Origin of the sequence: Rhodococcus sp. IEGM 1354 (assembly GCF_030056855.1) — a bacterium.
Classification (GTDB): Bacteria; Actinomycetota; Actinomycetes; order Mycobacteriales; family Mycobacteriaceae; genus Rhodococcoides.
On the sequence record NZ_JASHKT010000009.1, the window covers coordinates 113,129 to 170,259 of the forward strand.

A 57,131-nucleotide genomic window follows, 5' to 3' on the forward strand; every position below is an offset into this window, starting at 1 on the left:
GTGTCCCAACTCGAATCGGCCGGATTCGACGTCACGACTCCCGAATTCGAGTTCGACACCTTCGAGGCGCGGACGCAAGCTCTCTCGCTCGCGGGCACCGAGATTCCGGTGTTCGCGCTCAGCTACTCGCCCACCACATCCGCCGAGGGAATCACCGCACGCGTCGTCGGCGCTCCCGCCGGGGCAGACGGGTGCGAGGCAACCGATTACGCCGGTCTCGACCTGACGGGAGCGGTGGCAGTCGTGCCGCGAGGGGTGTGCCCGTTCGGTGCGAAGCAGACCGTCGCCGCCGAATTGGGTGCGGCAGCAGCGATCATCGTCAACAACGAACCCGGACCACTGGATTCGGGAACGCTCGGCGATTCCGAGACCGCGAAGATTCCGACCGGCGGTGTCAGCCAGGAGGACGGCGCAGCGGTCCTCGCGGCCCCCGAGGTCACGCTGACTCTCGTCACGACGACCGAGACGACCACGAGCCGAAACATCATCGCGCAGACCACCACCGGCTCGACCGAGAACGTGGTGGTCGCGGGTGCCCACCTCGACAGCGTCCTCGAGGGGCCGGGCATCAACGACAACGGCACCGGCACCTCGGCGGTACTCGAGACTGCTCTGCAGATGGGCAGTGCACCGGAAGTGACCAATGCGGTCCGGTTCGCATTCTGGGGTGCCGAGGAGAACGGGCTCGTCGGTTCCACCAAGTACGTCGAGGGCCTCTCCGACGAGGACAAGCGAAACATCGCGCTGTACTTGAACTTCGACATGATCGGCTCGCACAACCCCGGCTATCTCGCCTACGACGGCGACGACTCCGACAAGGTGGGCGAACCCGCGGGACCGGCCGGGTCCGACGCCATCGAGCGCACGTTCGTCGAGCATTTGGCTGCCGACGGGATCGCCGTCGACGGCACGGATTTCGACGGTCGATCCGACTACGGCCCGTTCATCGAGGTCGGTATTCCCGCAGGCGGTGTCTTCAGCGGCGCGGACGAGAACAAGACTGCGGAGCAGGCCGCGAAGTGGGGCGGCACGGCCGATCAGACGTTCGACGAGAATTACCACACCGATCAGGACACCCTGGCGAACGTCGACCGCGCGGCGCTGGCGAAGAACGGTGCCGCCGTGGCGTACGGCATCGGCGTCTACGCGCAGTCGGTGGAGGGCCCCAACGGAGTGCCGGTCGGGGCTGCGCGCGAGGCAGCACGCGCCGAAGGGTAAGGGAAGTATGTGTAACCGTGAGTTACGCTCGATGCTGTGAACGCAGTCGTCTCCTCGGTGGTGGAGTGGGTCCGCACCACCAACCGAGCGCCCACCGTCGTCGGGGCGGTTCGGCGTGTGCGTCGCGCGTTACCCGGCGACCCCACATTCGGTGACCCGCTGTCGATCGACGGTCCGGGACGCGCACTGGCCGTCGCGCGCGTGGCGGACCGGTTCCTCGCTGCCAATGGACTCGACGACGAACCGGGCGCATCCCGCGAACTCGGCCTCGGTGCCCTGCAGGTGTGGCAGGCCATCCTCGAGCGAGCAGGCCGGGGCCGCGGCGACGAGGACGTCACGATCGTCTTCACCGACCTCGTCGGATTCTCGTCGTGGTCGCTGCGCGCCGGCGATACCGCCACATTGACGTTGCTTCGCAAAGTCTCCAAAGCCGTCGAACCAGAGGTCGTGTTCCGCGGCGGTCACGTCGTGAAAAGGCTGGGCGACGGCATCATGGCCGTGTTCGCCGACGCGGGCAAAGCCGTGGACGCCGTGTTCGCGGCGCGTGAGGCCCTCACCAGCGTGAACGTCGACGGCTACACCCCGACGATGCGAGTCGGAATCCACACCGGCAGCCCGCGTCAGGTCGGTTCCGACTGGCTCGGTGTCGACGTGACCGTCGCAGCGCGGGTCATGCAGACCGGCGGAAACGGCAACATCATGATCTCTGCGGCCGCACTCGACGCCGTGTCACCGGAGGTGCTCGACGCGTTGCACGTGGTCGCCAAGCCTTATCGGCGCAGCTTCTTCGCGCCGAAAATCAAGGGCGCACCCGACGACCTACGCATTCTCCGACTCGTGCAGTCGCCACAGCGGTGACACCGGGCCGTGGCCCGCACCGAGGTCATAGGACGCGGCCAGGCAACGGGTGACCCATTCCTTACCGAACGCCACCGCGTCGGGCATCGAGTATCCGTGTGCGAGCGCCGACGCGATCGATGCCGCGAGGGTGTCGCCGCCGCCGTGATCGTTGCCGGTGTCGATGCGTTCGCTGGTGAATTCGAGGAAGGTGTCGCCGTCGAACAGTAGGTCGGTGCTGTGGGTCGAGGTGCGGAGGTGACCGCCCTTGACCAGCGCCCATTGCGCGCCCAATCCGTGCAGCCCCTCGGCAGCGCGGTGCGCGCTGGCGTCGTCGACGACATCGATGCCGGTGATCAACCGAACCTCGTCGAGGTTGGGAGTCACCAGTGAGGCGATGGGAAAGAGGGTGTGCCGGATGGCGTCGAGCGCCTCGGCGTGCAGTAGCGGGTCGCCGTGCATGGACGCGCACACCGGGTCGACGACGAGCGGAACCGGTTGGTCGCGGCCGATCCCCACCTCGGTGCACACTGCCGTGACCGCCTCGATGATCGCGGTGGACGCCAGCATCCCGGTCTTCGCTGCGCCGACGCCGATGTCCGATACCACCGAGCGAACCTGGGCGGCGACGATCTCCGGCGGGATCTCGTGGAAGCCCGTCACGCCGACGGTGTTCTGGACCGTCACCGCTGCGACGGCAACGCACGCGTGCACGCCCAACAGGGCCATCGTGCGACTGTCCGCCTGGATTCCGGCACCGCCGCCGGAGTCGGTTCCGGCGATCGTCAGCGCGCGGACGGGAGTCTCGCCGTTGGGCGTGAGCGGTAGGAACTTCACGAGAGACGACAGTACCGGCGGGCCGTGATCGGCAGGGTCTCGGCAGGCGAGACGCCGAAGGTGAATGTTGGTGAAAACATGGTGACACTTTGAATGTTGTTGTATCACAACGGCGCACGAGGACACTTATGAGCTGTACCAGCATCCGGTTCGGGATCGATGGACGAACCTACGCATCCGAAGGTTTGTTGGTAGAAAAGGTGACAGACCCACCTCGCGCATGTTTAATAGTGGTGCACGTCACATCCTGTCTCGGTTCCGAAGTTCCTCCATCACTCCACACCCAGCAAAGGAGGCGTCCATGCTTGCGAGTTCTCCCAGTGCTGATGTCTCGATCAACAAAGACCAGAATCGCTTCGAGCTTCGACTGAACGGCGACCTCGTCGGCATCGTCGGATTCTTCGAAGTCGAAGGAAACGGAGCCCGTGCGACACGGACGCATGTCGTCTCCTTCATGCACACCGTCGTCACCGAGGACTTCGGTCATCAAGGCTTGGCCGGCATTCTGGTTCGCCGCGCCCTCGACAGCGCGCGGTCCTACGGCTGGAAGGTCAAGCCGGTCTGCACCTACGTGCAGCGCTTCGCGGCAGCCAACCCCGAATACAACGACATGCTCGTTGCTCTCTGAGTACTCGCACTGCCTGGCCGGTCACATCAGGGCTGGTCACAGTAGGGACTCGAACCGGCGTCGATCGGTGCAGTTTCCCCGCGACACTCGAGTAACACTGGTCTCATTAGTGACATGAGTCACATCATTCACCGCCGCTCCGACGCGGCGATCCCGGTCGAGCGCCCCTCGGTCCGCATCGAAGACAACGCCGATCACAACAGATTCGATCTGTTCGTCAACGACGATCTCGTCGGCATCCTCGGCTATCGGTTCGGCGACGGCGAGGACGCAGCCGGCGACGAATCGGTCGTCGCGCTGATGCACACGGTTGTCAAAGAGGAATACGGCGACCGCGGCTGGGCAGGAGTGCTCGTTCGCGCGTCGCTGAACACCGCGCGCGACCGCGGATGGCGCATCGTGCCGATCTGCACCTACGTACGGCGCTACCTGGCACAGAACCCGGAGTTCTTGGACCTGGTCGTCGAGTAGCAGAGACGTCTGCGGCTCAGTCGATCTCCACGATCACCGGCGCATGATCGCTGGCACCCTTGCCCTTGCGCTCCTCGCGATCGATCGATGCGCCGGTCACGCGAGCCGTCAGGGCAGGTGAGGTCAACGCCATGTCGATACGCAGACCTTGTTTCTTCGGAAATCTCAGCTGGGTGTAGTCCCAGTAGGTGAACGTCCTGGGCTCGGGAGTGAACTGCCGCGTCACCTCGGTGAAACCGGCGTCGGAGAATGCCGCGAACGCATCGCGCTCGGCCTGAGAGGTGTGAGTCTTGCCCTCGAACAGAGCGGGATCCCACACGTCGTCGTCGGTGGGAGCGATGTTCCAGTCGCCGACGAGCGCGATCTGCGCCTGCGGGTCCGCCGCCACCCACGCCTGCGCGTCGGCCTTCAGGGCCGCGAGCCACTCGAGCTTGTAGGTGTAGTGCGGATCGGCGAGCTCGCGGCCGTTCGGCACGTACAGGCTCCAGATGCGCACCCCGTTGCAGGTCGCTCCGATGGCGCGGGCCTCGTCTGCGGCCTCGACCTCGGGATCCTTGCTGAATCCGGGCTGATCCTCGAAGCCGACCTGCACATCGTCCAAGCCGACGCGCGACGCGATCGCCACGCCGTTCCACTGACTGAGCCCGACGTGGGCAACCTCGTAGCCGATCTCGGTGAACCGCTCGTACGGAAACTGTGCGTCCTTGCACTTGGTTTCCTGCATCGCCAGTACGTCGACGTCGGATCGCTGCAACCAATCGACGATTCGATCCTGCCGAGAGCGGACGGAGTTCACATTCCAGGTAGCAAAGCGCACGGGAAGGAACCCTATAGAACGCGTCCGACAGGCTCGCGGCCGATCGCGTCGTCCGGGCGCGCGTAGCGATAGCGGTGATGCTCGCCGAACCCCAGATCGCGGTACAGCGCCTGAGCATCGGTGTTGGCCACGGCCACCTGAAGGTACGCGTGAGTGGCACCGTTCTCGCGTCCCCACCGCACCAGCTCGCCGCACATCAACGTGCCGAGGCCGTTGCGTCGATGCTCCGGCGACACCCACAGTGAGGTCAGGCCCACCCACGATCGGCCGTCCGGGGCCGCGGTGACGGCCGCTCGGCCCACTGCGATCGACCCGAATCCAGCGTGCCCGATCGCGCCGAAACCGACAGTTCCGTCGCGCACGGCCGAGACCACCTCGGCAGCGCCCGTCGACGCTTCTCTGCCTTGGTAGCGCAGAGAACTCAACCAGTCGGCGGTCGGTTCGGTAGTGACGGTGACAGCCGAATCACCTTCGCGTAGAACGAGATTCGAGATGTCCGCCGCCATGACGACGGTCTCGTTGAACGTCGACCAGCCGGCCGGTGCGGTCGCGAGACGGTCGGGGAGGGCGAGGATCGGCGACAGTCCTCGTGCGTCGTACCGTGCGGAGATCGCGGCCATCGTCTCGGAATCCGTTGCTGCGCCGGGCTCGAGAGGCACCGCCGAATTGGCGCGTCCGGTGAAACCGTGCCCGAAACGCACCTGCCAACCGGCAATCCATTCCTGTTCGACACCCGGCCACCCGTCGGCCGCGGCCGCCTCCAGAGCTCGAATCTCCGAGGTGCGAACAGGTTTGGGGCCCAACGGCTTCAAGGCCACTATGCGATCGGCGGCGACCTGCACCAGAGCGCCGTCCTTGGCGCGGACCGACACCGCGACCGCGTCGGCCGACACCAATTCCCCTATGACGTCCGTCATCGGGTGGGTGTGGCCGGGTGGCAGTCGGTACCGCAGCATCACCCGCGTCCCCGGCGGAACGGTCACGGCAGCGATCAGTCCTCGTCCTCGTCGTCGTGGCCGAAGGGGTCGTCGACGGTGCCAGGCACCCAGCTGAGGCCGGGGACGCCCCACCCGGAGCGCTTGATCGCCTTCTTCGCCGCTCGTGCGTGGCGACCGATCAGCACATCGGTGTAGAGGAAGCCGTCGAGGTGACCCACCTCGTGCTGCAGCATCCGGGCGAAGAACCCACGGCCCTCGATGTCGACCGGATCGCCGTTGGCGTCGGTACCGGTCACTCGCGCCCAGTCGGCCCGACCGGTGGGGTACTGCTCACCGGGGACCGAGAGGCACCCCTCGTCGTCATCGTCGGGGTCGGGCATCGTCTCGGGAATCTCGGACGTCTCGAGCACCGGGTTGACGACCTCTCCGCGGCGACGGAAAACTTTGCCGTCCGCCCCTTGGTCGGGGCAGTCGTAGATGAACAGACGCTTACCGACGCCCACCTGATTCGCCGCCAGCCCGACGCCGTTGGCAGCCGCCAACGTCTCGTACATGTCGGCGATCAGCTCGGCGAGCTCGGCCGGCGACTCGGTGACGGGATCGGTCGCAGTGTGGAGCACCGGATCGCCGACGATCCGGATGGGAAGAATTGCCATGGTCGACAAGGATAGTGGGTGACGCCCGGCCTACCCACCGGCCCGTCGAGAGCGGAGCCGGTGGACGAGTGTCGCACCGGCGGTTCGGTCGTCGACGAACACGCCACGCGCGAGTACCTCGCGGGAGCCGGGTCCGGGCGGTCGAACGTGGTTGAATGATCCCCGAAGTACAACTGTGTAATTCGCTCGAAGTTCGGTCGGTACTCGTACGGGTGCCGGCAGCACTGGGGGAAGCAGATTTCCCCGGGGTCGGTTGTCGCACGGGCCCAGGGGAGTCGAGAAGTCGAGGAGTGGGATGGACGGCGCAGCAGCGCGTGACTCGAACCAGTCTCAGCAACCGGGATCGGACGGCTCTCAGGATCCGAACGAAGTCGGTGCGGACGGCTTGAGCCGACGAGAGCACGACATCCTGTCCTTCGAGCGCCAGTGGTGGAAGTACGCCGGGGCCAAGGAAGAGGCGATCAAGGAACTCTTCTCCATGTCGGCAACCCGCTACTACCAGATCCTCAACGCGTTGGTGGATCGTCCCGAAGCCCTTGCTGCAGACCCGATGCTGGTCAAGCGACTGCGCCGCTTGCGTGCGAGCAGGCAGAAGGCCCGTGCTGCACGTCGGCTGGGTTTCGACGTCTGAGCTTCGGCGTCCGAGCTTCCGCCGAGCGGTGCCGGGCTCCGTCCAAAAGGTCTCGGTCGACGGTCGGCTAGGGTCGAGTACGTGAGCAGCCCCAACCCGGAACAGACCGGGCCACCCCTCCGTGCCCTGGCCATGGTGCTGATCTCGCTCGCGATCCTGTTCGCAGCGATCGGTGCCCTGTCTCTGACCGGCTCCGATTCCGAGGATGCGGCAGCAGAACCGCCCGCTGCCGCGACGACGACGGCAGCTGCTCCGGTGGCCCAAGCTCCCGGTACTCAAGCTCCCGCCGCGCAGGCTCCTGCCGCGTCGTCGACCACGTCCGCCGCAGCAACCACCTCTCGCGCCGCCGCCGACGTCGAGGTGCGCGTGCTCAACAACTCCAACGTCTCCGGGCTCGCCGCCGGAACTGCGAGCACACTCACCGCCGAGGGCTGGACGGTCGCCGAGACCGGCAACTTCAGCGAAGCCCAGTTCGCCCAGACCGCGGTGTACTACGGCACAGACACCGGTGAGCAGCAGGCAGCGCAGACGATCGCCACCCAACTCGGCATTCCGGCCGAGCCCAAGCCCAGTTCACTCGAATCCACCGCGGGTGTCGTCGTCATCGTGACGCAGTAACTCGCCGGCATGACAACCTGTCCGGTTCGGCCGAATCGGTCGGCACGTTATGATTTTGCAAGCCCTTCACCCTGCCCGAAAGAGGAGCACTCTTCGATGGACCTGTTCAAGCGACGCACTGCTGCGACCCGCTCTTTGCGTTACGTGGCCCCGGTCCTCGCGATCGCCGCTCTCGGGCTCTCTGCCTGCAGCAACGGCGAGGTCGCGTCCGACACACCCGGCACGGTGCCGCCGGTGTGGACCGGTGAAGCAGACCCGTCCGCGGCCGCAGTCGCCGGTGACGGTCGGGCAGAGAGTGGCTCGGAAGGCATCTCCGAGAACATGATCGAAGGCGTGCTCCGCAACGCGTCCGGTGCCGAGGTGGGCACCGTGTCGTTCGCGTCGGAGGGCGAGAAGCTCACCGTCACGGCCGAGGTCGAGAACATGACGCCGGGCTTCCACGGCTTCCACGTCCACACCGTCGGTGCCTGCGAGCCCAACTCCGTAGCGCCGACCGGCGGCGAGCCGGGCAACTTCCTCTCTGCGGGTGGTCACCTGCAGGTCGACGGACGCACCGAACACCCCTCCAGCGGCGACCTGTCGTCGATCCAGGTGGGCGAGGACGGCACGGGCCGCCTGGTCACCACCACCGATGCGATCACGCTGGACGACCTGCGCGCCGGTGGTGCCGGAACGTCGGTCATCGTGCACGAGGGTGCCGACAACTTCGCCAACATCCCGCCGCGGTACACGTTGCCCGACGGTGCTGCGGTACCCGACATGGCGACCCTGATGACCGGTGATGCCGGTGCTCGGGCGGCGTGCGCGGTACTGAAGTAGTTTGAACGCTCCCCGGATCGACTTCGCGAGTTCTCCGCGACCCACGCTCGGCGTGGAGTGGGAAATCGCGCTGGTCGACAAGAGCACGCGGGATCTCGTCAACTCCGCCGAGGCAGTCATGGACGGCGTTCGTGACCTCGCCGGAGACACCCCTCGGGTGACGAAGGAACTGCTGCGCAACACCGTCGAACTCGTCACCGGAGTGTGCGAGAACGTCGGGGAGGCCATGGAGGACCTCGGCGGCTCGTTGGACCTGGTGCGCCGAGCCGCGGATCCTCTGGGGATCGATCTGTTCTCGGCCGGGACGCACCCGTTCGCGGAATGGTCGACGCAGCAGCTGACCAGCTCCCCGAGCTACGACGAGCTCATCGCGCGTACCCAGTGGTGGGGTCGACAGATGCTCATCTGGGGCGTGCACGTCCACGTCGGGGTGTCCTCTCCCGACAAGGTCTTTCCCATCCTCAACTCGTTGCTTCTGCAGTACCCGCATCTGTTGGCGCTGTCGGCGTCGTCGCCGATCTGGGCGGGCAACGACACCGGATACGCCAGCAACCGAGCACTGATGTTTCAGCAGTTGCCGACGGCCGGTCTGCCGTTTCAGTTCGACGACTGGTCGCAGTTCGAGGGTTTCGTTCGTGATCAGCTCAAGACCGGCGTCATCGAGCAACTCGGGGGGATGCACTGGGATATCCGCCCGGCGCCGAAGTGGGGAACCATCGAGGTCCGGGTGTGCGACGGCGCATCGACCAAGCGTGAACTCGCGGCCCTCGTCGCGTTGACGCACTGCCTGATCGTGCATCTCGACGAACGACTCGAAGCGGGCGAGACCCTGCCGACGATCCCGCCGTGGCACGTCCAGGAGAACAAGTGGCGAGCTGCCCGGTACGGCCTCGACGCCGAGATCATTCTCGACGCCGACAGCAACGAGCGGCTGGTCACCGACGATCTGCACGACCTGCTGGAGAAATTGACGCCGACGGCGGTCCGGTTGAATTGCGTCGACGAGCTTGCCGCGGTGGCCGACATTCCCCGCCTCGGGGCCTCGTATCAACGCCAGCGTGCCGTGGCCGCGAAATCCGGCGGCGATCTGCGTGCCGTCGTGGAGTCGTTGGTCACCGATCTCCAATCGTGACCCTCTGTATTTAATTTTGTGTTCACTCAGCGTTTACGATCAACGGCGTGCTGCAGGGGGACGTCGAGAGCGTCGAGGTCGATGCGACACGTGAGGACTCTGTTCGTCCTCTGATCGTCGGTGCCGTCCTCGTGGCAGCGTTCCTGGTGACTTTGCAGGTCGTCGCGTGGAAATGGAACTTCCCCGGCCCGCTGCCGAGCATGTGGAACGACATGTTCGGAACACCGAAGTCGATGTCGCTGCCGTGGGCGGCGCTGGTCCTGGCCACGGTAGGTCTGAACAACTCCACCCGCCTGCGCGTACTGGCCGTCGCTGCTGCGCTCGATGCCGTTGTACTGGGCGGTCGGTATCTGTTCGATGTGCCGCCGACCGTCGGGAACGGGCCGTCGCTGGTGCTGGTCGCGCTCGCGTTCCATGTCGTCCGGCGGCATGACGCTCGGGCGATGCGCGGCGTCGCCCTCGGCGCACTGTTGTTGCTCGCGACCAAGGCGGGTGATGCCTGGTTGCACATCACGACCTTGGTCCGGCCCTACGTTCTCGACGAATACGCATACGCCGCCGATCATGCGCTGGGAAATCCGTCCTGGGTGCTCGGCAGCATTCTGGACCGACTCGGCCCGGTTGCCGAGGGAACGCTGCACTGGATCTACATTCAGCTCCCCGTCGCGGCGATCATCGTTGCGCTGTACCAACTGCGTGGGGTCGCCGCGGGCTCGGCGTGGCCGAAACACTTCCTGTTCCGCACGTTCCTGCTGATCGGACTCGTCGGACCGGTGTTCTACCTGCTGTTTCCGGTGGTGGGCCCGATGTTCGCGTTCGAGTCGTGGCCGATGCAGTCGGTTCCGCTCTCGGGCACCCTCGGCGAGATCCCGTTCGATTCGCAGACGCCGCGCAACTGCATGCCCAGCCTGCACACCGCGTGGGCACTGAGCATCTTCATCCATTCCCGACGCGGTCCGTGGTGGCTGCGCACCGGCGGCACACTGTGGCTGGTGGGAACACTGGCCGCGACGCTCGGATTCGGTTACCACTACGGCGTCGACCTGGTCGCGGGCGCGATACTGTGCCTCACCATCGAATCGTTGCTGCGCGACCCGGAACGGGGATGGGACCGCGACCGGATCACGCTGGTGACCTACGGTTGCGTCGCGATGGCCGTACTACTGTTGAGCTACCGCTACCTCGCCGAGGAGTTCGCCGCGAACCCACTGGTGTTCGGTCCGCTCGTGCTCGGAATTCTGATCGGCATGGCGTTCGGATTCCATACCGCGTTCTTCGCCGATCGCTCGCGCTTCACTGATCGGGTTCGTTCGGTTCCATCTCGTTGACGATGAGCAGGCCGTCGCGGCCGCGCTGTTCCCGGTAGGCGACGCGTCCCACGGTGTGCGCGATCACCGGAGCGGTGACGAGCGTGAAGATGCCGACCAGCACCAGCATCCAGATATCGACATTGCCGCGCAGGCTGATGATCGCGCCGACCAACACCATGATCAAGCCGACCACCTGCGGCTTGGTGGCCGCGTGCATACGCGAGAGGGTGTCGGGAAAGCGCACGATGCCGACGGCGGCCGTGAAAGCCAGCAGAGCTCCCATCAGGATGAAGATCGAGGCAATGACCTGGGCTACCGTGCTCATTCGTCCCTCACTCTGAATCGCGCGATGCTGACCGACCCGACGAAGCTGACCAGGGACAGCGCAACGATGGCAGGCACCAGCGTGGTGTCGCGGCTGTAGACGGCCCACACACCGAGCCCACACATCGACACGGCGAGGATGGTGTCCATCGCGACCAACCGGTCCAAGGTGCTCGGGCCGTCGAGCAGCCGGAATGCGGTGAGGATCGCGGCGGCGAGCAGCAGCGCGCCTGCGATCGCCAATACGACGGTCACGACCAGTCCCCCTTCCTGTTGTCGTCGGTCATCTTGTCGTCGCGCGGGGTATCGAGGTCGCCCGATTCGGGATCGTCGCCGAGAACCCCGTGATATTGCTCGTACTCCTGGTGATGCAGGGGGCTCGGCTTCCAGTCGGAGTCACGCTCGAAGGCCGCGACGAACAGCTTCTCCAGGTTCCGGACGTAAGCGTAGAAGCCGTCCACGGCCTTCTGCGTCCCCATGTCCAGCACGTGCACGTACAGCAGGCGTCGGGTGCGATCGATCTCGAGGACCATCGTTCCCGGAACGAGATTCATCGCGTCGACGAAGAGGGTGAGCACCAGATCGGACTTGATGGCGATGCGGCAGCGCAGCACACCGGTGACCGGCGGTGCCTTCGGGCGGATCGCCAACCACGCCACACTGACGCTGGATTCGGCTGCGTAATAAAGGAATACGACTGCAAGCTTGACGAGCGAGAACACGTGGATGCGGCCCTCGACCGGCACCCGCGGCAACGGCAACAGCACCATGATGAGCAGGCCGACCGCGAGGCCACCGAGGATATTGGCAGCAGAGACGTTGCCCCACAACAGAACCCAGATAGCCGTCAGCCATGCCAGGGTCCAGATTCGCAGCAGGAAGGAACGGTTCATCTTCATCGGGTGCCCTCCTCATCCGCTCGTGCTTGTTCGTAGGCCTGATCGCCGACGAACTCGGCTCCCCGCACGGCGTCGATGTACACCGAGCGATCCCGCAGATCCGCCGCCGCCCGATCGCTGATGTCGATGATGCGGCCGGCGAACACCGTCATCGCCAAACCGACGACGACGAGGCCGATCGTCGGGATCAACATGAAGGCGGGCATCCGGCCCACATCCTCGCGGTCACCGAACTGGATGTCCGAGGAATCGTCGAGCAGGGCAGAGGGGCTGTTGTCCGCGAGATCGCCTTCGGGTGCGTCGGCGCGGGCTCGCCAGAACGCCTTGGTCCAGACACGAGCAACCACGTACAGCGTCAGCAGGCTGGTGACGGTGCCGCCGGCCACGAGCAACCAGGCCAGTACGCTGCCCTGGTCGCTGCCGGCCTGCAGCAGGGCGACCTTGCCGATGAACCCCGAGAACGGTGGAATACCACCGAGATTGAGGGCCGGCACCAGGAAGACAATGGCCAGCACCGGGCTGGCCGCGGCCAAGCCGCCGAGCCGTCGCAGGGACGACGAACCGGCTTGGCGCTCGATCAGGCCGACGACGAGGAACAGCGTCGTCTGCACCAGAATGTGGTGCGCAACGTAATAGATCGAGCCGGACAATCCCGATTGAGTCGACAGCGCGACACCGAAGATCATGTAGCCGATGTGGCTGACGAGGGTGAACGAGAGCAGTCGTTTGATGTCGCTCTGTGCGATGGAGCCGAGGATGCCGACGAGCATCGTCAGCAGGCCGCAGACCATCAGAACGTTGTCGAGTGAGCCGTCCGGGAACAGCAGCGTGTGTGCGCGAATGATCGCGTACACACCGACCTTCGTCAGCAAGCCGGCGAACACCGCGGTGACCGGAGCCGGGGCCGTGGGGTACGAGTCGGGTAGCCACGTGGACAGCGGGAACACCGCGGCCTTGATGCCGAACGCGACCAGCAACACCGCGAAGATGGCGGTGCGGGTGCCGGACGGGATGTCGTCCATCCGCACGGCGATGTGGGCCAGGTTCAGTGTTCCGGTGGCACCGTAGACCAGTGCGATGCCGATCAGGAAGATCAGCGAGGAGACCATCGAGACCATCACGTAGGACACACCGGCGCGAACCCGGTCGGCACTCGCACCGAGCGTCAGCAACACGAACGAGGCGGCGAGCAGTACCTCGAAGCCGACGAACAGATTGAACAGGTCGCCGGCGAGAAACGCGTTGCAGACGCCTGCGGTCAAGGCCAGATAGGTGGGCAGGAAGATCGATACCGGCTGATTCTCGCTGCCGTCGCGAATACCCTGTCCGATCGAGTACACCATGACGGCCAGCAGCACGATCGACGAGACGACGAGCATCATCGCCGACAGCCGGTCCACCACCAGCGAAATGCCCAGTGGTGAATCCCAGCCACCGACCTGCAGTGCGCTGGTCCCGTCGCGGTCGGCGAGATAGAGCATCATCGACGAGATCGCGACCACCGCGGTCAGCGCGGCGAGAGTGATGAAACGCTGCGCGCGGGGCCGACGTCCCAGCACCAGCGTCAGTGCCGCCGCGAGCATCGGGATGAGCACGGGCAGCGGGGTCAGGGCATCGATCACGCCCGGGGAGATCGTCACTTGTCGTCTCCCTTCGTGTCGTCGGTGCTGGAGTCGTCAGCGCTGGAGTCGTCAGTGCTGGGGTGCTCAGGTCGGCTGTCGTCTTTCTCGGCCGTGTCGAGGCCGTCGAGACCGCGCAGCTGGGGGTTGTCGTCGTCGTTGTCGAAGTCGCCGTCGTGCAGATCCTCGTAGCACTCGAGATCTTCGAGGTTCCTGATCTGTTCGAGTGGAATCGGATTGCCCTTCGAGTCGAAGGCGTCGCCCCCGAAGCTCGGCTCACCGGTGACCGGGTCGTCGGAACGGTCGCGGTCCGGTGCTTCGGCCATCGAACGGCGCTGGGAGACCTTGGTGTCCTCGGGGTCGTTCTCCAGGTCGTCCTTCGTGTTGAGCGTGAACGATCGATACGCCAGCGCGAGCACGAAGGCAGCGATACCCATGGTGATGACGATCGCCGTCAGGATCATGGCCTGAGCCAACGGATCGGCCATGTTCTGGTGCAGAGAGTTGTCCCGACCGACGATGGGCGGCGTACCTGCCGGGCCACCGACGGTGAGCAGCAACAGATTGACTCCGTTGCCGAACAGCAGCAGACCGAGCAGCATCTTGGTGATGCTGCGTTCGAGCAGCAGGTACACACCCGATGCGACGAGAACGCCGACGATGACGAGCATTCCGACATCTGCGGTCATGGGGCACTCACTCGGCCTTGGCTCTGCATTTCCACCTGTGCGTCGAGACGCGCGCCGAGACTGCGGAGCACGTCGAGTACCAACCCGACCACGATGAGATAGACACCGAGGTCGAAGAACAATGCGGTGACGAGCTTGATGTCACCGAGGAGAGGAAGTGTCACTTCCAACGTCGCCGACGACAGCGCCGGAGCGCCGAGGAACATCGACGCCACCGCGGTCCCGGCCGCGAAGATCAACCCGAGACCCAGGATCTTGCCTGCGTCGATCGGAACGGCCTCACCGAGCTCGTACCGGCCGCCGGCGAGATACCGCAGCACCAGCGCCAAGCCCGCCGTCAGTCCACCGGCGAAACCGCCGCCGGGGGCGTTGTGCCCGGAGAAGAAGAAGTAGATCGACAGCACCATGATCGTCGGGAAGATCAACCGCGTCGTGACCTCGAGAATCAACGAACGATGCCGCGGATCGATCAGATCGCCGCCGAGCAGCCACGTCGTCTCCGCCGCGTCGTTCGTGTCCGACGACGATGCGGGGGCGTCGGACACCCGCGGAGCGCTGCCGAACCGGCGGTTGCGGAACACCAGGCTGGCCACGCCGGTCGCGGCGACGAGGAGTACGCAGATTTCGCCGAGCGTGTCCCAGGCGCGGATGTCGACGAGGATCACGTTGACGATGTTCTTCCCGTCGCCCAGCTCGTACGCGGCCTCGGGGAACTGCAGCGACACCGGGGCGGCGCTGCGGGCGTTCATTGCGAACGCGCCCAACACACTGACCGTGGCACCGACGGCGACGGCGAGCGCGGCACGGGGTCCGCGGGATCCGGCCGAGCCGCGGTCGTCGACCTCGGCCGGTAGCTTGCGCAGCACCAGCACGAAGACCACGAGGGTCAGCGTCTCGACGAGGAACTGAGTCAGGGCGAGGTCGGGTGCACCGTGGATGGCGAAGATGACGCCGCAGCCGTAGCCGGTGAGTCCGACGAGGATGACGCTGGCCAGACGGTTTCGCATGACAGTTGCGCCGAGGCCACCCGCGATCATGATCACTCCGATGACAAACTGGAGCGGGGTGTTCCACAGGGTGTACTCCAGGCCTGGCTTCTGCCCGACGAGCAACACGATGATCGGCAGCAGCACCAGGGTCAGCAAGATGGTGCCCTGGGTGAGGGGGAGCGAACCGCGCTGCGTGGTGCCGGTGAGGCGGATGGACAGGGTGTCCATGGACTTGAGCACGTTGTCGTAGATGCGGTCTGCGTTGCCGAGCGGTGGATGCTCGAACTTGAGTCGGTTGACCACCCGATGTGCGATGAACAGCCCGACGCCGCCGGTGACCACGACGACGGTCAACGCCAGCGGCAGGTTGAACCCGTGCCACAACGCCAGGTGGTAAGGCTCCTGCCCGTACGACGGCAGGGTTCGGGCGTAGGGACTGACGATGTGGTCGACGACCGAGGAGGCGAATCCGGCGATCAGACCCAGAACGGCGAGAAACGCGGGCGCGGCGAGGAACAATGCGGAGGGTGCGTGCATTGCTCTGACGGACGGGCTCGGACGCTTGAGCTGCTTGCGGGCGAACGCGCCCCAGACGAACCGAATGCTGTAGGTGACCGTCAGGATCGAGCCGATCACCAGGCCTGCGACGACCACCGCGGCGACCGTGGGGTCGAGCGTCGGAGTACTGATCACGGCCGACAGGGCTGTTTCCTTGCCGACGAAGCCGATCATCGGTGGTAGTCCGGCCATGCTGGCCGCGGCCAGCGCGGCTATCGCGGCGAGCCACGGGGCCTTCTTACCCAGGTGGGCGAGCTTACGAATGTCTCGGGTGCCGGTGGTGTGGTCGATGATGCCGACCACCATGAACAGCGTGGCCTTGAACATCGCGTGCGCGATCACCATCGTCAGACCGGCCAACATGGCCTTCTCGGATCCGATGCCGACCAGGACCATCAGGAAGCCCAGCTGGCTGACCGTGCCGAACGCCAGAATGAGTTTGAGGTCGAAGGCGCGGAGTGCTCGCCAGCCGGCCAGAATCATCGACAGCAATCCGAGGCTGATGACCGTGGCGCGCCACGGACCGGAGTCCGCGAAACCCGGAGCGAGGCGCGCGACCAGGTAGATACCGGCCTTGACCATCGCGGCGGCGTGCAGGTATCCACTGACCGGCGTCGGCGCGGCCATGGCACCGGGAAGCCAGAAGTGCATCGGCACGATGGCCGATTTGCTCAGGGCGCCGATGAGGATCAACACGATCGCCACTCCGGGCAGCCAGCCACCCGGGGCGTTCGCGACGACCTCGGACAGATTGTACGACCCGGCGGCCTGGCCCAGGACGATGATGCCCACCAGCATCGCCAGACCACCTGCGGTGGTGACGAGCAGAGCCTGCGTCGCGGCGCGCCTGCTCGATGCGCGTTCTGCGTAGTGGCCGACCAGCAGGAACGACAACACCGTCGTGATTTCCCAGAAGATGTAGAGCACGAGCATGTTGTCGCTGGTGATCAGGCCGAACATGGCTCCGGAGAACGCGACCATCTCGGCGGCGAACAGGCCCAGCCTGGGCTCGTCGTCCTCGAAGTAGCGGGCGCAGTACAGCAGGATCAGCGAACCGATGCCCAGAACGAGCAACGACATGATGGCGGCGAGCGAATCGAAGCGCATGTCGATGTCCATCGACAGGCCGGGAACCCATTCGATGTGCAGCCTCTGGTCGGTGTTCCAGTTGCCGAACACCCAGATCAGGCTGAGCAGTGGCACCAGTGCCAGAGGGAAGAATGCAGTGCGTCCCCACCACCGGACGAGGAGCGGCGCGAGCAGCGCGGCGGCGGCGTGCGCAAGAAGAATAGCGAGCAAAAATCACTCCGTCGTCTCGGTCGCCTCGGCTTTCGGGCCGGGGCGGTGGTCGTAGGGCGGCGATGAGTAGGGTCGTGAAATTGTGTGAAATAGACCTGGATCTTCGAGGACTCGGTCTTTGAGAAATACGAACCGACCACCGAACGGTGGCGGGCACGTTTGTCGGATTCCATCCTACTTTGCGTGGTCGACGGCGTGCCATGCGGTACAAACCGGACGTTTCCGATAAAGAGAGTCGATCGTCGATGAGTGATCCGAGACCCATTCGCACCGCCGGCCTTGCGTACGTTCGCCACCGCCGCATGCTTCAGGCGCGGTCGACGGGCAAGTCCGCCTTCTACATGGCCGGCGGCAAGATCGATCCCGGCGAGTCGCCCGAGCAGGCGCTGCACCGCGAGATCAGGGAAGAGCTCGACGCCGCGGTCATCGACGTGCGGCTGCTCGGAGTATTCGAGTGCCAGGCCTGGGGCCATCCGACGGGTACCCCGCTCGAGATCACGTGTTTCCTCGCTGATCTGTCGAACGAGCCGACGCCGACCAGCGAGATCGCCGAGATCCGGTACTTCACTCGCGACGAGTACGCCGCTATGCCCGATGTCGCCCCGGGGTCACTGATGGTGTTCGACCGAATGAAAGCCCTCGATTTGATCGACTGAAGCGGGTATGTTGGGTGTGGGAGAACGTACGTTCTCCACAACCGCCGCGAAGGAGTCTCCATGACCGACCTGTCCCAGAAGGCCACCACCCTGCTCGAGCTGCACCAGCCCGGCAACCCGGTCGTCCTGCCGACCGTATGGGACGCCTGGTCCGCCAACCTCGCCGTGTCCGCCGGCTTCACCGCACTGACCGTCGGCAGCCACCCCGTGTCCGACTCGATCGGCAAGCCGGACAACGAGGGCATCACCTTCGACGAACTGCTCACCCGCATCTCCCAGATCTCCGCCGCCGTGGACGCACCGCTCTCGGTCGACATCGAGTCCGGCTACGGCGAGGACCCCAAGCGCCTGATCGACGGACTGATCTCCGCCGGAGCCGTCGGCCTCAACATCGAAGACACCGTCCACAGCGAGGGCGGCCGACTCCGCGAAGCACAGGAACACGCCGACTTCGTCGGAGCCCTCCGCGCGGCATCCGACGCCACCGACGTCCACGTCGTCATCAACGCCCGCACCGACCTGTTCGTCAAGCAGATCGGTGACGAGAACGATCGCGTCGACCGCGCCATCGCACGCCTGAAGCTGGCCGCCGCAGCCGGAGCCGACTCGCTCTACCCCGTCGGCTTCCACAACGACGACGACTACAAGCGTCTCGCCGAGGAACTCCCGCTACCCATCAACGCCATCGCCAACCCCACCGAGGGCGACCTGTCGCACTTCGCATCCCTCGGTGTCGGTCGCATCAGCTTCGGGCCGATCTTCCAGATGGTGCTCGCCAAGCGCGCCGAAGAAGTTCTCGCCCGCTGGAAGTGAGAGCGGCTTCGCCGCACGTGCGTGAAACTTCGTAGCCTGCTACGAGTTTCCGCTCACGACCCGTAGGCCCGCAGATGCGCCACCTGCTCGGGATCGAGTGACGGTTTGACCGTCGCCCGAGCGGTGGCGACATCGTCGGCGGTGACGTCCGCTGCGTCCATCGACCGACGCATCGCCGTCAGTGCGGCTTCGCGCAGCAGGGCCGCGCAGTCCGCGGCGGAGTAGCCGTCGAGATCGTGCGCGAGGGATTCGAGATCGACGTCGTCGGCAAGTGGGATCGATTTGCCCGACGCCTTCAGGATGTCCACCCGCGCATCGGCATCCGGCGGCGGGACGAAGACCAGGCGCTCGAGCCTGCCGGGCCGCAGTAGAGCCGGGTCGATCAGATCGGGCCGGTTCGTTGCGCCGAGTACGACGACGTCGCGCAGTGGTTCGACGCCGTCGAGCTCGGTCAGCAGAGCCGCGACCACTCGGTCGCCGACACCGGAATCCGAACTCTGCCCGCGACGCGGGACGAGGGCGTCGACCTCGTCGAGAAATATGAGCGAGGGGGCGGAGTCTCGGGCGCGCTGAAACAGTTCGCGCACAGCCTTTTCCGAGGACCCGACCCACTTGTCCATGAGTTCCGCGCCCTTGACCGAATGGACGCTGAGCTGGCCCGAGCTGGCCAAGGCGCGGACCAGAAACGTCTTGCCGCATCCGGGTGGGCCGTACAGCAGAACCCCTCGCGGTGGCTCGATGCCCAAGCGCGCGAACGAATCCGGATGACGCAGCGGCCACAGTACGGCCTCGGTCAGGGCCTGCTTGGTCTCGACCATGTCTCCCACGTCCTCGAGGGAGAGGCTGCCGATTGCCAATTCCTCGGCACCCGAGCGCGACAACGGCCGGATCACCTGCAACGCGCCGATCAGGTCGTCGTGCATCAGCGAGGCGGCGGTGGCATCGTTGGATGCCCGCGCAGCCGCTCGGAGCGCCGCTTCGCGCACCAGGGCGGCGAGATCGGCGACAACGAAACCCGGTGTCCGTGAGGCTATTTCGACGAGGTCGACGTCATCCTGTGGAACCTTCTTCAGTAGATGCTCCAGCAACGCTCTGCGACCGGCGGCATCGGGGAGAGTGAGGGTCAGCTCGCGATCGCACAGATCCTGCCCGCGTAATCTGGCGTCGGTGGCCTCGGGATGTGCCGTCGTCACGATCAGTGCGAAGCCGGGAGTGTCGACGGCCCGGCGCAGCACATCGAGGACGAACGTCGACGCAGGCTCCGGATCGGACGGCAGCAACGCGTCGACATCGGTGATCAGCAACACCCCCGCGCCGGTCAGTTCGTCCACCGCAGCAGTGACGCGTTCGACGCGAGCCGACGCCTCCAATGCGCCGATCGACGGACCGTCCAGCACGACGCTTCGCCGTTCGCCGATGACGGCTCGAGCCAACGTCGTCTTGCCCACTCCGCCCGGGCCGGTGATCAGCACGCCCAGATGCGGAGAGGCACCGAGGGTGGCGAGCAGTTCCGACTCGTCGAGCGCCAGGCGTAGCCACTCGGTGAGTTTGGCCTGCGCAGCGCTCACGCCCACCAGATCGGCCGCACTGACGCGTGGCGGCGCCGCAGCTCCGAGCGTCGGAACCGATGTGGCCGAGACCGATTCAGGTGATCCCGAGGTGACTGCGCCGCGGCCCCAGCTCACCGCAGAATTGGGTTGTACGCTCACGGGACCGCCGGAGGGTTCGACGACCGAGACCGTCAACAGTTCGGTCGTCCACGCCACCCCGAACGTTCGCGACAGTGCCTGCGTGGCCGTCGACGTCGATGTGCCCGGTCCCAGATCCCGGGGGAGGAGCGACACGGTGTCGCCCACGGTGAGGACCTTACCGAGCAGCGCTTGGCGCAGGGTGGCGTCGGAAATGGAACCGGTGGCCAGGGCCGACCCGGTGACCGTGACGGTTCTCGCCCCGTAGACCGTCACGGGAGCGACTGCCACAGAAGCATTCTCGCGTAGCCCGGCATTGGAGAGCGTGACGTCGTCGAGCAGCGCGGTACCCTGCGGGACTCCGCTGGGAGCCTCGGCAACCACCGCAGCCGTACGCCGAGAACCGATGAGCGAGACTGCATCCCACTCCCGCAGACCGAGCGCCGCCAAGACCTCGGGATGGAGCCGGACGACGCCTCGTCTGGCGTCGGCAGCCGAGGTGTTCAATCGGGTGGTGAGAACGAGCTCGGGCGTTCGGGATTCGGTCACACGTCCAACCTAATGGGGTCGTCAGCTGCGCGGTCGGCGTAGTCCCAGACGCGCCTGCGACCGGCGCGCATTGCCGGGTGACCGTCGAATGGCGCGCCGTTCCGCGCGACGCTCGGCGGGCTTCGCATCCCATGTGTACGGGCGTGCAGCCGTCCAGCGCTGCGAGCGCACCGCAAACGGGATGTGCACGAGGTAGGCGAACACCAATCCCATCAGCAGGACCAACGGGAAGGTGATGAGCGCGGCAGCGAGCAGCGCGACCAGCACCAGCAAACCGGCGGCCAAGCGCGGCGGCACCGAGACGGTCTTGAGCGCAAGCGTGGGGATGGTGCTGACGATCAGACCTGCGGTGAGGATCGACCAGCCGGCGACGACGTAGAACGAGGCCCACCAGCCGTCGCCGAATTCCTCGAACGCAGCGATCGGGGCGAGCGCGATGAGTGCACCTGCGGGTGCGGGGACCCCGGTGAAGAACTCGCGGGCGTACGCCGGGGTGTCGTCCTCGTCGAGCAGGGTGTTGAACCGCGCGAGTCGGAGCACGATGCTCACGGCGTACACCAGTGCGACGATCCAACCGCCACTGCTGCCCTCGAGCAGGGTCACGTAGAGCACCAAGGCCGGCGCGACACCGAACGAGATTGCATCGGACAATGAATCCAGCTCGGCACCGATCTTGCTGGTGGCGTCGAGCAGTCGAGCGATGCGGCCGTCCAGTGCGTCGAGGATCGCAGCGGCACCGATCATCGCGAGCGCGGTTCCGAGTTGACCGTCGAGGGCGAACTTGACCGCCGACAGCCCGGAGCACAACGCGAGAATGGTGACGACCGACGGAAGCAGACGGATAGCAGCAGGCGGCTTGGCGCGTCTGGTGATCATGTCGTTTCTACTGGGGGAGCTCGGCGAGTACCGTCTCGGCACCGACCGCTCGTTGGCCGCGTTCGACGAGCAGTGTCGTCCCGGCCGGGAAGTAAGTGTCGACGCGGGAGCCGAATCGGATCAGGCCGTACGTGTCGCCGATGGAGAGCACGTCTCCGACCTTCGCGTTGTTGACGATGCGTCGAGCGATGAGACCGGCGATCTGAACCACGCCGACGTGGTGACCGGATTCGGTCTCGATGTGCATGCTGTTGCGCTCGTTGACCTCACTGGCCTCGGCCAGGTCTGCGGACTTGAACTGGCCGCGACGGTGCACGACCTCGACCACGCGTCCGCCGACGGGAACGCGCTGCACGTGCACGTCCAGAACGGACAGGAAGATGCTCACTCGCGGCACGGGCTGTGCACCGAGATCGAGCTCGGCAGGCGGGACGGCGGTGTCGACGAGGGTGACCAGGCCATCGGCGGGAGCGACCACGACGCCGGGCCGATTCGGTGGCACACGCGACGGGTGGCGAAAGAAGGTGGCGCAGGCTCCGGCGGCGACGAGCCCGGCATTGCGGACCCACTTCGACCGACGGCCGAGCACTGCGACGGCCAGGGGACCACCGACGAAGGGCAGTCCGGCGGGGTGCAGCGGTGGAACCGTTTCGCGAACCAGGTCGACGATGTGAGCCACTCCCGTGCGGGGTGGTTGATCAATCGGGGCGGGACGGCGTGCCACGGTCTCCTCTTACTGTCGGGCGAGCTCGGATGCGGGCAGAGATCGGACGCCGGGGACGGACCGGACGGCGAACAAAACGACTGCCGGGGCCCTCACAGAGTACGTGAGCGGCCCCGGCAGTCGGGAAGTGCGAGTGAAATCAGACGCGGCTGCGACCGGTCACGAGCTTGACCAGGAACAGCAGGATGCATGCACCGAGGATGCAGGTGATGAAGCTGAAGATCAGGCCGCCACCTTCGACGTCGACGCCGAAGACCTTGAGCAGGTATCCACCGATGAGGCCGCCGATGATGCCGACGACGATGTTCAGGATGATGCCCATCTGAGCATCCGTCTTCATGATCTTGCTGCCGATCCAGCCTGCGAGCCCGCCGATGATGATCCAGCCGATGATTCCGAGACCCAACATGTGTTGCCCCCACTTTCCGTGTGTTCGATTGCTTGTCGAAACCACGGATGCCCAGGGGCAACAAACCTGAAACCTTCCTGAGAAAAGTTATTTACGGCTCGACTTTTCGCTTTCGGTCTTGATTCGTCGGAGCGTGCTGTTCATGCCTTCGACCAACTCGACATCGAATTCGTCGATCCCGCCGAGGATCCGCTTGACCAGCAGTGACGACACGGCCGAGGTGCCGCTGGGGGCTTCCCGCTTCTCGACGACGGTGGTTCCGGTTGCCGTCGGAGTGAGTGTGTACGACCAGATCGTCTTGTTCTCGACGATGCGGAACGCCAGCGCCTTGTTCGGCTCGAAGGTGACGACCTTGGCGCTGGTCGGCCAGACGAGCAGGCCTTTGCGGTTGATGTTGAGCGTTCTGGTTCCTTTGCCGACGGGTCCGCCGAAGACCTTCATCTTCTTGCACTGTGGGCTCCACTCGCCCATGCGCTGCAGGTCCGACACGACCGACCACACGGCCTGCGGACTGGCATCGATGTCGATCGTGGCTTCGAGGGTCTTGCTCAACGGGGGCCTCCGGGTAGTGGGAATAGCTGCAACTGATCGTCACACCAATTGTGTGCATCCTATGTGGCCGTGACCACACTCGGCCACCATGTGAGTGGAAGCTCGTAGCCCACTACGAACTTCCACTCACCTGGGTCGTTCCGCGGGCTCCACTCCTGCTCACATGCGAGCGGAGCGAGCTCCCCGCTCACATGCGAGCGCGGCGAGCCAGGACGAACGCATACAGGCCGTACAGAGCGATTCCCACGCCGGCGAGGATCAACAGAACCTGCCCGTACGGCTGGGCTCCCAGGGTCTTGACAGCACCATCGATTCCGGTGGCCTTCGACGGGTCGGACTGCAGTACCGCCACGACGACGAGGATTCCCGCTCCCACGAGCGCCGTGCCCTTGGCCGCGTATCCGGCGATGCCGAGTTTCACGACCGCTCCGCTCTGGCTGCCCTCGAGGTCGTCGAGGAAATTCTTCGAGACGCCCTTGTAGACGTGGTATCCGCCGACACCGATGACGACCAGGGCGATGACGATCAATACGAGTTTGCCGCCACCGGATTCCATCAGTCGCGCCGAGTAGCCCGCGTTCTGTTGTCCGCTGGACTTACCGGATCCGGTCGCGAAGCCGTAGGTGGAGAATGCGAATGCGATGTAGACGATGGCCAGCGCGGCCGCCTTGAGTCGGTCCATCGCGCTGCCCTCGTCGGAATCGGACTTCTTGCCGACGATGGCCTCGACGATGCGCCACAGGGCCAGCGCCACGAACGCGACGACGGCAACCCACAGTGCGATCTTTCCGCCGGGCTTCTCGGCCAGTTCGGCGAGTGCTCCGGACTGGTCGGCGTTGCCGCCCTGGCCGAACGCCAATCGGACGGCGATGTACCCGATCAGGATGTGCAGCACTCCGCTGACGAAGTGGCCGGCCCGGGCCGCCTTCTCGAATGCACCGTTGTCCTGGACCGAATTTGCCAGTGATTTACCTGTTGCCGAATGTCCCGACGTGGATTTTCCCGACGTGTTCACGAACGTTCCCCGATCAGTTGATGTGGGCCGTTGTTTACCCCACCCAGAGCAGGGAGAAACGGTCTTTCGGCGCGAAACGCCGTACGAGATCCCAGATCGGCGTTAACGCCGGGCGGACACTGATCGATGTAGCAAGCGGAGTGTCGGGACCAACGAAGAAATTGTTCGGAGTGATCCACCGTGAAATTACAGTCGATAATGCGTCGTACCAGCAGTGATCTGCCCCTGTTGAAGAGCGCCAGGATGAGCGGCAGCCCGCGTACCTGGCCGGCCGAGAAGCTCGAGCGTCTGCTCACCCCGCAGGAGATCGATCTGATCAGGCGCGGCCGAATCTGACCCTGCTGTTCCCAGGCTCGACGTCGTCACTCACCTCCCGTAGCGGGCCCTGCGGTGGCATGCTCATGAGGTTGACGAGCACCAGTCCTGGAGGGTCATGAAACCGGTCATTCTCAGCGTCGACGACGATCCCGGAGTATCGCGTTCGGTCGCCCGCGACCTGCGTCGCCGGTACGGCGAGCAGTACCGCATCGTGCGGGCGGAATCCGGTGCCGGGGCGCTCGATGCACTGAAGGAATTGACGTTGCGCGGCACTCCGGTCGCTATCCTGTTGGCCGACTACCGCATGCCGAACATGAGCGGCATGGAATTTCTCGAACAGGCCATGGATCTGTTCCCGACGGCGCGGCGAATCCTGCTCACCGCGTATGCCGACACCGACGCTGCGATCGACGCCATCAACGTCATCGATCTCGACTACTACCTACTCAAGCCGTGGGACCCACCCGAGGAAAAGCTCTACCCCGTGCTCGACGCCCAACTCGAGGCCTGGTGCGCGTACGACCACCGAGCCGTCGAGGACACCAAGATCGTCGGCCACCGATGGTCTGCGCGGTCGTCGGAGATTCGCGAGTTTCTCGCCCGCAATCGACTGCCGTACCGCTGGTACATGTCCGACGAGTCCGAGGGCGCGCGTCTGCTGGCCGCGGCCGGAGTGGCAGACGACCGGCTCCCGGTGGTCATCACCACCGAAGGTGACGCGCTGATCGAGCCGTCCGATGCCGAACTCGGCAACCGCCTGGGGCTGACGGTCTCACCGTCGGAAGAGTTCTACGACCTCGTCGTCATCGGCGGCGGCCCGGCCGGTCTCGGCGCTGCGCTCTACGGCGCGTCCGAGGGACTGCGCACCACGTTGATCGAGCGCACTGCGACGGGCGGGCAGGCCGGGCAGAGTTCACGCATCGAGAACTACCTCGGCTTTCCCGACGGCGTCTCGGGTGCACAACTCGCGGAGCGGGCTCGGCGGCAGGCGCTGAAGTTCGGTGCCGAGGTGGTCACCACGCAGGACGTCGTGGCCTTGGAGACCAACGGCGCTGCGCGGACCGTGCGATTCGCCGACGGCCGCAGCATCAGCGCCCAGACGATCATCCTGTCCACCGGCGTCGCCTACCGCCGGTTGGAGGCCCCCGGAATCGACGACTTCATCGGCCGCGGGGTGTTCTACGGGTCGGCGATGACCGAGGCAGCTCGCTGCGCCGAGCAGGACGTCTTCATCGTCGGCGGCGCGAACTCGGCCGGCCAGGCAGCGGTCTATCTTTCGCGAGGCGCGAGGTCGGTGACGATCCTGATCCGCGCGGCGTCCCTCGAAGCATCGATGTCGTACTACCTCATCAAGCAGATCGAGGAGAACCCGAAGATCAGCGTTCGGCCGTGCACCGAGGTCGTCGGTGTCTCCGGTGACGGGCACCTCGAACAGATCAGGCTGCACAACAGGGCAACCGACGAGACGACGACGGTGGACGCGCAGTACCTGTTCCTGTTCATCGGCGCGGCACCGCGCACCGATTGGCTCGAGGGCGTGCTCGTTCGTGACGATCATGGATTCGTGGTGACGGGCCCCGATCTGGTCGTCGACGGCCGCGGTCCTGCCGGGTGGACCCCCGCGCGGCTGCCGCATCACCTCGAGACGAGTGTGCCCGGGGTGTTCGCGGCCGGGGACGTTCGGTCCGACTCGGCCAAACGTGTCGCGTCGGCAGTGGGAGAGGGAGCGATGGCCGTGATGTTGGTGCACAGATATCTGGCGAACCCGTGAACGCGCCCCTGTGTGATCCGGAGGAGTTGCGGACGCTGTTCTTGTTCGAGCAGCTCACCGACGCACAGCTCGCCGAGCTGTGTCGAGACGGCCGCATCGAGACGATCGAGCCGGGGCCGGTGTACGCGGAAGGCGACCCAGCGACGTGCTTCTACGTGTTGATCGAGGGCTCGGTGGTGCTCTCGAAGCTCTCGGGCGGGGAAGACCTGGTGGTCAATCGCACCTCGCAGCGTGGGGTGTATGCCGGTGCGTGGCAGGCATATCTGGGTGATCGAGTGCCGCAGACCTATCAGGGTTCGATGCGGGTGACCGCGCAGTCCCGGTTCTTCGTCCTCGATGCCGACTGCTTCGCCTCGATCGTGCGTGAGTGGTTCCCGATGGCCCTGCATCTGCTCGAGGGATTGTTCTTCGGAAACCAGAACACCAAGCAGGTCGTCGAGCAACGAGAACGCTTGTTGGCGTTGGGTTCTCTGTCGGCCGGGTTGACGCACGAGCTGAACAATCCGGCCGCGGCCGCGGTGCGGGCGACGTCCGCGTTGCGAAATCGGGTGGCGCACATGCGGCAGAAATTGGCAATGATTGCCGGCGGGACTCTCGATCGCTCGAGCTTGTCGCATCTGGTCGGACTGCAGAACGAGGCCGTGGAGTTGGTGGCCAAGGCGCCCAAGTTGACGGCCATGGAGGCGTCGGACAGGGAGGACGAGCTCGGAGAGTGGTTCGACGACAACGGAATCGACGGGGGATGGGATCTGGCCCCCACTTTCGTCTCGGCGGGTCTCGACGTGCCGTGGCTGGATCGGGTGTCGGCGACGGTGGGGGATCCGGCCATGCTCGAAGGGGCGATCAGGTGGCTCAACTACACGGTGGAAACCGAGTTGTTGATGAACGAGATCTCGGATTCGACCACTCGCATCTCCACTCTGGTCGGCGCAGCCAAGCAGTATTCGCAGATGGATCGAGCGCCGTACCAGACCGTCGACGTGCGGGAACTACTCGACAGCACGCTGATCATGCTGGGGCGCAAGATCGGTGACGATATCCGCGTGGTGAAGGAATACGACCCGTCGGTGCCGCCGATTCCCGCATATGCCGCCGAGCTCAATCAGGTGTGGACCAATCTGATCGACAACGCGGTGCAGGCCATGGAGGGCCGCGGCACACTCACCGTCCGCACACTTCTCGACGACGATCAGGTGCAGATCGAGGTGTGCGACACCGGACCCGGTGTGCCGGAGGACATTCGGTCACGAATATTCGAGCCGTTCTTCACCACCAAGGCCGTCGGTGAGGGCACGGGACTGGGTCTGGACATCTCGTGGCGGATCGTGGTGAAGAAACATCAGGGCGATCTGCGAGTGGTGTCCGAGCCAGGGGACACCCGGTTCATCGTGCGACTGCCCGTTCATCCAGCAATCGAGGAGGCATCATGACAATCGACGGTATCGATCCGACGGTCCCGCCGTCCGGTCCGGGCTGCGTGGAGTGCACGCAGACGCAGGGGTGGTGGGTGCATCTGCGGCGATGTGCGCAGTGCGGGCACATCGGGTGCTGTGACTCGTCTCCGTCGCAGCATGCCAGCAAGCACGCCGAATCCACTCGGCACCAATTCGTGCGCAGCTACGAGCCCGGTGAGGACTGGTTCTACAACTACGAGGACGAGCAGATGTACGACGGGCCCGAACTTGCTCCGCCGCAACATCATCCGCTCGATCAGACGGTTCCGGGCCCCCGTGAACGGGTGCCATCGAATTGGCAGAGTCTGATCAACTGAGTGGGCGGGGCCGACTGAACAGTCGATTTCGCCCGGATGAACACCGCAAATCCAGCGCGCACTGTGGGTAATCTCGCAGCATGACCTTGATTGCGGAGGACCTGCTGCTGTTGTTGCTCGACGACGAATCGGGCAAGCCATCGGCCGATTCCACCAAGTTGCCCCGTGTTCTCGCGGGTGCGCTGGTCGTCGAACTCGCCCTGGGCGGGTCGCTCCGCATCACCGGTCCCGGTGAGCAGACCAAGAAGGACCACGTCGTCGTCGCGGGAGATCCGCCCGCAGACCCGTTGCTGCGCCGGGTGTTCGATCTCGTGGCAACGGCGTCGCGGCCGATGAAGCCGCAGAAGGTGATCGAGAAGTCGCAGAAGAATCTGGCGAAGGAACTGGCTGCGCGTCTGGTCGCGCAGGGCTTCGTCACCGAGAAGCAGGACAAGGTCTGGGGACTGTTCCCGACGACGACGTGGCCGGCCCGCGACACCTCTCGGGAGAAGGTGCTGCGGGATGCACTGCGGAGTGCCCTCGTCGACGGCACGACGCCGACGCCGCATTCGGCTGCCCTGATCTCACTGATCTCGGCAGTCGATCTGACGCACAAGGTCATCGTCGACGCCGACAAGAAACTACTGAAGACCAGGGCCAAGCAGATCGCCGAGGGTGAGTGGGCGGGTGCGGCTGTCCGCAAAGCGGTCTCGGACGTCAATGCCGCGGTGACGGCAGCGATCATGGTTCCCGTCATCGTTTCGACCACGAGCAGCTGAGGCGATATGAGAAGCATTGCCATTCTGTTGTTCGACGACGTCGAGGTGCTCGATGCATGCGGGCCGTTCGAGGTGTTCTCGGTGGCCAATCGGGTGGCTCGACGTGCCGGTAGCGCGGTGCCTTTCGACGTGACGCTCGTCGGGCTCGAAAACGGAGCGGTACGCGCGCGAGGTGGGATGAGGATCGGCGTCGACACCACGATCGACGATCCACGGACCTACGACCTCGTCCTGATTCCCGGGGGTGTCGTCGACGCGGTCGAAGCGGACGGCCGAGTTCTTCAGTGGCTGCAGCGACTTCGACCCTCCGCAGAAGTTGTCGCATCGGTGTGCACCGGTGCGTTCGTTCTCGCCGCGGCGGGCCTGCTCGATTCGCGTCCGGTCACCACGCACTGGGAGGACCTCGACCTGTTGCGCACGCGCTGGCCTGCGCTGGCTGTGCACGAGGGAGTTCGATACATCGACCACGGTGATCTGGCGACGTCGGCCGGTATCAGTGCGGGCCTGGACCTCGCGCTGCACCTGGTCGCGCGGTGGACGAGCGCCGATCAGGCTCTCGCCACCGCGGGCCAGATGGACTACGACTGGTCAGGCGCTGAGCACCCGTAGGACCAGGGCGACGACGGCGAACACGGCCAGGCCTGCCGCCGGCCCGAATTCCTTGTCCTTGACGCGCAGGTGCGCGACGACTGCTCCGACGAAGTACGCGATGACGCCGATGGCTGCCGCGACCCCGATCGGCCACGCGAACAGGCCGACGAGCAGGCCGACGGCACCGAGGATCTCCGCGTAGGCCAACCACGGAATCTTGTCTGCGGGCACGCCCACCTGCTCGAGCATCGGTACGACGGAGGGGTTGCGCGTCAACTTTCCGACCGCGGAAAACGTGAGTGCCACGGCCAGCAGCACCGATACGGCGACTGTTGCGATGAACATGAGCCCTGCTTTCTTTTCTGAGGCCACTAGTGAATCAGAAGCGGCAAGGCAGGCAGTAGCACTTCGGTACGGTGGTGTCATGGCCGCGAACGAACCCACTCACGAACCTCGTGCCTGCGACGGAGCCTTGACCAAAGCGTTCGGCTTCCTCGGCAAGCGATGGAACGGAATTCTGCTGGCCACCCTGATGAACGGGTCGATGGGATTCGCGGACCTACGCCGGGCCGTCGGTGGCATCAGCGATTCGGTCCTGTCCGAGCGGCTCGGAGAGCTCGGCCAAGCCGGCCTGGTTCAGCGAACAGTGGATCACGGACCGCCGCTGTCGGTGCAGTACAGCCTGACTCAGTCCGGTGCGGCGCTGCTGCCGTCCCTGCAGGCACTGACCGACTGGGCTTCGAAAAACCTCTGACCCCCGCGAACATGTCGCGAGGGCCAGAGATCGGTGGGTGAGAAGGCGTTCAGTCCGCGTTCTTGCTGACGTTCTGGCCTTCGGCCGAATCTGCGAACTCCTGAGTGTCGAACACTTCGCCGCCCAGGGGATCGACCGGCGCGTTGTCGCCGGAGTACTCGACCGCACCCGTCTCGGGGTGAATCTCGAGTTGTTCGGTGGGCACCTCGTGCACCGCCAGTACGACGCTTCCGTCCGTGCGCGGCGGCGTCATTCCTTCCCGAGACGGTGCCAGGCCGGAGAACGTCGACGAAATCCCGGCACTCACTCGCTTGCGTGCTGCCGGTGACACCGGTGCGGTCTCCGGCTCGTCCTCCCCGACATCGGGTGTCGCGGAGACGCGCAAGTACCGCGGGGTGGTGGCGACGTCGTAGCGGAAGGCCTTGAGCATCGACACGCATGCCAGCACCAACACGATCGAGAACGGAACCGCCGTGGCTATCGACATCGTCTGCAGGGCCGTCAACGATCCTGTCCCGCCGATGAGGAGCAGCACCGTTGCTGCCACGCCCTCGAGAATGGACCAGTACACACGGGTGATCTTCGGGGGTTCGAGATCGCCACCGGTGGAGAGGATGTCGATCACCAGCGAGCCGGAGTCCGAGGAGGTCACGAAGAAGAACACGATGACGAAGATCGCCAGCACGCTGCTGATCGTGGCCAACGGCAACGTGTCGAGCAGCTGAAACAGACTCGTGTTGGTGTCGACGGCACCGTCGACCAACAGGTCGCCGTTCTCGCGCTGACGCAGGATGCCGGCATCACCGAAGATCGTGAACCACAGCGAGCCGATGATGGTCGGTGCCAGCAGCACTCCGAACACGAACTCACGGATGGTGCGGCCGCGTGAGATGCGGGCGATGAACATGCCCACGAACGGTGCCCAGCTCATCCACCAGCCCCAGTAGAAGATGGTCCAGTCGCCGGTCCAGCCGTCGTCGGAGAACGGTGACGTGCGCAGCATCAACTCTGGCAACGCTTGAATGTAGCCACCGAGGTTCTGCACCCACGACTGCATGAGAAACAGGCTCGGTCCGGCGATCAGGACGAAGACGGCCAGCGCCGCGGCCATTCCCATGTTGATGTTCGAGAGCCATTTGAGCCCTCGAGAGACGCCCGACACCACGGAGAACGTGGCAAGACCGGTGACGAACGCGATGATGATGACCGTCACCCAATTGTTGGTATCGACCCAACCCAGGTATTCGAGGCCGGCCGAGATCTGCTGCACGCCGAACCCGAGCGAGGTGGCCACGCCGAACAACGTGCCGATGATGGCGACGGCGTCGATCGCATGGCCGATGCCACCCTCGATGCGCTTGCGTCCCAGGAGCGGCTCGAGCAGCCAACGCACGGACAGCGGTCGTCCCTTGCGGTACGTCATGTAGGCCAACCCGAGTCCGACCACGACGTAGATCGCCCAGGCGTGCAGGCCCCAGTGGAACAGGGTCAGCTCCATCGCCTGACGGGCGGCAGGGTCGGTGCTGCCGGGAACGCCACCGGCTTCGGGTGGTGTGACGTAGTGCGACAAAGGCTCGGCGACGCCGTAGAACACCAGGCCGATGCCCATGCCGGCGCTGAACAGCATGGCGAACCACGACAGGACTCCGAACTCCGGCTTCTCGTCGTCACGTCCGAGACGGATATTGCCGACCTTGCTCAGTCCGCAGTACAGCGCGAAGACGACGAACCCGGTGGTGACGAGGATGTACCACCAGCCGACGCCGTTCGTGATGGCCTTGTTGAGCTTGTCGAACGCGTCCGCGGCGGTGCCTGCGTAGATCACCGAGAAGGTGATCATGACGAAGATGACGACGGAGGCGGGTACGAAGACCGGCTTCAGCAGCCCTCCCCACGCTTCCTTCACTGCTTTCATTTACTTGACTTCCTTAGAACTCGAGTCACGGTGATCGGCTGACCACTATCGGTATGCCGTTGTATTTCTCTTGTTTCGGTCAAGTACCGGTAAACACCATAAGCGACATCGGCGCTGGTGGCGAAACTGCTGCACGCTCTCGCGGCACCACCGAGTCGCCGGAATGTGCCCTGCGGACTACAGTTCTGTCGATGCTGCGGACTCGTCCGATCGTCCCTCTCGTGAGCCTGTGGGCTGTGAGTGAGGCTGCACAGCAGGTGATTCCATGACGCCCGGACGGTTGCAGCCGGGTACCGACTTCGCCGGTTTCAGGGTGCAGCGTCGCCTCGGGGTCGGCGGCATGAGTGAGGTGTACCTCGTACTCGGCCGCGGCCACGATCGGCTCGAAGCTCTGAAGATCCTCGACCGCGACGCCTCGCGCTCGCCGCGACTGCGCACCAAATTTCGGACCGAGGCCACGGTGGCCGAGCTGCTGGTGCATCCGAACATCGTGTCGGTGCACGAACACGGTGAGTTCGAGGGCCAGTTGTGGATGTCGATGCACTACGTCGACGGGTACAGCGCGGCGCGGTTGGTCGCTCGCGGTCAGATCGCTCTCGACATCTCCCGTGTGGCGCGCATCGTCGCCGAGGTGGCCAAGGGGCTCGACTACGCCCACTCGAACGGCGTTCTGCACCGCGACGTCAAGCCGTCGAACATCCTCATCTCCACCGAGCGAGTGGACGGCTACGAACAGGTGTTGTTGTCCGACTGGGGAATTGCGCGTCTGGTCGACGACTCGACGCCGCTGGTCGTCGGCGGAACGGTGCTGGCGTCCATCCATTACGCGGCACCGGAACTGCTTCGCGGGGGAGTGCTGAGCGCGCAGACCGACGTCTACGCATTGGGCGCGACGCTGGTCGAATTGCTGACCGGGCGAACGCCGTACCCCATGGCCACGCCGCTCGCGATCACCGCCGCACATCTGTCGGCCGAACCGCCTGCGGTGACGAGGCGTCGGCGATCACTGCCGCGGGGTCTCGACGCGGTGGTCGCACGCGCGTTGGCCAAGGACCCGGCCGATCGTTTCGAGACCTGTGTGGAACTGGCCGACGCTGTTGCTGCCGCCATCTCTGCCGGGGTTCCGGAACCGCCCGTGCGGCGCTCACCGTTCACTCGATCGAGATGGCTCAGGTTTTCCTGACTCCATGAGCAGGGCCCCGCATCGAGTCGATGCGGGGCCCAGTTCTTCGGGGTGTAAGGGTCACTCCTCCGGTTCGGTCGGACGGTTTGCCACCACCGGGTACTGACCGGTGTAGCCCATTCGTTCCTCGGCCACCGAGAGCACCTTGGTGCGCACCAGGAACCAGCCGCCGATGAGTGCGGGGATGATGACGACGAGGGTCGCGATGGTCCACGAGCCGATCGGGGCGTCGAAGGCCATCAGCACCAGCACGCCGAACAGGAATACCAGCGTCGCGTAGCTCGTGTACGGCGCACCGAACAGTCGGAACTTGGGCCGCTTCAGGATGCCCTTCTTGGACCAGCGGTACAGCTGAATCTGGCACAGCACGATGGTCGCCCAGCTGGCGATGATGCCCAGTGCGGACATGTTCAGCACGATCTCGAACGCTTCGCCCGGGGCGATGGCGTTGAGGGCGACACCGAACAGGGTGATGAAGCAGGTCAGCAGAATGCCGCCGAACGGCACTCCGCCCTTGGTCATCTTCTTGGTGAACTCCGGTGCACTACCGTTCATCGCCATCGACCGCAGGATGCGGCCGGTCGAGTACAGGCCGGCGTTCAGGGAAGACAGTGCCGCCGTGAGCACCACGATGTTCATGATGGTGCCCGCGCCGCCGAGGCCGATGCTCGAGAAGAACGTCACGAACGGCGACGTTCCGGACTGGTATGCGGTGTACGGCATCAGCAGGGCGAGCAGTACGAGCGAGCCGACGTAGAACAGTGCGATACGTGCGATGACCGAGTTGATCGCCCGCGGCATGATCTTCTCCGGGTTCTCGGTCTCACCGGCCGCGGTGCCCACCAATTCCACTGCTGCATAGGCGAACACGACGCCCGAGATGACGATCACCAGCGGCCATGCGCCGGACGGGAACAGGCCGCCGTTGTCGGTGATCAAGCTGATTCCGGGCATCTCGGAGCCGACGGGGATGCGGCCGGCCAAGAAGACGATGCCGACGATCAAGAAGGTCACCAGCGCGATGACCTTGATCATGGCCGCCCAGAATTCCATCTCACCGAACCACTTGACCGACACCAGGTTCAGGCTCATCACCAGAACCAGTGCGACCAGCGCGATGGCCCACTGCGGAATCACCTCGAAACTTCCCCAGTAATGCATGTACGTCGCGATGGCGGTGACGTCTACGATGGCCGTCATCGCCCAGTTGAGGAAGTACATCCACCCGGCGACGAATGCAGCCTTCTCGCCGAAGAACTCGCGAGCGTACGAGACGAAGCTGCCCGACGACGGGCGGTGCAACACCAACTCGCCGAGGGCACGGAGAATGAAGAAGACGAAAATTCCACAGAGGGCGTAGGCGAGGAACAGGCCGGGCCCGGCACTGGCGAGGCGTCCGCCCGCACCGAGGAACAGGCCGGTGCCGATTGCGCCACCGATCGCGATCATCTGCAACTGTCGAGGTTTGAGGCCCTTGTGGTAGCCCTCTTCCTCGTGGTCCATCGCCGAGTTGTCGTACGACGTGTCGACCGTATCGGACATGTTCGATCCTCACTGTCGCTTTTGCGGGGGTTTGTCCGAATTTTTCGGGTGTCGAAACCGTTGTCGCTCAACGGTATTAGCGTCGCGGGTTCGATGCACGGTTTTGCGATGTTAACAATGCGTACGGGTGTGAACAGTGTGTGACGAATGCCGGGTCTGCTGAGCATCTGCTCGAGACCGTCGTCCCGCGGTGGCGTCGAGCATGGGGGGTGCGGTGGTTCGCTGGCGGCGGACGACCTTGCACTCACCATGGGCGAGTGCTAGAAATGCAGTTGGCACTCTCGACACGTGAGTGCCAGGTCGGGACACGGTGAGGCCGGGGAATCAACGACACCCCTGGTCGTCCGTCGCGGGCACCGAGCTCGGCCAGCAATGTGTCACCCCCAATCCGGAGGATCACTTCGCAATGGCCAAGATCATCGCGTTCGACGAAGAGGCACGCCGTGGCCTCGAGCGAGGCCTCAATGCCCTCGCCGACGCAGTAAAGGTGACGTTGGGCCCCAAGGGTCGCAACGTCGTACTCGAGAAGAAGTGGGGAGCTCCCACGATCACCAACGATGGTGTTTCCATCGCCAAGGAGATCGAGCTCGAAGATCCCTACGAGAAGATCGGTGCCGAGCTCGTCAAGGAGGTCGCCAAGAAGACCGACGACGTCGCAGGCGACGGCACCACCACCGCTACCGTTCTCGCTCAGGCACTCGTCCGTGAAGGCCTGCGCAACGTCGCAGCCGGCGCGAACCCGCTCGGCCTCAAGCGCGGCATCGAGAAGGCTGTTGCAGCCGTCACCGAGTCGCTGCTCGCGTCCGCCAAGGAGATCGACACCAAGGAGCAGATCGCTGCTACCGCTGGCATCTCCGCAGGCGACCCGTCCATCGGCGAGCTCATCGCCGAGGCAATGGACAAGGTCGGCAAGGAAGGCGTCATCACGGTCGAGGAGTCCAACACCTTCGGACTGCAGCTCGAGCTCACCGAGGGCATGCGCTTCGACAAGGGCTACATCTCGGCGTACTTCGCCACCGATGCAGAGCGTCAGGAAGCCGTCCTCGAAGACGCGTACATCCTGCTCGTCAGCTCCAAGATCAGCACCGTCAAGGACCTGCTGCCGCTGCTGGAGAAGGTCATCCAGTCCGGCAAGCCGCTCGTCATCATCGCCGAGGACGTCGAGGGCGAAGCTCTCTCCACCCTCGTGGTGAACAAGATCCGTGGCACCTTCAAGTCCGTCGCCGTCAAGGCTCCCGGATTCGGTGACCGTCGCAAGGCGCAGCTCGCCGACATCGCCATCCTCACGGGCGGCGAGGTCATCAGCGAAGAGGTCGGCCTCTCCCTGGAGACCGCCGGACTCGAGCTGCTCGGTCAGGCACGCAAGGTCGTCATCACCAAGGACGAGACCACCATCGTCGAAGGCTCGGGAGATTCCGACGCCATCGCCGGTCGCGTCAACCAGATCCGCGCCGAGATCGAGAACTCCGATTCCGACTACGACCGCGAGAAGCTGCAGGAGCGCCTGGCCAAGCTGGCCGGTGGCGTTGCAGTCATCAAGGCCGGAGCGGCAACCGAGGTCGAGCTCAAGGAGCGCAAGCACCGCATCGAAGATGCAGTGCGTAACGCCAAGGCAGCCGTCGAAGAAGGCATCGTCGCCGGTGGCGGCGTGGCACTGCTCCAGGCAGCGCCCGCACTCGACAACCTCAAGCTCGACGGTGACGAGGCAACCGGCGTGAACATCGTTCGCGTCGCACTGTCCGCCCCGCTCAAGCAGATCGCATTCAACGCAGGCCTCGAGCCCGGCGTCGTTGCGGACAAGGTCTCCAACCTGCCCGCAGGTCACGGCCTCAACGCCGCGACCAACGAGTACGAGGACCTGCTCGCTGCAGGCATCAACGACCCGGTCAAGGTCACCCGCTCGGCGCTGCAGAACGCAGCGTCCATCGCGGCTCTGTTCCTCACCACCGAGGCCGTCGTCGCCGACAAGCCCGAGAAGGCCGGAGCGCCCGCTGGCGATCCGACCGGTGGCATGGGCGGCATGGACTTCTGAGTCCCGTCTTGCACTGAAGAAGCCCGGCACCTTTCGAGGTGCCGGGCTTTTTCGTGTTCGAATCGCGGCGTCAGACTTCGATGTGGTGTTTTGCCAGTGCGTTCGCAAGACCGTCGGACCGCAGGCCTGTCGGAAGCGACTCGACGAGCGAGACGGCGCAACCGACCGACGCTGCTGCGCCGTCTGTCCCGGGACTGTCTCCGATCATCAAGGTCTTTTCCGGTCGTCCTCCGATTCGTTCGATCGCCGTGGTGAACGCGGTCGGATCGGGCTTGCCTGCGCCGAGTTCGTAGGACAGGACGAAGCTCTCGATCCACCGATCCCAGCCGCGCGATGTGAACGCGGGACGGATATCGAACGAGATATTGCTCAGCACCGCGACCGGAATTCCTGCGGTGCAGAGTTTTTCGAGTACTGCACCGGTGTCGGGGTACGGCGTCCACCGAAGAGGATCGACGAGGACGTCGAGCATCGGTAGCACGTCGACTCCCGAGGATGCGTCGAATCTTTCGAGGATCTCGGTGTAAACACTGCGATGCATGGACGGGTCGAGATCGCGGAGCTCCCACGCTCGGTGGTCTTCGTCGTTCAACGGCACGGGAGGACCTGCGGGTTCGGTCAGCCAGCTCACGACGGTGTCGAGTTCGTCGGGACTGAGATCAGGGGTGTTCCAGTCGGACGTCGGTTCGAGGCGGAACAGTGTTCCCGAGAAGTCGAAGACGACGGACTCGATCGGGGTACGGATTTCGGTCATCGGTGTGCGGCCTTTCGGATACGGAAATCAGTGCCATCACGAGGTACGGCTGGGGGCGGACAGGCTGGTGCCCGGGACGAAGGTGCCGCGAACGACCTCGTGTCGAACCGGGACCGAAGCGCGGTCGTGGAGCAGTTCGGCCATCAACTGCACGGCGCGCTCGGCAACCTGTTTCACCGACAGTCGCACTGTCGCCAGACCGATGAGTTCGATGCCCATGGCGGCGCCGTCCAGGCCGGTGACCGAGAGGTCTCGTGGAACGTCGAGGCCTTCTGCACGCGCACGTTCGAGGCAGGACACAGCGCGTGCGTCGTTCGGAAACATGGCGGCGGTGATGTCATGGCTGCGAGCCAATGTCATGACGTCGTCGAGCCGATCGTGGGTCGATCCGAAAACGTCTGCCGTCAAGCGGCGTACACGCACTCCCCGCCCGTCGAGGTGCGCGGCGATGGCCGTGCCGCGCCGGTTCTCGTTGACCGACAGCATGCGCGAGGGGATGAGAACGGCAACGTCTCGGTGCCCGTTCGACGCGACCTGATCGGCGATGATCGCGCCGTTGGTGTCCTCGTCGTTGGACACGGCATGAATGGCGGGATGATCCTCCACCCTGCCTACCGAAATCACGGGTACAGATGCGAGAAACGGCTCGAGGTCGTGGGCGGACACCACCCCGGTAGCGACCATGAGGCCGCTGACGCGCATCCCCAGCATTCGGTGCAGCGCAAGCAATTCACTGTCGGCCCGCTCACCTACGGCAGGGCTCGTGGTGATCAGCTGCAGGTTGCGTCGAGCGACCGCAGTCTGCAACTCCGCATGCAGCAATCCGTAGGCCGGGTTCGCCGGATCTCGCAGCATCAGACCGATGAGGCCCGACGCCTTGCCGGCCAGCCCCTGCGCATTCATATTCGGCACGTAGCTCAATTCCCGGACCGCGCGATGCACTCGCTCTCGGGTTTCCTCGGAGACGGGTGCCGTGCCGGTCAGCACCCGCGAGACCGTGGCGCGCGAGACTCCCGCGAGACGAGCTACGTCGTCCATTTTCACGCCGAGCGTCGAACTGCCGTTTCGGGAATCGGGCTTGCCCGCGTTCTTGTCGCTCACTCCGCGGACATTACTGCGACCGCGATGGCGAGTCGTACGTCGCGGTCGAACGAAGATGGCCGATGAGCAGGCCCGGCCAGTCGGTCTGAATGATGTCGGGATCGAGTGCGGTCAGCCGGTCCCACCCGAACTCCGGGCCGCGGAGTATCGATGTCTCGTCGTCCCACCCACAGAACAAGTGGTCCCGACTGCGCATGGTCAACGCGCTCAGGAACACCAGCTTGCCCTGCGCGTGCAGCCATTCGGTGTAGTCGGGTGTCGCAAATTCGTGACCGGGCCGATCCGCGATCAATTCGATTCCAATGGTGTTGACGTCATCTCGGGCGAGTACCTGGAGCACCTCTTGGTGGGTGCGCGCTATGGGGGCGAGGCTGTACTTGACGGGATGTGCCGCCAACGCGTCGAGCCAGACGGTCTCGACCGGACATTTCAGTAGCACTCGACCGTCGATTGCGAACCGGTCCAGGTAGGGCAGGAGCGTATCCCAGAACCACCACGACCGATCGACGTTGAACAGGGTGTCGGGGTGGTTGTTCAAGACGTCGGCAAGCGCTGTGACCCCGTACGGTTCGTCGGAATTCCACCGGTAACGCAGCGCCCGAATCTGCTCGGCCGTCAGTGTGCCGATCTTGTCCTCGAAGCCGAAATGCAGGGCCTCGTACCCGTCGTGAAACAGGAAGAACTCGCCGTCGGTCGATCGCACGACGTCGAATTCGACCATGTCTGCGCCCTGCCGGACCGCAGCGACAACAGCTGCCTGGGTGTTCTCGGCGATCGACCCGAGTCCCGTTCCCCGGTGCACCGCGACTAGTGGACGCCGAAGGGCGAGTGCGGTGTTGATAGTGGCGTTCTCCTGGGCGTACTGCGGTGAACCGAACATCATTTCTCCTGTATTGCGCCGGACAACACTGGTGCTGCGACGGTGGTCACGAGCGTCCGCGTCGGGGTGTGGGTAGTGCCTTCGGGTTCGAGAGCCTGTGCGCGACGGTATCTTTCGCTACCACGGGAGTGGCTCGTTCTTCCGTACACCAGATACATCGTCGTTCCTGTGATCACCATCAGAATGACGGTGTAGACGAAGGTCAGGGCGGTGGCGTCGTTGAGTGTTTCCGAGGTCGTCGCGTTCTTGATCACGATGCCGAGCGGCTGATAAAGCGGGTGAGACAGGAAGACGGCCATGTCGTAGTCGTCGAGCAGGCTGTTGAAATTCAGTGCGGCGACGGCAGCCGCAGTGGGTGCGACGATGGGAAACAACACGCGGCGAAACGTGGTGAACGTACTCGCGCCGAGGATCGCCGCCGCTTCCTCGAGCTGATCGGGCACCGACGCGTACGCCGCCTGCAATACCCGCATGGTGAACGGGATCTTCACGATCACGTACGCGATTGCGAGGATCGACACTGTCCCGGTGAGCACTGCGTTGCCGACCATCCATTCGCTGTGGTCGAACGCAATGATCAGTCCGAGCGCGATCATGGTGGACGGCAGAATCCAGGGAATGAGCAGCAGGTACTGAATCGCGCTGGTGATCGGATTTCGATAGCGCTGCACGATCCGCGCTACGAACAGCATTCCGAAGACCACGACGGCCGTGGCTGCGGCGCTGTAACCGATGCTGACGAGCAATGGCCACAGGTGGGTGTAGTCGGTGAACACCTGCGCGTAGTTGCTCAGCGTGAAGCTGTCCCACGACAGGCTGGCACTTTGGATCGCGGCGGAGTCGGTGAACGAGAATATGATGATCAGCAGAGGCGGCAGTGTGTACACGGCGAACAGCACGTAAGCCACCGCATGCACGATCGCGTTGACCACCGGATTTTCGATCTTCTGCTTTTTCATCGTGGCAGGTACTTTCGAGACAGAGAAGTACGTCCCCCCTTTTTCCAGCTTGTTCATCACCATCAGCAGCACGATTGTGGCAAGGCCGAGGACGATGGCGAGCGTAGCCGCAAGATCACGCGAACTCGGAGCGCTGGCGAACGCGAGAATCAAGGGCGTAATCGTCTGAAAGTCCTGACCGCCCAGCACCTGTGGTGCTGCCAGTGCGCCGAGACCGCCCAGAAAGGTGAGGATGGTGATGGCAAAGATCATCGGCCGCAGCGTCGGTAGAACTACAGATCGCAGTACGGACCAATTGGACGCGCCCATCATTTTCGCGGCCTCGATGGTCGAGAAGTCGACCTTCGCCATGGCGCTGCTCAAGAAGAGTAGGTGATAACCGGTGGAGGCGAACGTCATCACGAACGCGACAGCAAACATTCCGCTGAACCAGCCGGCATCGAGACCGGGCCACAGTCGCCGGACGGCGGTGGTGACGATTCCGTTCTGTCCGTAGATGAACTTGTAGCCGGCGACGAGAACGATGCCACCGTAGATCAGCGTCGTGGCATAGCCGATGGAAAGAATCCTCGAGCCGCGGATATCGAAATAGCGGGTCACCAGCACGATGAAGATGCCCACTGCGTTGACGGTGACCGACAATACGATCGCCAGCAGAAGGCTGTTGCGCAATGACGCCATTGCTCGATCCGAGGACGAAAGACGTTCGATTGCACTGAAACTCGGATTTCCGCCGGGGAGAAAGACTTGGCCGAGCAGGCGCAGATTCGGATAGATCAGAAACGCTCCGATGAACCAGAGCAGCGCGGCCCCGACAATCGAGAACAGCGGTGAACGGAGGAGTTGCCCGGCAGATCTGTTCATGCCGCGTCCTCGTACTGAAGGACGTCGCGAGCATCGACGTCGATGTCCACCACGTCACCCTTGTCGAAAACGCGGCCGGCGCTTTCCGGAACGATGCTGCGCAACGGTCCACCGGCCGTATCGATGTGGTACGAGCTGTACAGCCCGTGGTAACTCCGAGAACGGATTTCTCCTCGCATCGTCTCGTGCAACAGGCGTGCCTCCGACGCGGGGGTGAGAGCGACTTTCTCGACGCGGACGTAGCTGGGCTTGCTCGGGTCGAGATGTTGCGCACCGCCGGCGCGAAGAGCATCGATCATGTCGGTACTCAACCGGTTCGACTCACCGACGAAGTTGCAGACGAATTCGGTGGAGGACCGCGTGTAGACCTGGTTCGGGGTGCCCACCTGTTCGATGCGTCCGCCGTTCATGACTGCGATGCGGTCGCTGAGGGCCAAGGCTTCGTCCTGATCGTGGGTGACATAAACCGTGGTGATGCCGAATTGCGTCTGTAGTTCCTTGAGTTGGCCGCGCAACTGTCCGCGGAGCTTCGCGTCGAGGTTCGAGAGCGGTTCGTCGAGCAGCAGAATGCGTGGGCGCAGCACCAAAGCACGCGCAATGGCGACGCGTTGTTGTTGTCCGCCAGACAGTTCGGCGATGCCCTTGTCCAGGATGGCCTCACTCAGGTCGACGTCGCGAGCAATGGAACGGACACGCTCGTCCCGCTCCGACGCCGATACCCCGGTTGCCTTCAGGCCGAAGGCCATGTTGTCGCGGACGGAGAGGGAGGGGAACAATGCGTAGTTCTGGAACACCATCCCGATCTGGCGTCGGTGACTGGGCAAGTGGGTCACGTTCTGACCGGCAACGTGCACCTCACCCGAATGCGGCGTGACGAATCCCGCAAGGGTGCGCAACGCCGTCGACTTCCCACATCCAGACGGGCCGAGCAGCGTGAAGAATTCACCTTCTTCGACCGTGAGATCGTATTCCGGCAGTACCGTGACGTCGCCGTAGCGGACGACGACCTTGTCGAACGTGATCACCGCCGTCAGCCCTTCGAGTATTCGAGCTCGATTTTCTCGATCCACTTGTCGATGTTCTGCGCGACGAGGTCCCAATCGATGTCTTGAACGGTGAACGAGTCCGTCTGTGCGATTGCGTCCTGGTCGGCAGTGGCCAGCGCCATTCTGTTGGTCGGGGCAGTGAAGAACTTGTTGGACCAGGCGGCCTGAACGTCGGCGGATCCGAACCAGTCGATGAACCGTTTCGCTTCCTCTGTCTTCTTGGTCCCCTTCACCAGCGCGACCTGCTGGACCGCGTAGGGGACACCTATCGCGGGCTCGACAGCCTCGGATTCGATGTCGTACTGAGCTTCGCGAGCGGGTTTGCCTGCCAGCCACATCTGTCCGGCGTCGACCTCACCACTCTTCATGCGTGCATAGAGATCGGTACCCGGGACCGAGGGATTCCCCTTCGCGAAGTACGACTCGATCTGTGACCAGCCCTCGGCGCTCACACCGAGCTCGCCTTCTGGGTCTGGATAGCGAGCCAGGATTCCGGCGATGACCATTTGGGTGGTCGCGCCGCCGAGAGTCGTCTGCACCTCGTAGCGGTTCTCGAACTGGGGCTTGGTCCAGAGATCGGACCAGTCCTGCGGGGCGTCTGCCGCACTGGGGTACGCGGCTTTGTTGTAGACGAGCATGACCGGCTCGCGCACGATCGGCCAGAACAGATCGGTGTCCGCGTCGCCCAATGACGCGTCGACATCGTCGGACCATGCCGGCGTGTAGGGCTCGAGAACGTCCTGCGCTTTGAGCTTCTCGAAGTACACGTTGTTCAGTCCGAAGGTGACGTCCGCGAGCGGATTGTTCTTCTCTGCGGTCAGCCGGTTCATCACGTCTCCGCCGCCCAGATCCACGAAGTTCAAGGTGAAGCCGGCTGCCTTTGCTTGTTCTGACAGCCACTCGCCACGCCCATCGCCGACCGAGTTGGTGTAGATCACCAGCGATTCGCCCTGTTCGCTGTCGGTTTTGTCGCTCGGTGGGGCACATGCGCCGGTCAGAAGCGTTGCCGTGACGATCAATCCCGTGAACAGTTTTTTCGTGTGGTTCATCTCGGTCTTTCAAGTCGTGCGCCAGTGAACGCGCTTTCATCGTGTTTCTGAAGCTTGACGGCGCAATGTATACAGCACCAACCGTGAAAGTGAACGCAAAGGAAACTAGTAATGAAAGCGCGTTCATTTGGGCATCCTCGCGGAGCTCCAGTTGCGGATCACCCGATTCGTGGTACCCGGTGCCGCGATGTGGTTAGGGTCGGGCATGACCCGTATCCGCTCGATGACGGTCGCACTCGCTCTGGCAGCGGCCCTCGCAGGCTGCTCCACCTCGGGAACTGCCACGCCGGCGTCGGCGCCGACCACAACCGATGTCACCGCCACCACCGAGCGCGCCGAGCCGACGTCTACAACGCCAACCACTACCTCGAGTGCTGCCGAGCCGTACGTTGTCGCCAGCACCCGGGTCACGGGATCAACCGTGCGTGCGACCTACGATGTCGCGATTCCGCAGCTCAGTGGCGGGAATCCCGCTGTGACGGCGGAGTTCAACGAGTCGATGCGCGCCGCGCTCCAGGATCAGATCGATGGTGACTACGGGAACGACTTCGCTCTCAGCGACGGCTACTCGACGGGTACGACCTACGTCGGGCGGCGCGTGATCAGTGCCGAACAGATCACCGATTGGATCGCCGTACCGCCCGGAGCGCACGGTAATTCACTGATTGCGACCGTGACCATCGACGCCGATACCGCACAGCCGATCACTCTCGGTGATGCCTTCATCGACCTCGATGTAGGCCTGTCTCGACTGTCCGAACGAGCAGCGGCAATTCTCCCGTCCACCCGCGCGGGCGCGAGCTTCGAGCGCTCGGGCATCGAGCCGACGGTGGCCAACTTCGGCAACTGGACGGCATCGCCGGAAGGGATGAACATCCACTTCGGGGACTACCAGGTCGGGGCGTACGGAATCGGGCTCATCACCATTTCCGTCCCGTGGTCCGATCTGTCCGACGTCCTCGCTCCCGGCATGCAGGACGTGCTGAGCAGCTGACCTTCGGCGCGACAATGCGAACATGGACCGATGATGATTCGCGCAGGGGTGCTGGATGTGTCGTTCGACCGCTTCGGTGATCCGGCGGGCCGCTCGGTGGTGCTGTTGCACGGATTTCCGTACGACACCAGGTCCTACGACGACGTTGCCAGGCTGCTCGCCGAGTCCGGTTACGACGTGGTGGTGCCCTACCTGCGCGGCTTCGGACCCACCCGGTTCGTCGACGCCGACACGATGCGCTCGGGTGAACAGGCTGCGATCGGCCACGACCTTCGTGAGCTGATCCTCGCGCTGGCACTGGACCGACCCATCGTCGCCGGCTACGACTGGGGTGGGCGAGCAGCGTGCGTCGTCGCCGCGCTGTGGCCGGAGCTGGTGTCGGGTCTGGTGAGTGTCTCCGGATATCTGGTGCAGGACATCGCCGCGGCAGTATCCACGCCCGTGCTGCCGCACCTCGAGAAGCGGTACTGGTACCAGTACTACCTGCACTCCGACCGGGGCCGCGCCGGGCTCGCGGCCTACCGCGCGGAGATCGCGCAGACACTGTGGACGGATTGGTCGCCGACCTGGAGATTCGGCGACTCCGAATTCGCCGCCACCGCACCCTCGTTCGACAACCCCGACTTCGTGGACGTATCCGTGCATTCCTACCGGCACCGATACGGTCTCGAGGGTGGGGACGCCGCCTACACAGCAGCGCAGGAGTTGCTGACTCAGCAGCCGAGGATCACGGTGCCCACGGTCGTGATCGATCCGACCGAGGACACCGTCGCCTCGTTGTACGGCCGCCCGGACCACGCGGCGCACTTCACCGACCTGATCGATGTTCGTCAGGTCGATTGCGGCCACAACCCGCCTCAGGAACTACCCGGGCAGTTCGCCGACGCCATTATGACGCTGGGCCAGGTGGTCCGGGATCGCGAAAGGGACTAGCTAGTCGACCGCGAGCTCGCCCAGTTCGTTCCAGTCGGTGCCGTCGACTTCCTGGCTGATGATCTTCGGTGTCTCCTGCAGGTACGGCGGGAGATCCTTCTGGGCCTGCTTGAAGTGATCCGAGTTCACGTGCGTAGCACCGGCATCCGGGTCCTTGAACGCCTCCACGAGGACGTACTCGGTGGGGTCGTCGAGGGTGCGCGACCAGAAGTACCAGAGGCACCCTTCCTCGGCCTGGCAGGCTTCGGTGAAATCGCGTGAGATCTCGGGCCAGTTGTCGGCGTGCTCGGGCTTGACCTTGAACTTGGCGGTGATGAAGATCAACGTTGCTCCCTGTGTTCGATGTGACCGTAGTCGGTGTGGTGCTGGGGGGTACTACCCGATTTCACGGTACGAGAATCGCGCGACCGCGAACCCGTCCGTTGTCGAGGTCGTCGATGGCGCTCTGGAAGTCGTCCAGTGCGTAGGTCTGCGTGTGCAGGTTGACGGCACCGCGTGCGGCGAGGGACATCAGGTCGCACAGGTCGTTGTAGGACCCGACGAGATTGCCGACGATGTTCTTCTCCGCCGACACCAGGTCGATGGTCGGCACGTCGACGTTCTCGCCGTACCCGATGACGTGATAGTCGCCGGCCCGTCTGGTCATCATCAATCCCTCTGCGGTGGAACCGTTCTCGCCGACGAAGTCGAGTACCACCTCGGCGCCGAAGCCGCCGGTGAGTTCCATGACCTGGTCGACCTGACTGCCGTCCGCGACCACCGCATGGTCGGCCCCCAAGGTGAGCGCGAGTTTCACGGCGTCGGCATTGCGGTCGATGACGATGAGCTCCGCGGGCGACAGTGCCTCCAGAACCTGGATGCCGATGTGGCCGAGGCCGCCCGCTCCGATGACGACGCACTTGTCTCTCGGTGTCAGACGCCGGGCCGCCTTCGCGGCCGCGTGGTACGCCGTCAAACCTGCGTCGGCCAGCGCAGCCACCGCGGACGGTTCGAGTGAATCGTCGATCTTGACGACGGTTCGCGCATTGGTCCGTAGGTAATCTGCGTACCCACCGTTCGTGTCGATGCCGGGGAAATCGCTCGTCTCGCAATGCACATCGTCACCGGACCGGCAGGCCCGGCACAACCCACACGTCACGAGTGGATGCAGAATCACCTTGTCGCCCTCGCGCACGTTGGTGACGGCCGATCCGACGGCGTGCACCCAGCCCGCGTTCTCGTGTCCGATGGTGTACGGCAGTGTGACGCCCGACTTTTCGGCCCACTGGCCTTCGAGGATGTGCAAATCGGTACGGCACACGCCTGCGCCGCCGATCCTGACGATGACGTCGAGAGGGCCTCGAACCTCGGGAATCGGTACCTCGGTCATCTCCAGATTCTTGTGATAGCCGACGACCTGGACTGCGCGCATCGTGCTCATGAAGAATGCTCCTGTGTAGTAAATGTGGTGAGTGGGATGAACGCGCCTTCTGAGCGAGGTACCTGCTGTTCCTCCGCTCCGGGGTAGCGGGTCTGCAGTAATCCGCGGCAGAAGTGCGCGTTGCCGTCGATCGAGACGCGGGTGGCGCGGGCTCGCCGCATCACCATCGTCAGGTCGCCGGCGTGTGGACGACCCGCATGATCGACCAGTGCCGGTGCGGCAGTGTCGGTCCGCAGGCCCAGTGACTCGCGTCGACGCAGCAATGCCGTCGTCGTGCGGTTGTCCGGTAGGTCGCCGAGAGTTACCACTGCGAGGTCGAGCTCACTGGCCTCGGGGTTCGCCTTCAGCCACGCGTTCAGTGATCGTTCCATCGCTGCCACATAGGCCTTGCGACGGAACGTCGCTCGTAGTTCGTCGAGATCCTCCTCGGCCTCGTGTCCGAAGGTGCCGCGGTAGCCGGCGTCGGCGGCGAGGCCGGCATTGATCTTGTCCGAGTCGTGGTGATCGTCGAGTTCGACGAGAACGTGCTCGGTCCACGGCAACGCCGTCAGCACGTCCTTGGAGTCTCCCGCCATCAGATACGCGAAGTTCGGCGAACAGAAAGACGTCGGCAGTCGAAGATGAACGTGGACGGTGCCCTCGTCGACCTCGAGGGACCGGACGAACCCGAGATCGGTGATGGGCTCGTCCAATTCGGGATCCAGGACGACGTCGAGAGCGCGGTACGCCTCGTCCTTCCTGGTGGTCACAGCAGTGGTCATCTCACACCGCCGCGAGGTCGGCGCGCTCGGGCTGACGCGGTCCGGTCTCGGTTTCGTCGGCGTCGGGCAGCTGCAGTTCGGCGGGCACCGGGATGTCGTACATCTTCGCGGCGTTCAACCCGAGCACCTTCTTCTTCTGCTCGAGCGTGATCGGCGCGTACTCGTCCAGTGACTCGTGGATCTGGAAGTCGACGAATCCTTCGACCAACCACTTGGGCGTCCACAGCGCGTAGTCCGAGGAGAAGAAGATGCGGTCCTCGCCCAGCCAGTAGAGCAGCTCACCCATGATCTGACCGAAGTACTTCGGACGCGTGTGCATGAACGGGATCGCCACGGCGAGGCCTGCGTACACGTTGGGTTCCTGGGTGGCGATCCAGCAGAAGTCTTCGAGTCGTGGCAGTCCGCAATGCTCCACGACGAAGTTCAGATCGGTGAAGTCGGTGGCCACGTGGTCGACGTCAGCAACGTCGAATGCATCGCGATCGAGCGGACGGATGGTCGGTCCCTTGTGTACGTGGATGTTCTTGATACCGACCTCGCGGCACACCTCGAGGTAGCGCCGCGTCCAGTCGTCGTCGAGCTTGTAGCCGCGAGAATCGCCGTGCCACTCGGCGGTGTACAGCTTGACGCCTTTCAATCCGAAGCGTTCTGCATCTGCACGCAGCTGATCGAGGCCACGTTCGCCGTTGCGCGGGTCGAAGTGATGGTTGTAGGTGAGCTTGTCCGGGTGAGCCGCCGCGAGCGCGGATGCCTCCTCGGTCTGCCCGAAGCCGGATTTGTAGAACTCGCCCAGGTGAGCGGGCTGGAAGATGGCGTGATCGACGTATCCGATATCGAACAGGTCGTGCATCAGGCGCTCGCCGCCCTGGTAGAGGTACTCGTCGTACGTCCACAGCTCGCTCTCGGGAGAAAGGTTGCGGTGATAGTCGTAGAAGCAGTCGATGAACTGCTTGCCGTGGATATTGCGTTGGTTCTCCTGCCGCGCATCCCAGAGTGCGACGTGGGCGTCCACGATGAAGTAGTTCTCGCCGTTCTTGCTGTACATGCCTGACCTCCAGAAGTTGTGCGTGACGTGCGTCACAAACGATCTGTTCTCGACGGTAGGCGCGGACGCGGCTCGATGACGTGGGGCGATGTCTCAATTCGAGACACTGGTGGCGAATGCATGGCAACCAGCGAATGTAACCTGGATCACATGGCAGATTCCGAGGGTCTCGTCCGGGCCCGCATGCATTCGGAGCCCCTCGCTGCCGTCTCACATCGGTTGCTCGCGTCCTGGCATCGAAGCCAGGAGTTCGGAGTGCCGCTCGAGGACGTCGCACCCGCATTCTCGGGTACCTACGACGGCGAATCGCTGTTCTATCGATGTGGGCGCGAGGTGCTCGACGGACTGCGCGATACGTTGGCCAACGAGCCGGTGTCGATGATGCTCACCGATGCGGACGGGCTGGTGCTCGATCGGGTGAGCGCGGATCGTGAGTTGTTGGCCGCGCTCGACCGTGTGCATCTTGCCCCCGGCTTCTCGTACGGCGAGAACCAGGCGGGCACCAATGGCCTGGCCCTCGCGCTCGCCGATCGAGTGCCCGCAGTGGTCCGCGCGTCGGAGCATTATTCGTTCTCGCTCACCGGGTACACGTGCGCGGCGGCCCCGGTTCTGAACCCCATGACCGGCGCCGTCGAGGGTTGCGTCAACTTCACCACGTGGTCGGAATCGTCGACGGATCTTCTTCTGGCCCTTGCTCAATCTGCAGCAGGCAACACGGCCGCGATGATGCTCGCACGAGCACAGGGGCAGCATGCGCGTCCGGCACCACGTGGGACGGTCTTCCGCGTCGAAGCGTCGTCGGGTCGGCCGGGTGCGGGCAGCGTCCCGACGCTGTCGACGCGGTGGAATCAGGCTCTCGCGTCCTCCGAAACAGCTCTGAGCCAACATGATTCGGTCTTGTTGGTGGGGGAACCGGGAACCGGACGTGCCACGATTCTGGCCCGAGCGCTCCGTACCATCCGCCCACGGGGTCGAATTCTCAGTGCCGGAGTTCCGGCGGCACGAGACGTCGATGCCTGGCTGGACCTGTGGACGCCCGAGCTGCCCAAGCCGGACACCGCAGTCATCGTCCGAGACGTGGACCGGCTTCCGGCGCGAGGGGCAGACGCGTTGGCGGAACTGATCTCTCGTGTCGGTGACGGCGTGCCCGTCACCCTGACGGCCTCCGATTACGACGCTGTTCCCGCTGCCCTGGCGCAGTTGGTGCGTTCGGTCGTCGAGGTCCCGCCGCTACGCGATCGGCCCGAGGACATCGCTCCGCTCGCTCGGCATCTGGCGTTACGGGCACGTGGACGCGAGGTCAGCCTGACCGGGGACGCCGAACGAGCCCTCGTCGGATATTCGTGGCCGGGAAACGTCACCGAGCTGGCGACGGTGATGCACGAGGCGGCTGTGCGAGCCGACGTCGTCGGCGTCGATCATCTGCCGCCCGAGGTGCTTTCGCGAACCACGCAACGTCTGACGCGAATCGAGACCTTCGAACGAGACGAGATGATTCGAGTGCTCAGCCGGCCCGGCATCACGATGAATCAGGCGGGCGAGGAACTGGGAATGAGTCGAGCCACGATCTACCGCAAGCGAGACCGCTACGGCATCACGCTGCGTTCCCACGCGTAGCTTCGGCGGACCTGCGAGAAAATCTCCGACTTCCGAGCGCGCGCGGCCGCGGGTACCCCTAGTGTCGCTGGTATGGCATCTCCGGCAATAGAACTCGAGGTGGGCACGCGCACGGTGCGCATCTCCAACCCCGATCGGGTGTACTTCCCCGAGAGCGGTGCCACGAAGTTGGATCTGGTGAACTACTACCTGAGCGTCGGCGACGGCATCGTCCGCGCGTTGCGCGAACGGCCGTGCATGATGCATCGCTTCCCCAAGGGCCTCGCCGGAGACAAGGTGCACCAGAAGCGGGTGCCGCACGGAGCGCCGCCGTGGTTGGAGACCGTCGAGGTGACGTTTCCTCGCTACAACCGCACCGCGGACGAGCTGTGCGTGACCGAATTGGCGCACGTGGCGTGGGCGGTACAGATGTCGACGGTGGAGTTCCATCCGTGGAACTCGCGCCGCGCCGACGTCGAGATGCCCGACGAATGGCGCATCGACCTCGATCCGATGCCCGACTGCCCCTTCGATCGGGTCCAACGCGTCGCCGGCGTGGTGCAGGACGTTCTGGGAGATCTCGGTGCTGTCGGCTGGCCCAAGACCTCGGGCGGTCACGGTCTGCACATCTACGTTCGCATCGACCCCGCGCACGGCTTCAAGGATTTACGAAGGGCTGCACTGGCATTCGCGCGGGAGGTGGAGCGACGCGCGCCCGAGGACGTGACGACGACGTGGTGGCGCAAGGATCGAGACCCGTCGAAGTTGTTCGTCGATTACAACCAGAATGCGCGCGACCACACGATCGCCAGCGCCTATTCGGTGCGGGGAAACCCGGAAGCCACTGTGTCGACGCCCATTTCGTGGGCCGAGGTGCCCGACGTCGATCCACGCGAGTTCACGATCTTCACGGTGCCGGCCAGATTCGCCGAACTGGGCGACCTACATGCCGGTATCGACGACGCGGTGTTCGCAATCGACGAGCTACTCGAATGGGCGGAACGCGACGAGCATCAAGGCCTGACGGAGCCCGAGGAGTAGCCGAACTCGAAGTTATGGACGGAAATCGGCAGAAATCCGTCCATAACTTCGAGTTCGGCAGCAGGAGTGGAGCCTGCGGAACGATCCAGTTGGGCAGGGCCCTAGTCGGTGCCGGACTCGATTGCGGCGTGGTCGAGGGCTGCGGAGTCCACGGAGTTCTCGGCGCTGCTGGCGGCGATGGCGTCGGCTCCACCGGGGGCGAGTTCGCCGATAAGGTCGCCCCAGGCGGTCAGCTGATTCTGAGCGGCGTACTGCTCGAGTTTGCTGCGTGAATCGGCGATGTCGAGGTTGCGCATCGTCAACTGGCCGATGCGGTCGCCGGGGAAGAAGGCCTGCCCCTGGCTACGCTCCATCGACAGTTTCTCGGGGTGGTAGCTGAAGTTGCTGCCCTGGGTGTCGACGATCGTGAAGTCCTGACCGCGGCGCAGGCGAACCGTCACGCTGCCGGTGACGACGTTGCCGACCCAGCGCTGCAGGCCCTCGCGCAGCATGAGCGCCTGCGGATCGAACCAGCGGCCCTCGTAGAGCAGGCGTCCGAGTCGGCGGCCCTCGTTGTGGTACGACGCGATGGTGTCCTCGTTGTGGACGGCGTTGACCAGTCGCTCGTAGGTGATGTGCAGCAGGGCCATGCCCGGGGCCTCGTAGATGCCGCGACTCTTGGCCTCGATGATTCGGTTCTCGATCTGGTCGGACATGCCGAGTCCGTGGCGCCCGCCGATGGCGTTGGCTTCCATCACCAGGTCGACGGCACTGTCGAAGGACTTGCCGTTGATGCGGACGGGCCGGCCTCGCTCGAACTCGACGGTGACGTCCTCGGCTGCGATCTCGACCTCGGGGTCCCAGAATCGGACACCCATGATGGGCGAGACGATTTCGAGGGAGGTGTCGAGGTATTCGAGGCGCTTCGCCTCGTGGGTGGCGCCCCAGATGTTGGCGTCGGTGGAGTACGCCTTCTCCGCCGAGTCACGGTAGGGGAGGGTGCGCTGGGTGAGCCACTGCGACATTTCGTGCCTGCCGCCGAGCTCGGCGACGAATGCCTCGTCGAGCCACGGCTTGTAGATGCGCAACTCGGGGTTGGCGAGCAGGCCGTAGCGGTAGAACCGCTCGATGTCGTTGCCCTTGTACGTAGAGCCGTCGCCCCAGATGGAGACGCCGTCTTCCTGCATCGCGCGCACGAGCAGCGTGCCGGTCACCGCGCGGCCGAGGGGAGTGGTGTTGAAGTACGTCTGCAGCGACGATCGGATGTGGAACGCGCCGCAGGTCAGTGCCGCGAGGCCTTCCTCGACCAGCGGTTCGCGGCAGTCGATCAGCCGGGCCTGCTCGGCACCGTACGCAAGGCCGCGGGCGGGTACGTCGGACAGATCCGGCTCGTCGTACTGGCCGATGTCGGCGGTGTAGGCAAACGGGATCGCGCCGTGCTCGCGCATCCAGGCCACCGCTACCGAGGTGTCGAGACCACCGGAGAATGCAATGCCGATTCGTTCACCGACCGGGAGGGAGTTCAGTACCTTCGTCACGGCCAGCAGCTTAGTCGTACGGTCAGCTGGGCCGATCGGCGAGCGACTCCACTGCACCACGGACGGCATCGAGGTGGGCGGTCATGGCGCGGGCCGCTGCGTCGTACTCGCCGGATCGGATACCGGCGACGATGGCGTCGTGTTCGACGTTGGACTGCTGCTGCCGGTGTGCGACGAGGTTCAACGTTTCGGACTGCCGCGTCAAGGCGTCCCGGATGTCGACGACGATCGACTCGAACACGCGGTTCCGGCTGGCCCGCGCGATCGCGGTGTGGAACTGCGCGTCCAACAGGACCCAGGCCTCGTGGTCGTCCTCGGAACGCATCTCGTCGGCCAAGCCGGAGAGAATCGCCAACTCGTCGTCGGTGCGTCGTTCGGCTGCCCACCCGGCTGCGGGTACCTCGACGTGGGGGCGGGCCTCCATGAGTTCGCGGGCCTCGTAGTTGCCGATGTCGAGGTCGCTACCCACGCGATCACGGACGACGAAGGTGCCGAGGCCCGTCTTGGTCTCGGTCAGGCCGAGGGCGTGGCACGAGCGCAGCGCCTCGCGGATGACGGAACGACTGACGCTGTGCCTCGCGGCCAGCGCCGCCTCGGACGGCAGCTTCTGCCCGACGGGGAGCTTCCCCGACGAGATCGCGGCACGCAGGTCGGCGAAGACAGCCTCGGCGGCGCTCATGCGGGCATTTGTGGGCGCACTGACTGCCCAGCTGTCCGACAGGTTCATGCAGTGATCCTATCCCGGGGTTGACCGACGAGGTGTTCTGCGCCACACTCTACCTGTCAGACAGCCGGACAGCTGGACACCCCTTGAAGGAGCGCACCCACCGTGGCCGATACCCGCATCGAGAAAGACCTTCTCGGCGAACGCGAGATTCCGATGACCGTCTACTGGGGGATTCATACCCTGCGTGCGCTGGAGAACTTTCCCATCACGGGTCGACCGATCTCCACCAACGCGCACCTCGTCCGCGGGCTCGCAGCCGTGAAGTGGGCGGCCGCGGCGGCAAATCAGGATCTCGGAATTCTCGACGCCACCCGCGGGGAAGCGATCCGGGCCGCGTGCCAGGAAATTCTCGACGGCCAGTGGCACGAGCAGTTCGTCGTCGACGTCATTCAGGGCGGCGCGGGTACGTCGACCAACATGAACGCCAACGAGGTCATCGCCAATCGTGCCCTGGAAATCCTCGGCCACGCGCACGGTGACTACTCGATGCTGCACCCCAACGAGCATGTGAATGCCTCGCAGTCCACCAACGACGTGTATCCGACGTCGGTGAACATCGCGACCATCTTCGCCGTGCACGAGCTGATCGCATCGATGAAGGTTCTGCGAGATTCGTTCTCCCGCAAAGCAAGCGAGTTCGCCACCGTCGTCAAGATGGGCCGCACCCAGCTGCAGGACGCGGTGCCGATGACGCTCGGCCAGGAGTTCGGCACCTACGCGATCATGATCGACGAGGACTGCTCACGGCTCGAAGAGGCAGCGTTGCTGGTGCACGAGATCAACCTCGGGGCCACGGCCATCGGTACCGGCCTCAACGCTCCTGCCGGATACACCGAGTCTGCCGTCGCGCACCTGCGCACCATCACCGGCTTGCCGTTGGTCACCGCAACGGATCTGATCGAGGCAACCCAGGACGTCGGTCAGTTCGTGCACCTGTCCGGTGTGCTCAAGCGCGTCGCAGTGAAACTGTCGAAGATCTGCAACGACCTCCGACTGCTGTCCTCCGGGCCGCGCGCGGGCTTCAACGAGATCAATCTGCCTCCGATGCAGGCGGGTTCGTCGATCATGCCCGGCAAGGTCAACCCCGTCATACCCGAGGTTCTCAATCAGGTTGCCTACGAGGTGATCGGCCACGACGTCACCATCACGATGGCCGCCGAGGCAGGGCAGTTGCAGCTCAACGCTTTCGAGCCGATCATCGTCAAATCCCTGTCCGACGGTATGGCGCACCTGAGTGCGGCGTGTCGCACCGTCGCGCATCGGTGCGTCGACGGCATCACCGCGAACGTCGATCTGCTGCGTGAGCGGGTGGAGAACTCCATCGGTCTGGTCACTGCGCTCAGCCCGTATCTCGGGTACGTGGAGTCGACGGCCATTGCGCAGGAAGCGCTGGTCACCGGCCGCAATGTCGTCGATCTGGTGCTCGAGAAGGGTCTGCTGGCTCGAGAAGAGCTGGATCGACTGCTGAGCCCCGAGCATCTCGCGAACCTGCGGGTGGCTCCCACCGAGCATTCCGTTGCTCCCGAGACGTCGACGAGGTAATGCGATGAGCACCGAGAACCCGACCCAGAAGCAGGCCTTCAGCGAAGAGGAGCTGGGGTATCGAAAAGAGCTGGCCCCGCGCCAGATTCAGATGATCGCCATCGGCGGCGCGATCGGCACCGGCCTGTTCATGGGTGCCGGTGGGCGACTGCGCGACGCCGGGCCCGCGTTGGTTCTGGTCTACGCACTGTGCGGATTCTTCGCATTCTTGATCCTGCGCGCACTGGGTGAGCTGGTGATGCACCGCCCGTCGTCCGGATCGTTCGTCTCGTACTCCCGCGAGTTCTTCGGTGAGAAGGTCGCTTTCGCGGCTGGGTGGTTGTACTGGATGAACTGGGCGATGACGGCCGTCGTGGACGTGACGGCAGTGGCGCTGTACATGAACTTCTTCAAGAAGTACTGGGCACCGCTGGGCAACGTCGATCAATGGGTGTTCGCGCTGGCCGGACTGGTGTTGGTCTTGGGTCTGAACCTGGTGTCGGTCAAGGTGTTCGGTGAGCTCGAGTTCTGGTTCGCACTCATCAAGGTCGTGGCCCTGGTGACGTTCCTCGCGATCGGCACCTACTACGTCATCTTCGGCACCCCCATCGACGGTCAGGCTCCGGGTCTGAGCGTCCTCACCGACAACGGCGGTCTCATCCCCAACGGACTGCTTCCGGCGATCGTCGTGATCCAGGGCGTCGTATTCGCTTATGCCTCGATCGAATTGGTCGGTACCGCCGCCGGAGAGACGCAGAACCCCGAGAAGGTCATCCCCAAGGCGATCAACACCGTCATCGTCCGCATCGTCGTCTTCTACGTCGGCTCGGTGCTCCTGCTCTCGCTGTTGCTTCCCTACACGGCGTATCAGGCCGGTGAGAGCCCGTTCGTCACATTCTTCGGAGCGATCGACGTCGAGGGTGCCGACGCGATCATGAACCTCGTCGTGCTCACCGCAGCACTGTCGTCTCTCAACGCCGGGCTGTACTCCACCGGACGCATCCTGCACTCGATGGCGGTCGCCGGTTCGGCACCGAAGTTCGCGGCCCGCATGAACAAGCAGGGAGTTCCGTACGGCGGCATCGCATTGACGTCGGTGGTGACGTTGCTCGGCGTCGTCCTCAACGCAGTGGTCCCGGCGCAGGCGTTCGAGATCGTGCTGAACCTCGCCGCGCTCGGCATCATCAGCGCGTGGGCCGTCATCGTGGCGTGCCAGCTCAAGTTCTGGTCGCTGTCGAAGACGGGTGCGGTCACCCGGCCTGCGTTCCGGTTGTTCGGTGCCCCGTACACCGGCTACGCAACGCTAGGCTTTCTGGCTTGTGTACTGGTGCTGATGGCCTTCGACAAACCCGTCGGTACGTGGACCGTCGCGTCCATCCTGCTCATCGCGCCGATGTTGATCGCCGGATGGTACATGTGCCGCAACAGAATTCGAGAGGTAGCCGCCCGTAATGACTGAGGAGTGGAGCCTGCCGAAACGACCCGACAGTGCTGAGTTCGTCGCGTTGTTGACTACAGGTGGGACGATCGCCAGTAGTCGCGACGAGCACGGGGTTTCGCGGCCGGTCGCAGGCGTGGGCGTCGAGATGGACGGCGTGTCGGTGCGCGAGGTGATGTCGAAGGACAGTTCCGCCCTGAACTTCGCCGATCTCGATGCCATTCGCACTGCCGTGGTCGACGCTCTGTCAGAGGACGGCTGCGCCGGAGTGGTGGTGTT

At 64.5% G+C, this 57,131-nt stretch carries 57 protein-coding genes (2 of these 57 running past the window's edge); 26 read left to right on the plus strand and 31 right to left on the minus strand.

What is annotated here, in order from left to right; translation table 11 throughout:
- Positions 1-1,218, plus strand: partial view of a M28 family peptidase gene (locus tag QM588_RS19455; RefSeq protein ID WP_283315765.1) — the 3' portion only. Its footprint begins 249 nt before the window's first position; 1,218 of the gene's 1,467 nt are visible here — the last part of the coding sequence; its start codon lies off the left edge, out of view; it ends in the stop codon at positions 1,216-1,218.
- 36 nt (positions 1,219-1,254) lie between these two features.
- Positions 1,255-2,076, plus strand: coding sequence for an adenylate/guanylate cyclase domain-containing protein (locus QM588_RS19460; RefSeq protein ID WP_027498481.1), 822 nt, complete (start codon positions 1,255-1,257; stop codon positions 2,074-2,076).
- Here the strand turns inward: QM588_RS19460 and thiD are convergent.
- Entirely contained in the window at positions 2,038-2,892 is an 855-nt protein-coding gene (gene thiD, locus QM588_RS19465; protein WP_283315767.1) for a bifunctional hydroxymethylpyrimidine kinase/phosphomethylpyrimidine kinase, read from the minus strand. The two genes, QM588_RS19460 and thiD, sit on opposite strands and share 39 nt — an antisense overlap.
- Positions 2,893-3,193: 301 nt before the next feature.
- Between thiD and QM588_RS19470 the strand changes: the two genes are divergently transcribed.
- Together QM588_RS19470 and QM588_RS19475 are read left to right on the plus strand one after the other, a co-directional pair.
- Positions 3,194-3,520 (plus strand): GNAT family N-acetyltransferase, encoded by a 327-nt coding sequence (locus QM588_RS19470; protein WP_027498479.1) that lies wholly within the window; start codon positions 3,194-3,196, stop codon positions 3,518-3,520.
- 114 nt (positions 3,521-3,634) lie between these two features.
- Positions 3,635-3,991 (plus strand): GNAT family N-acetyltransferase, encoded by a 357-nt coding sequence (locus QM588_RS19475; protein ID WP_283315768.1) that lies wholly within the window; start codon positions 3,635-3,637, stop codon positions 3,989-3,991.
- 16 nt (positions 3,992-4,007) lie between these two features.
- Here the strand turns inward: QM588_RS19475 and QM588_RS19480 are convergent, their stop codons facing one another.
- Genes QM588_RS19480 through QM588_RS19490 form a run of 3 tightly spaced genes read right to left on the minus strand, consistent with a single transcriptional unit; the run spans position 4,008 to position 6,402 of the window.
- On the minus strand, positions 4,008-4,808 hold the full coding sequence (locus QM588_RS19480; protein WP_283315770.1) for an exodeoxyribonuclease III: 801 nt from the start codon (positions 4,806-4,808) through the stop codon (positions 4,008-4,010).
- Between the two features lie 11 nt (positions 4,809-4,819).
- Positions 4,820-5,791, minus strand: a complete 972-nt coding sequence (locus QM588_RS19485; RefSeq protein WP_442972948.1) for an N-acetylglutamate synthase, CG3035 family — start codon at positions 5,789-5,791, stop codon at positions 4,820-4,822.
- A gap of 8 nt (positions 5,792-5,799) precedes the next feature.
- Entirely contained in the window at positions 5,800-6,402 is a 603-nt protein-coding gene (locus QM588_RS19490; RefSeq protein ID WP_027498476.1) for a peptide deformylase, read from the minus strand.
- A gap of 295 nt (positions 6,403-6,697) precedes the next feature.
- Here QM588_RS19490 and QM588_RS19495 point away from each other — a divergent pair, with 295 nt between their 5' ends.
- From QM588_RS19495 to QM588_RS19515, 5 genes are all read left to right on the plus strand, one after another.
- Entirely contained in the window at positions 6,698-7,033 is a 336-nt protein-coding gene (locus tag QM588_RS19495; RefSeq protein WP_032389011.1) for a DUF3263 domain-containing protein, read from the plus strand.
- 81 nt (positions 7,034-7,114) lie between these two features.
- Positions 7,115-7,651, plus strand: a complete 537-nt coding sequence (locus tag QM588_RS19500; RefSeq protein WP_179274498.1) for a LytR C-terminal domain-containing protein — start codon at positions 7,115-7,117, stop codon at positions 7,649-7,651.
- Between the two features lie 96 nt (positions 7,652-7,747).
- Positions 7,748-8,470 (plus strand): superoxide dismutase[Cu-Zn], encoded by a 723-nt coding sequence (gene sodC, locus QM588_RS19505; protein WP_283315775.1) that lies wholly within the window; start codon positions 7,748-7,750, stop codon positions 8,468-8,470.
- 1 nt (position 8,471) lies between these two features.
- Complete coding sequence (locus QM588_RS19510; RefSeq protein WP_027498472.1) at positions 8,472-9,602, plus strand: glutamate--cysteine ligase; 1,131 nt, start codon at positions 8,472-8,474, stop codon at positions 9,600-9,602.
- A 38-nt stretch (positions 9,603-9,640) separates the two neighbouring features.
- Entirely contained in the window at positions 9,641-10,930 is a 1,290-nt protein-coding gene (locus QM588_RS19515) for a DUF5933 domain-containing protein (protein ID WP_442972951.1), read from the plus strand.
- Here the strand turns inward: QM588_RS19515 and mnhG are convergent.
- Genes mnhG through QM588_RS19545 form a run of 6 tightly spaced genes read right to left on the minus strand, consistent with a single transcriptional unit; the run spans position 10,896 to position 17,289 of the window.
- Positions 10,896-11,237, minus strand: coding sequence for a monovalent cation/H(+) antiporter subunit G (gene mnhG / locus QM588_RS19520; RefSeq protein WP_094622783.1), 342 nt, complete (start codon positions 11,235-11,237; stop codon positions 10,896-10,898). The two genes, QM588_RS19515 and mnhG, sit on opposite strands and share 35 nt — an antisense overlap.
- Positions 11,234-11,491, minus strand: coding sequence for a monovalent cation/H+ antiporter complex subunit F (locus QM588_RS19525; protein WP_094622782.1), 258 nt, complete (start codon positions 11,489-11,491; stop codon positions 11,234-11,236). Before QM588_RS19525 ends, mnhG begins: the two co-directional genes overlap by 4 nt.
- Positions 11,488-12,129 carry a Na+/H+ antiporter subunit E gene (locus tag QM588_RS19530; RefSeq protein WP_283315917.1) on the minus strand — a complete coding sequence of 214 codons (642 nt, stop codon included), beginning with the start codon at positions 12,127-12,129 and terminating at the stop codon, positions 11,488-11,490. Before QM588_RS19530 ends, QM588_RS19525 begins: the two co-directional genes overlap by 4 nt.
- A 2-nt stretch (positions 12,130-12,131) precedes the next feature.
- On the minus strand, positions 12,132-13,775 hold the full coding sequence (locus QM588_RS19535; protein ID WP_027498466.1) for a Na+/H+ antiporter subunit D: 1,644 nt from the start codon (positions 13,773-13,775) through the stop codon (positions 12,132-12,134).
- Positions 13,772-14,443 (minus strand): Na(+)/H(+) antiporter subunit C, encoded by a 672-nt coding sequence (locus QM588_RS19540; RefSeq protein ID WP_032386142.1) that lies wholly within the window; start codon positions 14,441-14,443, stop codon positions 13,772-13,774. Before QM588_RS19540 ends, QM588_RS19535 begins: the two co-directional genes overlap by 4 nt.
- The gene (locus QM588_RS19545; protein ID WP_135041490.1) at positions 14,440-17,289 is read right to left on the minus strand and encodes a Na+/H+ antiporter subunit A; all 2,850 of its coding nucleotides are present in this window, start codon (positions 17,287-17,289) and stop codon (positions 14,440-14,442) included. The genes QM588_RS19540 and QM588_RS19545 overlap by 4 nt, the downstream gene beginning before the upstream one ends.
- 245 nt (positions 17,290-17,534) lie before the next feature.
- On the opposite strand from QM588_RS19545, the gene QM588_RS19550 reads away from it, so the two are divergent.
- Together QM588_RS19550 and QM588_RS19555 are read left to right on the plus strand one after the other, a co-directional pair.
- Positions 17,535-17,945: an NUDIX hydrolase gene (locus QM588_RS19550; RefSeq protein WP_209205268.1), complete on the plus strand. Its 411-nt coding sequence runs from the start codon at positions 17,535-17,537 to the stop codon at positions 17,943-17,945.
- A gap of 60 nt (positions 17,946-18,005) precedes the next feature.
- Positions 18,006-18,758, plus strand: a complete 753-nt coding sequence (locus tag QM588_RS19555; protein ID WP_283315786.1) for an isocitrate lyase/PEP mutase family protein — start codon at positions 18,006-18,008, stop codon at positions 18,756-18,758.
- A gap of 53 nt (positions 18,759-18,811) precedes the next feature.
- Here QM588_RS19555 and QM588_RS19560 read toward each other — a convergent pair whose 3' ends face one another.
- From QM588_RS19560 to QM588_RS19585, 6 genes are all read right to left on the minus strand, one after another.
- The gene (locus QM588_RS19560) at positions 18,812-20,995 is read right to left on the minus strand and encodes an AAA family ATPase (RefSeq protein WP_283315789.1); all 2,184 of its coding nucleotides are present in this window, start codon (positions 20,993-20,995) and stop codon (positions 18,812-18,814) included.
- Positions 20,996-21,016: 21 nt separating this feature from the next.
- On the minus strand, positions 21,017-21,871 hold the full coding sequence (locus QM588_RS19565; protein WP_027498461.1) for a CDP-alcohol phosphatidyltransferase family protein: 855 nt from the start codon (positions 21,869-21,871) through the stop codon (positions 21,017-21,019).
- 7 nt (positions 21,872-21,878) lie between these two features.
- Positions 21,879-22,595: a phosphatidylserine decarboxylase gene (locus QM588_RS19570; protein WP_094717243.1), complete on the minus strand. Its 717-nt coding sequence runs from the start codon at positions 22,593-22,595 to the stop codon at positions 21,879-21,881.
- 139 nt (positions 22,596-22,734) lie between these two features.
- The gene (locus QM588_RS19575) at positions 22,735-23,004 is read right to left on the minus strand and encodes a GlsB/YeaQ/YmgE family stress response membrane protein (RefSeq protein ID WP_027498459.1); all 270 of its coding nucleotides are present in this window, start codon (positions 23,002-23,004) and stop codon (positions 22,735-22,737) included.
- An 87-nt stretch (positions 23,005-23,091) separates the two neighbouring features.
- A complete protein-coding gene (locus QM588_RS19580; protein ID WP_027498458.1) occupies positions 23,092-23,556 on the minus strand; it encodes an SRPBCC family protein in 465 nt (154 codons plus the stop codon).
- 187 nt (positions 23,557-23,743) lie between these two features.
- A complete protein-coding gene (locus QM588_RS19585) occupies positions 23,744-24,571 on the minus strand; it encodes a DUF1206 domain-containing protein (protein WP_442972949.1) in 828 nt (275 codons plus the stop codon).
- 433 nt (positions 24,572-25,004) lie between these two features.
- Here QM588_RS19585 and QM588_RS19590 point away from each other — a divergent pair, with 433 nt between their 5' ends.
- The 5 genes from QM588_RS19590 (at position 25,005) to QM588_RS19610 (ending at position 29,798) form a co-directional block, all read left to right on the plus strand.
- Positions 25,005-26,660 carry an FAD-dependent oxidoreductase gene (locus tag QM588_RS19590; RefSeq protein WP_283315795.1) on the plus strand — a complete coding sequence of 552 codons (1,656 nt, stop codon included), beginning with the start codon at positions 25,005-25,007 and terminating at the stop codon, positions 26,658-26,660.
- The gene (locus QM588_RS19595; protein ID WP_283315797.1) at positions 26,657-28,090 is read left to right on the plus strand and encodes an ATP-binding protein; all 1,434 of its coding nucleotides are present in this window, start codon (positions 26,657-26,659) and stop codon (positions 28,088-28,090) included. The genes QM588_RS19590 and QM588_RS19595 overlap by 4 nt, the downstream gene beginning before the upstream one ends.
- On the plus strand, positions 28,087-28,431 hold the full coding sequence (locus QM588_RS19600; RefSeq protein ID WP_032382254.1) for a UBP-type zinc finger domain-containing protein: 345 nt from the start codon (positions 28,087-28,089) through the stop codon (positions 28,429-28,431). Before QM588_RS19595 ends, QM588_RS19600 begins: the two co-directional genes overlap by 4 nt.
- Positions 28,432-28,511: 80 nt before the next feature.
- Positions 28,512-29,189, plus strand: a complete 678-nt coding sequence (locus QM588_RS19605; RefSeq protein ID WP_283315801.1) for a GOLPH3/VPS74 family protein — start codon at positions 28,512-28,514, stop codon at positions 29,187-29,189.
- 6 nt (positions 29,190-29,195) lie between these two features.
- Complete coding sequence (locus QM588_RS19610; protein ID WP_283315804.1) at positions 29,196-29,798, plus strand: DJ-1/PfpI family protein; 603 nt, start codon at positions 29,196-29,198, stop codon at positions 29,796-29,798.
- On the opposite strand, the gene QM588_RS19615 is transcribed toward QM588_RS19610, so the two are convergent.
- Complete coding sequence (locus QM588_RS19615) at positions 29,778-30,125, minus strand: DoxX family protein (protein ID WP_283315805.1); 348 nt, start codon at positions 30,123-30,125, stop codon at positions 29,778-29,780. The genes QM588_RS19610 and QM588_RS19615 overlap by 21 nt on opposite strands.
- A gap of 79 nt (positions 30,126-30,204) precedes the next feature.
- On the opposite strand from QM588_RS19615, the gene QM588_RS19620 reads away from it, so the two are divergent.
- Positions 30,205-30,534: a winged helix-turn-helix transcriptional regulator gene (locus QM588_RS19620; RefSeq protein WP_283315807.1), complete on the plus strand. Its 330-nt coding sequence runs from the start codon at positions 30,205-30,207 to the stop codon at positions 30,532-30,534.
- Positions 30,535-30,583: 49 nt separating this feature from the next.
- Here the strand turns inward: QM588_RS19620 and QM588_RS19625 are convergent, their stop codons facing one another.
- Positions 30,584-32,449 (minus strand): BCCT family transporter, encoded by a 1,866-nt coding sequence (locus QM588_RS19625; protein ID WP_283315808.1) that lies wholly within the window; start codon positions 32,447-32,449, stop codon positions 30,584-30,586.
- A 265-nt stretch (positions 32,450-32,714) separates the two neighbouring features.
- Here QM588_RS19625 and QM588_RS19630 point away from each other — a divergent pair, with 265 nt between their 5' ends.
- A complete protein-coding gene (locus tag QM588_RS19630) occupies positions 32,715-33,632 on the plus strand; it encodes a serine/threonine-protein kinase (protein WP_283315809.1) in 918 nt (305 codons plus the stop codon).
- Positions 33,633-33,692: 60 nt separating this feature from the next.
- Here the strand turns inward: QM588_RS19630 and QM588_RS19635 are convergent, their stop codons facing one another.
- Entirely contained in the window at positions 33,693-35,174 is a 1,482-nt protein-coding gene (locus QM588_RS19635; RefSeq protein WP_222075024.1) for an amino acid permease, read from the minus strand.
- Positions 35,175-35,580: 406 nt separating this feature from the next.
- On the opposite strand from QM588_RS19635, the gene groL reads away from it, so the two are divergent.
- Complete coding sequence (gene groL / locus QM588_RS19640; RefSeq protein ID WP_008713461.1) at positions 35,581-37,206, plus strand: chaperonin GroEL; 1,626 nt, start codon at positions 35,581-35,583, stop codon at positions 37,204-37,206.
- Between the two features lie 70 nt (positions 37,207-37,276).
- Here groL and QM588_RS19645 read toward each other — a convergent pair whose 3' ends face one another.
- From QM588_RS19645 to QM588_RS19670, 6 genes are read right to left on the minus strand one after another with little or no spacing between them, the layout of a single operon-like run.
- On the minus strand, positions 37,277-37,960 hold the full coding sequence (locus tag QM588_RS19645; protein ID WP_283315812.1) for an HAD family hydrolase: 684 nt from the start codon (positions 37,958-37,960) through the stop codon (positions 37,277-37,279).
- A 36-nt stretch (positions 37,961-37,996) separates the two neighbouring features.
- Complete coding sequence (locus QM588_RS19650; protein WP_283315814.1) at positions 37,997-39,061, minus strand: LacI family DNA-binding transcriptional regulator; 1,065 nt, start codon at positions 39,059-39,061, stop codon at positions 37,997-37,999.
- A gap of 10 nt (positions 39,062-39,071) precedes the next feature.
- Entirely contained in the window at positions 39,072-39,941 is an 870-nt protein-coding gene (locus tag QM588_RS19655) for a glycerophosphodiester phosphodiesterase family protein (RefSeq protein WP_283315815.1), read from the minus strand.
- Positions 39,941-41,764 (minus strand): ABC transporter permease, encoded by a 1,824-nt coding sequence (locus QM588_RS19660; RefSeq protein ID WP_283315817.1) that lies wholly within the window; start codon positions 41,762-41,764, stop codon positions 39,941-39,943. Before QM588_RS19660 ends, QM588_RS19655 begins: the two co-directional genes overlap by 1 nt.
- A complete protein-coding gene (locus QM588_RS19665) occupies positions 41,761-42,834 on the minus strand; it encodes an ABC transporter ATP-binding protein (RefSeq protein WP_201011051.1) in 1,074 nt (357 codons plus the stop codon). The genes QM588_RS19660 and QM588_RS19665 overlap by 4 nt, the downstream gene beginning before the upstream one ends.
- Positions 42,795-43,859: an extracellular solute-binding protein gene (locus tag QM588_RS19670; RefSeq protein ID WP_283315821.1), complete on the minus strand. Its 1,065-nt coding sequence runs from the start codon at positions 43,857-43,859 to the stop codon at positions 42,795-42,797. The genes QM588_RS19665 and QM588_RS19670 overlap by 40 nt, the downstream gene beginning before the upstream one ends.
- Positions 43,860-44,064: 205 nt before the next feature.
- Between QM588_RS19670 and QM588_RS19675 the strand changes: the two genes are divergently transcribed.
- The gene (locus QM588_RS19675) at positions 44,065-44,853 is read left to right on the plus strand and encodes an RsiV family protein (RefSeq protein WP_283315824.1); all 789 of its coding nucleotides are present in this window, start codon (positions 44,065-44,067) and stop codon (positions 44,851-44,853) included.
- 30 nt (positions 44,854-44,883) lie between these two features.
- The gene (locus QM588_RS19680; RefSeq protein ID WP_283315825.1) at positions 44,884-45,786 is read left to right on the plus strand and encodes an alpha/beta fold hydrolase; all 903 of its coding nucleotides are present in this window, start codon (positions 44,884-44,886) and stop codon (positions 45,784-45,786) included.
- Here QM588_RS19680 and QM588_RS19685 read toward each other — a convergent pair whose 3' ends face one another.
- The 4 genes from QM588_RS19685 to QM588_RS19700 form a co-directional block, all read right to left on the minus strand.
- On the minus strand, positions 45,787-46,110 hold the full coding sequence (locus QM588_RS19685) for a putative quinol monooxygenase (RefSeq protein ID WP_027498443.1): 324 nt from the start codon (positions 46,108-46,110) through the stop codon (positions 45,787-45,789).
- Positions 46,111-46,171: 61 nt separating this feature from the next.
- Positions 46,172-47,197 (minus strand): NAD(P)-dependent alcohol dehydrogenase, encoded by a 1,026-nt coding sequence (locus QM588_RS19690; protein WP_283315920.1) that lies wholly within the window; start codon positions 47,195-47,197, stop codon positions 46,172-46,174.
- A gap of 5 nt (positions 47,198-47,202) precedes the next feature.
- Positions 47,203-47,967, minus strand: a complete 765-nt coding sequence (locus QM588_RS19695) for an iron-sulfur cluster assembly protein (RefSeq protein WP_283315826.1) — start codon at positions 47,965-47,967, stop codon at positions 47,203-47,205.
- Between the two features lies 1 nt (position 47,968).
- Positions 47,969-49,012, minus strand: a complete 1,044-nt coding sequence (locus tag QM588_RS19700) for an amidohydrolase family protein (protein ID WP_283315827.1) — start codon at positions 49,010-49,012, stop codon at positions 47,969-47,971.
- A gap of 150 nt (positions 49,013-49,162) precedes the next feature.
- On the opposite strand from QM588_RS19700, the gene QM588_RS19705 reads away from it, so the two are divergent.
- Together QM588_RS19705 and ligD are read left to right on the plus strand one after the other, a co-directional pair.
- The gene (locus QM588_RS19705) at positions 49,163-50,629 is read left to right on the plus strand and encodes a helix-turn-helix domain-containing protein (protein WP_283315828.1); all 1,467 of its coding nucleotides are present in this window, start codon (positions 49,163-49,165) and stop codon (positions 50,627-50,629) included.
- A gap of 72 nt (positions 50,630-50,701) precedes the next feature.
- Positions 50,702-51,649 (plus strand): non-homologous end-joining DNA ligase, encoded by a 948-nt coding sequence (gene ligD / locus QM588_RS19710; RefSeq protein ID WP_283315829.1) that lies wholly within the window; start codon positions 50,702-50,704, stop codon positions 51,647-51,649.
- Positions 51,650-51,750: 101 nt separating this feature from the next.
- On the opposite strand, the gene argG is transcribed toward ligD, so the two are convergent.
- Positions 51,751-53,166: an argininosuccinate synthase gene (gene argG / locus QM588_RS19715; RefSeq protein WP_032365410.1), complete on the minus strand. Its 1,416-nt coding sequence runs from the start codon at positions 53,164-53,166 to the stop codon at positions 51,751-51,753.
- A 22-nt stretch (positions 53,167-53,188) separates the two neighbouring features.
- Entirely contained in the window at positions 53,189-53,893 is a 705-nt protein-coding gene (locus QM588_RS19720; protein WP_283315831.1) for a FadR/GntR family transcriptional regulator, read from the minus strand.
- A gap of 102 nt (positions 53,894-53,995) precedes the next feature.
- Between QM588_RS19720 and aspA the strand changes: the two genes are divergently transcribed.
- The 3 genes in view from aspA to QM588_RS19735 are tightly spaced (at most 4 nt apart) and all read left to right on the plus strand, a layout consistent with a single transcriptional unit that may run on beyond the window.
- The gene (gene aspA / locus QM588_RS19725) at positions 53,996-55,435 is read left to right on the plus strand and encodes an aspartate ammonia-lyase (protein WP_027498436.1); all 1,440 of its coding nucleotides are present in this window, start codon (positions 53,996-53,998) and stop codon (positions 55,433-55,435) included.
- Between the two features lie 4 nt (positions 55,436-55,439).
- Positions 55,440-56,873 (plus strand): amino acid permease, encoded by a 1,434-nt coding sequence (locus QM588_RS19730; RefSeq protein WP_032399574.1) that lies wholly within the window; start codon positions 55,440-55,442, stop codon positions 56,871-56,873.
- Positions 56,866-57,131, plus strand: partial view of an asparaginase gene (locus QM588_RS19735; protein WP_283315833.1) — the beginning only. Its footprint extends 655 nt past the window's final position; 266 of the gene's 921 nt are visible here — the first part of the coding sequence; the start codon lies at positions 56,866-56,868; the stop codon falls past the right edge of the window. Before QM588_RS19730 ends, QM588_RS19735 begins: the two co-directional genes overlap by 8 nt.

What these genes read in the sequence shown, in the direction of transcription:
- QM588_RS19470 (WP_027498479.1), top strand. Translation starts at nt 3,194, where the DNA reads ATGCTTGCGAGTTCTCCCAGTGCTGATGTCTCGATCAACAAAGACCAG.
- QM588_RS19475 (WP_283315768.1), top strand. Translation starts at nt 3,635, where the DNA reads ATGAGTCACATCATTCACCGCCGCTCCGACGCGGCGATCCCGGTCGAG.
- QM588_RS19490 (WP_027498476.1), bottom strand. Translation starts at nt 6,402, where the DNA reads ATGGCAATTCTTCCCATCCGGATCGTCGGCGATCCGGTGCTCCACACT.
- QM588_RS19495 (WP_032389011.1), top strand. Translation starts at nt 6,698, where the DNA reads ATGGACGGCGCAGCAGCGCGTGACTCGAACCAGTCTCAGCAACCGGGA.
- sodC (WP_283315775.1), top strand. Translation starts at nt 7,748, where the DNA reads ATGGACCTGTTCAAGCGACGCACTGCTGCGACCCGCTCTTTGCGTTAC.
- mnhG (WP_094622783.1), bottom strand. Translation starts at nt 11,237, where the DNA reads ATGAGCACGGTAGCCCAGGTCATTGCCTCGATCTTCATCCTGATGGGA.
- QM588_RS19530 (WP_283315917.1), bottom strand. Translation starts at nt 12,129, where the DNA reads ATGAACCGTTCCTTCCTGCTGCGAATCTGGACCCTGGCATGGCTGACG.
- QM588_RS19540 (WP_032386142.1), bottom strand. Translation starts at nt 14,443, where the DNA reads ATGACCGCAGATGTCGGAATGCTCGTCATCGTCGGCGTTCTCGTCGCA.
- QM588_RS19550 (WP_209205268.1), top strand. Translation starts at nt 17,535, where the DNA reads ATGAGTGATCCGAGACCCATTCGCACCGCCGGCCTTGCGTACGTTCGC.
- QM588_RS19555 (WP_283315786.1), top strand. Translation starts at nt 18,006, where the DNA reads ATGACCGACCTGTCCCAGAAGGCCACCACCCTGCTCGAGCTGCACCAG.
- QM588_RS19565 (WP_027498461.1), bottom strand. Translation starts at nt 21,871, where the DNA reads ATGATCACCAGACGCGCCAAGCCGCCTGCTGCTATCCGTCTGCTTCCG.
- QM588_RS19575 (WP_027498459.1), bottom strand. Translation starts at nt 23,004, where the DNA reads ATGTTGGGTCTCGGAATCATCGGCTGGATCATCATCGGCGGGCTCGCA.
- QM588_RS19590 (WP_283315795.1), top strand. Translation starts at nt 25,005, where the DNA reads ATGAAACCGGTCATTCTCAGCGTCGACGACGATCCCGGAGTATCGCGT.
- QM588_RS19600 (WP_032382254.1), top strand. Translation starts at nt 28,087, where the DNA reads ATGACAATCGACGGTATCGATCCGACGGTCCCGCCGTCCGGTCCGGGC.
- QM588_RS19605 (WP_283315801.1), top strand. Translation starts at nt 28,512, where the DNA reads ATGACCTTGATTGCGGAGGACCTGCTGCTGTTGTTGCTCGACGACGAA.
- QM588_RS19610 (WP_283315804.1), top strand. Translation starts at nt 29,196, where the DNA reads ATGAGAAGCATTGCCATTCTGTTGTTCGACGACGTCGAGGTGCTCGAT.
- QM588_RS19615 (WP_283315805.1), bottom strand. Translation starts at nt 30,125, where the DNA reads ATGTTCATCGCAACAGTCGCCGTATCGGTGCTGCTGGCCGTGGCACTC.
- QM588_RS19620 (WP_283315807.1), top strand. Translation starts at nt 30,205, where the DNA reads ATGGCCGCGAACGAACCCACTCACGAACCTCGTGCCTGCGACGGAGCC.
- QM588_RS19625 (WP_283315808.1), bottom strand. Translation starts at nt 32,449, where the DNA reads ATGAAAGCAGTGAAGGAAGCGTGGGGAGGGCTGCTGAAGCCGGTCTTC.
- QM588_RS19630 (WP_283315809.1), top strand. Translation starts at nt 32,715, where the DNA reads ATGACGCCCGGACGGTTGCAGCCGGGTACCGACTTCGCCGGTTTCAGG.
- QM588_RS19635 (WP_222075024.1), bottom strand. Translation starts at nt 35,174, where the DNA reads ATGTCCGATACGGTCGACACGTCGTACGACAACTCGGCGATGGACCAC.
- groL (WP_008713461.1), top strand. Translation starts at nt 35,581, where the DNA reads ATGGCCAAGATCATCGCGTTCGACGAAGAGGCACGCCGTGGCCTCGAG.
- QM588_RS19645 (WP_283315812.1), bottom strand. Translation starts at nt 37,960, where the DNA reads ATGACCGAAATCCGTACCCCGATCGAGTCCGTCGTCTTCGACTTCTCG.
- QM588_RS19655 (WP_283315815.1), bottom strand. Translation starts at nt 39,941, where the DNA reads ATGTTCGGTTCACCGCAGTACGCCCAGGAGAACGCCACTATCAACACC.
- QM588_RS19660 (WP_283315817.1), bottom strand. Translation starts at nt 41,764, where the DNA reads ATGAACAGATCTGCCGGGCAACTCCTCCGTTCACCGCTGTTCTCGATT.
- QM588_RS19670 (WP_283315821.1), bottom strand. Translation starts at nt 43,859, where the DNA reads ATGAACCACACGAAAAAACTGTTCACGGGATTGATCGTCACGGCAACG.
- QM588_RS19675 (WP_283315824.1), top strand. Translation starts at nt 44,065, where the DNA reads ATGACCCGTATCCGCTCGATGACGGTCGCACTCGCTCTGGCAGCGGCC.
- QM588_RS19680 (WP_283315825.1), top strand. Translation starts at nt 44,884, where the DNA reads ATGATGATTCGCGCAGGGGTGCTGGATGTGTCGTTCGACCGCTTCGGT.
- QM588_RS19690 (WP_283315920.1), bottom strand. Translation starts at nt 47,197, where the DNA reads ATGCGCGCAGTCCAGGTCGTCGGCTATCACAAGAATCTGGAGATGACC.
- QM588_RS19695 (WP_283315826.1), bottom strand. Translation starts at nt 47,967, where the DNA reads ATGACCACTGCTGTGACCACCAGGAAGGACGAGGCGTACCGCGCTCTC.
- QM588_RS19700 (WP_283315827.1), bottom strand. Translation starts at nt 49,012, where the DNA reads ATGTACAGCAAGAACGGCGAGAACTACTTCATCGTGGACGCCCACGTC.
- QM588_RS19705 (WP_283315828.1), top strand. Translation starts at nt 49,163, where the DNA reads ATGGCAGATTCCGAGGGTCTCGTCCGGGCCCGCATGCATTCGGAGCCC.
- ligD (WP_283315829.1), top strand. Translation starts at nt 50,702, where the DNA reads ATGGCATCTCCGGCAATAGAACTCGAGGTGGGCACGCGCACGGTGCGC.
- QM588_RS19720 (WP_283315831.1), bottom strand. Translation starts at nt 53,893, where the DNA reads ATGAACCTGTCGGACAGCTGGGCAGTCAGTGCGCCCACAAATGCCCGC.
- QM588_RS19730 (WP_032399574.1), top strand. Translation starts at nt 55,440, where the DNA reads ATGAGCACCGAGAACCCGACCCAGAAGCAGGCCTTCAGCGAAGAGGAG.